Genomic DNA, 57,671 nt, shown 5'->3' with positions numbered 1-57,671 from the left:
AGCCTGCCCATGCACGAGCTGAGCCCGACCGAAGCACGCCAGCAATTCGAACAAACCTCGCAGCTGCTCGACGCCGCACCAATGGGCGCGCTGACCGTGACCGCCGTCAGCATTCCGGCCCGCGACGGCCACTTGCTGAATGCGCGCCTCTACGCTCGCCCGTCGCTGGGCACTCAGGAACGTCCGGTGCTGCTGTACTTTCACGGCGGCGGCTACGTGGTCGGCAGCCTCGATTCCCACGACACCCTGTGCCGGCGCCTGGCGCTGGCGGGTGGTTTTGCGGTGCTGTCGGCGGATTATCGACTGGCCCCGGAACACCGTTTCCCCACCGCTTACGAGGATGCCGAAGACGTGACGCGCTGGCTCGCCACCAACGGCGCCGGTGCCCTGGGCCTGGACGCCACGCGAATCGCACTGGCCGGCGACAGCGTCGGCGGCAGCCTGGTGGCTTCGTTGTCGATCGCCATCGCGCAGAATCCACAAGCCTGGCCGCTCACGCCACGGCTGCAAGTGTTGCTGTACCCGGTGATCGACGCCGTGGAAAAACGCCCGTCCCTCGCACGTTTCGCCGAGGGCTATCTGCTGGAAGCGACCACGTTGGAGTGGTTCTATCAGCAGTACCAACGTAGCGCCGATGATCGTCGTGACTGGCGCTTTTCCCCGTTGTTCGCCGAGACCCTGCAGGGGCTGACACCGACCGTACTGTGGCTGGCCGAATACGATCCGTTGCTGGATGAAGGCCTGGCCTGGGCCGAAAAATTGCGTGCCGCCGGACAACCTGTGGTGCTGGATGTGAAAGCGGGGATGACCCACGACTTCGCACGGATGGGGGAGATGGTTCAGGAAGTGCCGGGGATGCTGGAGCAACTGGCGGGGCAGATCACCGAAAGCCTGAGTTGATGCACTCGCAGCGATCGTTCCGCACTCTCGTGGGCGATCCTATCGCTTGTGACTTTGTAGGAGCGAGCTTGCTCGCGATGGACTTAAGGACGGCGCGTGTATCCAGAAAATACGCGTTATCGTTGGCATCCATCGCGAGCAAGCTCGCTCCCACAGGAATCAACTTTTGCTTGAATGATTGGCATTAAAGCTTGGCCCGGCGACGTTCCGAGGAAGAACGATAACGCAGTGCGATTGCCGGACTAATGCACGTCCTCTATCGGATCCAGATGGTCCAATGCCCGATTCACCGTCAACTCCGCCAGCATGATCACCTGCGAAATACCCAGCAGCGAATTGCGCGACGATCCCTGCAAATGATCAGCCAGATCATTGGCCATCACCTCGGCCGAGGCCAGTGATTCACACGCATAGCCCAACAGGGTTTCGATATCGAATTCCGGATTGACGATGAACATCGTGTTCATGGTGCGTGGGGTAGCTTTGATGTCGGCGAATGAAGGTTGGATATCAGGCCTGGGGTTAGTGGAGGAGTCGACGTTTTCATTGGGGGAGGCCGGATCGAGTTCCGGCGGGTTGGGTGTGACCTTGGGCATAGATGGAACTCCTAACGCGAAAAGCAAAGGAGCCATCACCCTCGCTACCAAACGAAGGTGGCGGCCATACGCGGGTTGGTAGACCGGTCGCATTAGGACCCCGGCGCCCCCGAGGGAGCCCTGCGCATGGCCACCATAAATCAGAGCCCTGAGAAAGCGACTGCATAAGGTGAAGCTATACGCCTAAGCGAAACGGGCTACCAAACCCGACCACTGATTTGCAGTGGCAGGGAAACGATAGAGACCATGCTCATGACGCACAAGCCGGCGGATTCTGGCGTACCTGTAGGCAACGACGCAAGGTGATGTAGCTTTCACGAAGTAACCTGTAGGCCGCTTAAACAAGCTATGCAAAACCGCAGTGGCTGCGCGGTTCCTGCACACGAGGTAAGTGCGAAAAAATATCGAATCAAACCGCTAGTCGCGCATCTGCCAGAGTATTAAATCCACTTTCTTGAGATCGGTAAGCTTGCCGTGCTCGGGTATCAGGTCGTTAAACTGGTTGATCCAATTGACACCCTTGTCGGACGTCAGAAAAGTTTTGTACCAGTTTTCGATATCGGCGTAGAGGAGTTTGGCGTCACGAATCTTGGTGTGAGACGCATAGGATGGAGCCTTCTGGCCAATGTTTTTAAGGACGTGCTGGTCCCATACAGGCTTGTCATCACATAACGTCGCGACCAGTTTGCTGGAAAAAGACGGTTCGTAGCGTCCAGTTACTTCGTACACACGGTCTAGAACGTCACCAAAAGTGGGCTTCGAACCTTTCAACTCCTCCATGAGGTTGTAATAGGTGGAATACCAGGATGCCTGCCGACGCTGGACTCGATAGAACCCGTTATAAGCTCGCTGAAACTCTGCATCCGTCGAGACATTCACCTTCGCCACTTGATCCATCAGTGCCAGGTATTTCTTGATGCCTGGTTTGGCATTGTTAATGGCAGACGTCACATCTGTAACCATGGAATCGATTTCCTTTCAGTGGGTAGCGAGTGCTGAGGTTGGCTTACGTGTGCCCAGTCGCGGGCGGTTACTTGTTATCGTTTTTGCGTGATCGCGCTTTCGCGATCATGTCGTCAAGCTGGCTGATCATCTCATCAACGTCGATTTCTTTGAATTCGCCACACGACGCCGCGATGATCCGTTCGGCAAATTGTGGGCTGTACTCCAGAGGGGAAAAGCCAGGATCGTTCTTGTCGATTGCGGTGTAAATCCACTGGCCGTCAACCTCTTGGCCACACAGGCGTTCTTCTTCCTGTAACCCCAGAATAATCGACTGGAATTCAGCCTCGCTTGGGTGGACCTTTTCCTGCATTACCCGCCGACGCAGATCAGTTGCATTGATCCCCCCGGTCGCGGCCTGAAACACCAGCGCTTTTAACATCTCGATGTTGCTCATTGATGCCTCCTTCATCCGCCTGCCCCGCGGGTGGGGTTCGACGTGCTCAACGTGATTGCCTTGCCAATGAGGAGCATCATGAAATCAAATAGGGTCACTTCCTGTCCCTATCGAAAAAAAATGATAAATCGTGCTCACCGCCGTGATTACTTGCGGCAAATCCTTCTTGCAGCCGGCAAATCGGTCAGTACCGCCTACCTTCACAAGCGACTGGTCGGCTGGGTTTCGCGCAATGGTGATGGAAGTGATGTTCATCACGAAAGAACCACCCGCAGGGACTTGAAGGTGCTGAAAGAACTTCACTACGTCGAATCCGAAGCGGGGGAAGATGACAAGAGGGAGTTGTTCTGGAAAGCGGTTGGCCGAAGCCACTCGCTAGTACTGTCACCTTCAGACGCAATGTCACTCACTTCGATCTTCCAGCACGCCGAACGTTTTGGCCTGCAGTCAGCGACTGAGGAGCTCAAGGGCCTGCGGCACTACGCTGAGCTGGTCATGCAAGACGGCTGCGAACGAAAGCTGGATTTCACTAAGCGTATTACCTCCGGCACCCGATTTACGGTACTGCAGCCTGGTAAGCACAACCCCGAACATCTCAAATGTTTGCAGACAGCCATCATGAAGGACACTCCCTTGGAGGTTGGGTACCTTCCTCGCGATGCCGACGGCGTTGAGTGCATCTACCAACTAAAACCGCTGGGGCTGTCCCACCAGGACTCCAATATTTATCTCTCCGCCTATGTTGTCGAAGAGAAGTGGCTCGGCAAAGAGCCTGATCCTGAATTGCCGCGTGGTAAATACAGCCGCAATGGTCCCAATAAACTTTGCGCGCTGATGCTTCATCGAATCACAAAAGTCGAGCCTGGAAAGCGGAATATCAACGACCCAGAAGGCTACGATGTTCTCTCAGACGAAGCACAGAAAGACCTTGTGAGCGTTTACACGCCCCCGCAATTAACGCGCCTTCTTCTAAGTGACAACCTGTACAACCGGCTTGCTGAAAACCCACTCGAAAAAGACCAGAAGCTGGAGCCATTCGGGAACAAATGGTTGCTGACATGCAAGACTCGCGACTCTCAAGGGCTGCGACTTTTTCTAATGGCGAACGCTGCGGATATAGAAGTATTGGAGCCCATTACCCTGAGGGATCATATCCGGCAGATGCTCATCGCTGCGGTGAGGACGTACCAACAATGAGAAGCAGTGTCTCGACGCTAACAGAAGGGATACATCTGCCGTTCACTGCCGGTAATCACTGCAAATGGGCGGGTCAAGTCAATGCAATACCCGGGGTGTAGGGGAGGGCTGCGGAAATGGCTCCAGCCAGCGGCAAGTCAAGCAGCGGACGTCGCGCGAGTTCAATCGTCAGCGGCACGTTTTCGGTACCTGTTTTCACTCACTCCGCCATTTTGGGCGACGGGGCGGACTCCACCCAAAACTTCGGGAGGACGGACAATTTTCAATAATGGCATTATGATGTCGTTTCGAATGGCAGCTCAGGTAGCCAGTATCTCGTAAACTGCAAAGCCAGCTTTCCCCCGCCGACGCTGATTACCGGCAGCTGCACACCCTCCAACCTCAAGAAGCAAGGACGCTCTATGCGCACTCTATTTAAGCTTTGGCTCGGCGCGACTATCGTTTCGCTGACCCTCTATCTTCCGTTCTATGTGTTCTCCAACAACGCCATCGACGCTGTCGAAGAGCTGACTCCCATTGACCTGATCCCGTTGACCGGGATGAAGGGCCAAGACCCGGAACAACGAGAGAACATGCTGAAAAGGATGGGCATCGATACGTCCATGGAGCTTGAGGATGCCTTGGACGACAATGATCGTTTGTCCAATGTCGATATCGATTACGTGGACACCGACGAAGCCCGGCAGGTCGAGCTGTCCAGTGGTCTCAAACTCGTGGCGGCAACCGCCGATATCGCTGGAGGCAAGCAACTGAAGATCGTTTTCGGCGTGGTACCGAAGCGATTTCTGAAAAGTGTCGCAGGCGTTGCAGGAATCGTTGCTTTCCAGATTACCGATGGGAAACATTCACTGGGGATCATCAATGGCGTGTCTGATGAGCTCTATCTGTGGACGTTGTTCGAACCCACCGGAAAGGCAGGCGTCGAGTCCGTCGATCGAATGGTGCAGATGTTCGATGCGCATGTCGCCAGAATCGAAGAAGACAAACGTGCCCGTGAGCAGGACCAAGCTGCGCAGGCGAATGCCCAACGCTCAACCCAGGCAGTAGACACTCAGGCAACTGCGCCACAGGCTCGCCAATTCGAGAGCCGCACCGTCGCGGGTAATCCGAGCCCTGAACAGGTCATTATTTTCCAGTGGGAAGGTCAGCCTGCTTACTGTGCGGATGAAGGGGCCGATGGCGCTAATTGCCATGGCGATGGTTCCGCCTTCATTGGGCAGGGGTCTCACAAGGACTATATGGATTCCGGCAGTGCGCTCTGCATTGCAGGTGAGCCGGATTGCAAGCTTCCACAGTATTTTCCGGAAGATGTTCGAGGATAGTCGGCGTAGACGCTCTGGCCAGCAGCAACCTGGGCGCTGTGTTGGAATCAAGTCGGCTTCTATTGAGCCGCCCCGGTAATACCCATCCCCAAAAACAAAACCGGGCCGCAAGCGGCCCGGTGGTGTTCAATATTTAACGAACACAGCAATCAATAATTAGCCCGCAACGTCAACGTCAAATTCCGCGGATCCCCATAGAAGTTAGTCCCCCACGAAGCATCCACGCGATCGTAGTACTTTTTATCAAACAGGTTGTTGCCAGTCAGTGTCGCCGACAGGTTCTCGTTGAACTTGTAGCCCACCTGCGCCGTGGCGATGCCATAGCCGCTTTGTTCGAAGCGCACTTCACGCTGGTACCAGGTCTTGCTGACTACGCGCACGCCGCCGCCGACGCTGAAGTCTTTGAGCGGGCCGTCGGTGAAGTCGTATTTGGTCCACAGGTTGAAGTTGTGTTTAGGCGTGATGGTGCTGAAGGTGCTGCCCTCATTATCGTCGGCGGATTTGACCAGTTTGGTGCTGGTGAAGGCGTAGCCGGTGACGATGCTCCAGTTGTCGGTCAGGTTACCGCTCAACTCGGTTTCCCAGCCCTGGCTACGTGCCTTGCCTTGTGCTTCGTAGCTATTGTTGTCGGAGTTGTATTCGGCGCGGTTTTCGTCGTAGATGCGGAACATCGCGATGCTGGCATTCAGGCGACCGTCGTAGAATTCGCGCTTGAGGCCGATTTCGTATTGCTTGCCTTTGCGCGGTCCGATTGGCGAGTTGTCAGCACCGGCTTCGCTCTGTGGCTTGAACACACCGGTGTAGCTGGCGTAGGCCGACAGTTCCGGGGTCAGCTTGGCGATGATGGCGCCGTAGGGCACGACCTTGCGGTTGATGCTGGTGTGCGCGTCACCGAAGGTGTTGAAGAAGGCGTTGGCGTTCTTCGCGTCGCTTTCATACCAGGTCACGCGGCTGCCGCCGATCACGTCGAGCCAGTCGGTGACGTTGAACTTGGCGCGGGTATAGAGGCCGTACTGGTCAGACTTGGACCAGTTGCCGTTGACCCGCTCATAGTCGTTCTTGGGAATATCGATACTGCCCGGGTTGTAGACGTTGATCGGGAAGTACTCGCCGCCACCGTATTCGAAATCTTTGTCCAGGTGCTGGTACTCGGCACCGACGGTGAACTCGTGTTGGCGATCAGCGAATTCGAACGGCGTGGTGACGAAGCTGTCGACACCGATGGTCTTGATGTGGGTGTAGTAGTCGTACGCCACGGCCCAGCTGTCGCCATTGGGCTCGACTGCTCCGTCGGCCCAGGTGAAGTTTCGCTGTGGCGTTTCTGCGTCGCGGTAGGTGACGGTGGTCTTGAACTGACCGCCGTTATCCAATGCGTGATCGACCTCGGCAAAGGATTCCCAGACTTTCTCGTTCAGGGTGTTCCACTTGGCGTCGACGAACGTCGAGCGCGGCACGTCCAGCAACTTGCCGTCGGCAAACGCCGGCAAACCGAACGCCGGGGTGGAATGGTTCTGCTGGTAGGCACCGCCGACCGACAGGGTGGTGGACGGGTCGAGGTCGAATTCCAGGCGGCCGTACACCATCGGGCGTTCGTTCTGGGCGGAGTCGACGAAGGATTTGTTGTTTTCGTAAGCGGTGATGAAGCGACCGCGCACGGTGCCCTGATCGTTCAACGGGCCGGTGACGTCCACCATCGAGCGGTAGTGATCATAGGAGCCTGCGCCCAGTTCGCCGCCGAGGGCGAATTTGTTCAGGGCGCGCTTGCGGACCACATTGATGGTGCCGCCGGGTTCGCCAGCGCCTTGGTACAGGCCCGACGGGCCGCGCAACACTTCGACGCGGTCGTACATCGCGAGGTCGAAGCTGGTGCCCATGTCACCCTGGCCAGTCGGTTGCGATACGCCGTCAACCTGCACCTGGTCGACGAGGAAGCCGCGCATGTAGACGTCGTTCAGGCTGGAGCCGGAGTTGTACGTCTTGATGGTGACGCCGGTGACCTGACGCATCGCGTCTTGCAGGCTGTTCATGTTCTGGTCGTCCATGCGCTGGCGCGTGACGACGGACACCGACTGCGGGATGTCCTTGAGCTTGATGTTGCCCTTGCCGATGCTGACTTCATCGGAGGTGTAGGAATGCGTGCCTTCGGTGGTCGGCCCCGGCGCAACGCCAGAGATCGCGGTCGCGCCCAGTTGCAGCGCACTGGAGTTGCCGGCGACCGGAATCAGCGAAACGGTGTTGCCAGTCAGTTGAAACGTAATGCCGCTCCCCAGCAGCAACGTGTTCAGTGCCTGTTCCGGCTCCAGATTGCCGGAAACCGCCGTTGATTTGAGGCCGTTGACCATGTCCTGGCTGTACAGAATCTGCAGGTCGGTCTGTTGACCCAGTTGCTGTAGCGCGCTGGCCAGCGACTGCGAAGGAACGTTGACGTTCACCGGCGCGGCCTGGACTTCAGACGTGCCCAGCAGCAACAGGGTCAGCAACGCACCCGGTACGACTGTTCGGAATTTCTTTTGCGGCGCGATGGCCAGTGCCAACGGCGCGCGGGACAGGGTAGGGCTTTGCATTGCTCAAATCGCTCCTGAGGTGTGCAGTTTTTTAGTTAATGATAATTATTATTAGACGCGTCACTTCGACGAAACCGGAAAACAAACCCCGAAAAAATCGTCGAGTGATGGGTGTTGCTGCTCTCAGGCGGTTGCCCGCTCGGTCACCACGCGGCCCGATTCCATGCGCACCAGCTGATCGGCCATGTCGAAATAGCGATCGTCGTGGGAGATGACGATGATGGTTTTGCCCAGGCGCTTGAGGTCTGGAAGCAGCTCGGTGTAGAAGATCCGGCGGAAGGTCGGGTCCTGGTCGGCCGCCCATTCGTCGAACACCAGCACCGGCCGTTCTTCCAGCCAGGCATTGACCAATGCCAGGCGTTTACGCTGGCCGGTGGACAGGTCGGTGGTGGTGAAACTGCCGTTCTTGACGCTGACCTTGTGCGCGATTTCCAGGCGTTGCAGGTAGGTGTTGGCGTCTTCGGGAATGTGCTGATCGCCCTGCACCACGTCATCGAAGAGGTAGTAGTCGGCAAAAATCGTGGTGAACAGTTGGCGATAGTCGTCACGGCTCTGCGCATCGACACCTTCGCCGTTGAGCAGGATTGCGCCTTGCTGCGGCGCATAAAGCCCCAGCAACAACTTGATCAGCGTGGTCTTGCCGCAGCCGTTTTCGCCGACGATGAAAATGATGTCGCCCTGTTCGATGGTCAGGTTCACCGGCCCCAGGCGGAATGCTTCGCTGCCCGGTGCGGCGGGGAAGGCATAGCTGACGTTGTCCAGTTGCAGGCTGTTGACCACGGCCGGTTTTTTACCGGTGTCGTTGAGCAGCAGATGCGGCTCGGGCGAGGAGAACTGGCTCGACAGTTCGGCGATGCGGCGGAAGGCAATCCGCGCCCGGCTGACCACCGGCAGGGTGCCGACCAGATGCTCGATGGGGCCTTTCATGTACAGCAGCACCAGGACGAAGCCGCTCATCACCGACTTGTCGGCGCTGGGCCAGAACGATTGCAGGGCCAACGCCAGGCCGATGACCACGAAGAACAGCATCGACCCCAGCGTCTTGGCGATCACGAAGGTATTAATCGAACGCACCTGGGTGTTGCAGATGAAGTCCGCCGTGCCCTGGATACCCGACGTGAACATGCGCTGGCGGCGCGGACGGTGGATGCGCAGTTCCTTGGCGCCGCCGGCGATGGCGTTGTAGTGCTTCTGCAATTCGTCTTCGGCGTCACGGGCGGCCATGAAGCCCTTGATACCCTTGCCTTGTGCATAGAACTGGATGCCGGTGCCGATGGCGATCGCCAGCACCATCATCAGGAACATCGGCCACGACAACAGCGCCAGGTAGCCCATGCAGCCGAGGGTCACGGTCAGGGAAATGGCCAGCGGCGCGAAGGCGAATGCGAAGTCGCTGATGGTGTCGACGTCATGGGTCAGCACCGGAATCAGGCGGTGGCTGCGGTAGCGTTCGATCTGTTCGATGGGCGCCGACAGCACCTTTTCACCCAGCTCTTTGCGCAGCTTGGCAATGATGTGCTGGCCGACGTAGTTGGTGCCGATGTCCGAGCAGATCGAACTCGCCAGGGCCAACAGGCAAAGGCCGCCGAACAGGGCGACCACGCCTTGGGTCAGGCCACTTTCCGAATGCAGGGCATTGTTGATTGTGGCCAGCAGCACCGTCACGCTCAGACCGCCCACCATGCCCAGAATGATCGACAGGCTGACCACCAGCCGGAACGGTTTCAGGAGGGTGAACAATTCATGAATTGCACCGCGCGTAGGCTGGGTCATGAGCAGAGAGTTCCTTTGGGTCGTGAGGCAGATACCCAATAGGACGTGTGGTCAGGTGTTTAATTTAGACGGCCACCGACTGGCGGCGGCCGCAGGGGAAGGGCATCAGCCATTGGGAGGCAGATCGCGCACCACGCGAAAACCGATCCAGTCGCCACGGGTTTGCGGATAAATGTTGTTGCGGTTGCCGGAGCGCGAGAACACCGGTGCTTCGCCCCAGTCGTTGCCGCGAATCTGCAGGGCTTCGCAGTTGGGTTCGACCCAGGCGCTGCCGTCGGTGGGGGCGCCGACGTAATCGGTGTGCTCGCAGTCGGCGATCCACTCGTAGACGTTGCCGTGCATGTCGTACATGCCGAAGGCGTTGGGCGGGAAGCTCCCGACGGGGGAGGTGTAGCTGTAGCCGTCGGTTGGCCCGTACGTATTGGCATGGGTGGCGATGCTGTACTCGGTACCCTCATCGAAGGGGAACGGGAACGGTCCCGTTGAGCCGGCACGGGCGGCGTATTCGCGCTGGGCCTCGCTGACGATGTGGTAGTGCTGGCCGGTCTTGATCGACAGCCACGCGACATACGCGCTGACCTCGGCAAAGTTCATGCACACCGCCGGCTGACGCGGGCCCTGTGGATAACGTGGCTTGCTGTTGATGCACTCGCGACCGGGGCGGGTGTCGCCGTCGGGAAGGGTGATCCCGGTTTCCTTCATGTATTGGTCCCATTCACCGGCGGTGATCTGGTAACGGCTCATGGCGAACGGCTTGGCGAACGTCACTTCGTGCATCGGGCCTTCATCGGGCTCGCGACCGACTTCACCTTCCGGCGTGCCCATGGTGAAGGTCCCGGCGGGCAGCACCACCATTTCCGGGCAGTTGCGGCAATCCTTGAACACCTTGCCCGGCAGCGGCGCGTTGGAAGCCTGGGCAGCGGCAGGCAGCGCACCGCCGAGCAGCGCCAGCAGGGTCAGTGCACCGAGATGTTTGAGTGACGTTCGGGGTCGAAGCCCGAGTCTGTGCAGGAGGTTTTTCATGAGCGTTCTCGCTAAAGGGAATCGGTGTGTCAGAGCTTGCTGGCCAACAGCGCCATGACGCGGTCGATGTGCGCCTCGGTGTTGAGCAGGCCCGGGGACAGGCGAATGATCGGGCCGACATCACGGTCGACGGCGTCGCAGACAACGCGCTGGTCCATCAGGAAATTGGCGACTTCCTCGCAGTCCCGGTTCTTGATGCGGAAGAAGGTGAAACCGGCGGAATACTCGGGCGACAACGGCGTGACGAGCTCCACCGACGGGTGCTCCTGCAAGCACTTTTTCAGGTAGCTGTTGATCTCGTGAATGCGCGCCTGAACCTCGGCCTTGCCCAGGTCCAGATGCAATTTGAACGCTTCGGTCAGCGCCCAGCGGTGTTCAAACGAGTGATAGCCGCCGTAGGTCATCACGGTCGAAAAGGTGGTCGCTTCGGAGAACGTCGGAATGGTCGGCGTGATGTCCTTCATCTCGTCGGAGCGCGCGCAGATGATCCCGGTACCCCGTGGACCGAACATCCACTTGTGGGTGCCGGCGATGAAGTAGTCGCACTGCATGTCCGGGAAATCGAGGTTTTCCACGCCGAAACCGTGGACGCCATCGACCACATAAAGGATGCGATTGTTTTCCTCACGGTCGCGGTTTTTCTCGGCGACCAGTTTGCCGATCTCGCCAATTGGCAATTTCACGCCGCTGCCGGAATGCACCCAGGTCATGCCGAGCACACGGGTCTCGGGCCGAATGTTGCGGGCAATCGAGGCCAGTATTTCATCGGTCGACACCTTGTACGGGTCTTCGAACAATTTGATTTTGCGAACCTGGGTGCCGTCCTTTTGCGTGCGGAATTCAAACACGCTGTTGGCGGCGTAGTGCTCATGTTCGCTGGTGAGGATTTCCTGATCCGGGCGCACATGGATGCCGGCGTAAATCATTGCCAGGCCTTCGGTGGTGCTGCCGGTCAGGGCAATCTGCGAGGGTTTGGCTTTCAGGTAACGGCCGGCCCACACGCGGACTTCTTCTTCGCGGCGTTCGGTTTCTCCACGATGCCAGTCCATGGCCAGGCCCGGGTTACGGTCGAGGTTGGCGCGGTGCATCTCGATGGCCTCGCGCACGGGCCGTGGGTGCGAAGTCACCAGAAAGTTGGCGAAGTGCAGGTAATCGGGGTCCTGATTGAACAACTGGCGAAATTGCGCCCATTTGTCTTTGGGCAGCGGCGCGGGCGTGGCGGCCAGCGCCGGCAGGCTGACCGCGGAACTCAGGGGGATGCCGGCCGCGATAACGCCAGCCTGTTTGAGGAAGGTACGACGGTTGGTCATGAGTTCGGTTCGCTTGGCAAAGTGACGATCAGTGTTTGACGACAGGCCGGGAGGACTTCTGTACCTGGTCCCAGACCCGCAGGAAATTGCCGCCCCAGAGCTTGGCAATGTCGGCTTCGGTGTAGCCTCGGCTGATCAGTTCGGCGGTGACGTTGCGTGCCTCGCTCACGTCTTTCCAGCCGTTCAGGCCGCCACCGTCGTTGAAGTCGGAGCTGATGCCGACGTGGTCGATGCCGATTTTCTTCACCGCATAGTCGATGGCGTCGCCGTAATCCTTGAGAGTGGCTTTCGGTTCTTCATCGAGGATGCCGTAGAGCTGGCTGGCGTAGTCGCCGAAGCGTTGTTCCGACCACACGGTGATCACCGGGTCGCCCGGCATCAGTGCCATCTCCAGGCCTTGCAGCGGTTGCAGGTCGAAACGCGCACGCAGGGCGTTGAGTTTGTCCAGGGTGGCCTGGCTCAGGGGCTTGATGTAGGTTGGGAAACCGACGATCTGCACCACGCCGCCGCTGTGCTTGATCAGCTGCATTTCCTGGTCACTGAGGTTGCGCGGGATGTCCACCAGCGCCCGTGGCGCTGAATGCGAGGCGACCATCGGCGCGCGGCTCAACTGGCTGACTTGTTCCAGGGCCTTGGTCGACATTTGCGACACGTCGATGATCACGCCGAGGTCGTTCAGGCGATGCACCGCTTGCTTGCCCAGCTCCGACAGACCGCCCAGCGCATCACGGGAATCATTGAAAAACGGCAACGGCCGGGACGAATCGGCCCAGGCGTTGTTGCCCACATAACTGAAGCCGAACATGCGCATTCCGCGGGCGGCCCATTTGTCCAGGGCGTTGACGTCGTTACCCAGCGGGTAGGCGTTGAGCATGCTGATGAACACGGCGAACTTGCCCTCGCCATGCAGGCGCCGGAAATCGTCCGGGGTGTAGGCAATGGCGACCTGATTGGGGAAGTCGCGCACCAGGGTGCTGATGATTTTGTAGCGGGTTTCCTGCTCGTGGCGGGCTTCGTCGATGAACCCGGCGGTGGGGCGGTGCGGGGCGTTGTCGCCGTTCCAGATTTCGGGCCAGCCGAAAATGGTCAGTGCCGCGCCGGACAGGCGACCACGTGCGGCCTTGACCAGATCGAACTGGCCGCTGCCGTCCTTGTCGGCCTCGTTTTCGGCGGTGCCGAAATCCATCGGCACGGTGATGTGGCTGTCGAACGAGAGGATGCGCTCTTGCAGTTCATCGGCCTGTTTCATCACCGCGACCGGGTAGCCGGGGTTGTCCTTGAACCAGTAATCCCAGGCCGCAAACCCTGCCGCGCCAGCGATGGCCAGCGCCAGGGGCAGGCCAATGAAAAGAGCCTTTTTCGAACGAGGTTTTGTCATTGCCATCTCAGTCAGGTTCGCCGTCGAGGGTGCAGGCGCGGGGGCCTTTGCTATCTGGGAAGAACGAGCGGCCGGGTGAGAAATTTAGTGATGGTGATCCACTGTAGGAGCGAGCTTGCTCGCGATGGACGTAAACGATTACACGAGTTTTCTGGATGAACGCGGCGCTTTTGAGTCCATCGCGAGCAAGCTCGCTCCTACAGAAAGCTTCTAAATTTTTCGGGGCAACGAACGTTCTAGCTTGGATAAAGCCTGCTCCATGGCTGACACAGGTAGGGCAATGACGATTTCTCGACGATGGTTCCTGGCGGGTCTGGCACTGACCGGCGCCGCCGTGCCTGCGGCGTATTACGGGCATCGCGAACTGACAAGACCGGACCCGACGATTACCCCCGGCGAAGCCACATTTGACGTCGCGGATGTGGCTGGACAGCGTCTGGCCACTACGCTGCAAGGCGTCTGGAACATTCGTTTCGAAGGCCGTGACGCCGGGCTCGACGGCTTGCCTCGCGAGGGGCTGCAAGTGTTGCTCGACGTCGGTCACAAGGGCCGTGGGCTCAATGGCTTTCTTGATACTTTTGATGCGCTGCGCGGCGAACCGACGCCGCGCTATCGCGTCCTCGGCGACCTGGCCGGCACGAACACCACCGAGTTGAGCTGGCGCCTGATCGATAGCCGATCCCCGACCGGGACGCCGGACTACGAATTCACCTTCAAGCTGGACGAAGTCTGGGCCGCCTTCGGCAATGCTGGCAGCGGCACCTTGAGCGGGCGCGTGTTGCGTCTGGATCGTCCGCTGGCCTTGACCGTTCAGGACCATCGTTTCGTCGCGGTCAAGCAAGTGTTCCCCGAGGCGCGCGAGCGCACAGGCCTGGGTCCGGCGTTGCTGGCGTGGCTGATTTCGCCCGAGCACCGCCTGTTCCATCAGCTCTGGCACGCTTCTCGAGACAAATGGCACACCTTGTCCGAAGACAAGCGCAACGCCCTGCGCGGTATCGGCTGGCAGCCGGGGCTTCGCGACAAAGAGCGCGATGCGCGCGGGCCGCGCAAGGATCGCAACGGCTCGGGCATCGACTTTTTCTTCATGCACCGCCATATGCTCGGCACCGCGCGCTCCTTGCAGGATTTGCCGTCCTGGCAGCAGTTTCCGTTGCCGCAACCGGAGCTGGTGCGCGATCGCCAGGGCTTTGCCCGTTACTTCGACAACCACGACGGCACCGCACTGCCACCGGCCTGGCGCGCCGAAGATGATGACGAGTATTCGCAGTGGGTTGCCGATCTCAAGACTGCCGAGACTTACCACAGCAATTTTCAGGTCTGGGAATCGCGCTACCGTGACCCGCGTTACTTGTCGAAATTGACTTTGGGGCAGTTCGGTTCCGAGGTCGAACTTGGCCTGCATGACTGGCTGCACATGCGCTGGGCATCGGTGCCCCGCGACCCGTCCAACGGGCAGCCTGTGCCGTTTGCCCGCGACACGACGGACTTCTCCGCGCGTTGGTTCGCAGCGGAAAACGACTTCCTTGGCGACCCGTTTTCCTCCCACGTGAACCCGGTGTTCTGGCATTTCCATGGCTGGATCGATGACCGTCTCGAAGACTGGTTCCGTGCGCACGAGCGCTTTCATCCGGGGGAAGTCAGTCGGCTGGAGGTCAATGGTGTGCCATGGTTTGCGCCCGGTCGCTGGGTCGAGATCGACGATCCGTGGCTTGGCCCGAGCACCCACGGCTGCAACACCACGCCGGGGTTGCAGGCAGGCAAGTCGGTGGAAATGGACCCGGAAACCATGAAACTGGCGCTGCGGATTACCTTTGGTGAAGACGAGAAGAAGCTGGAGGATCTGTTCCGCAAAGTACCGCAACGGCCGTGGTATGCGCGGAATCTGAAGGCCAAGCCGATGACCAGTTAATCAGGGGAACTGCGTTATCTTTCTTCGCGAGCAAGCCCGCTCCCACAATGGACCTGTGCATGCAGGGCTAATGTGGGCGCGGGCTTGCTCGCGAAGGCAGCCTGACAGACACCGCAATCTATAAAACCTGCCACCCACCCCCAAGCGCCTTGTACAACGCAACACTCGCCTGCAACCTCGCCAGACGCAGCTGCACATTCAAATCCTGCGCGGCATACAGCGTGCGCTGGGTTTCCAGCACCGTCAGCAAATCCTCGGCCCCAGCCTGATAGCGGCTTTGTGCAATGTCGAAAGCCGTTTGCGCCTGGTTCAACTCTTCACTCTGCCATTGGCGCTGGGCGTCCAGTCCGCGAATACCGGTCAGGGCTTTTTCCACGTCGGCAAAGCCGTTGATGATTGCGCCACGGTAGGTTTCCAGCAGTTCTTCCTGACGGGCCGTGGCTTTGTCGCGTTCGGCGCCGAGACGGCCGTTGTTGAAAATCGGCGCGACCAATCCGGCGGTGAGGTTGTAGAACGGGCTGCGCAGCACATCGTTGAAGGTATCGGCGCCAGAACCGATCTGGGCGCTCAAGGTCACTGTGGGCAGCATTTTCGCCCGGGCCACGGTCACATCGGCGTGTGCGGCTGCCAACTGCGCTTCGGCGCGAGCGATGTCCGGGCGGCGGTTGAGCAAGTCGCTGGGCACGCCCGCGCCGATGGCCGGCCAATTGAGCTGGTCGAAGCGCTGATCGTCGAGCTTCAACTCCTGAACCGGACGGCCGAGGAGGGCCGCGAGGGTGATTCGCGCTTCGTCGGCTTGTTGCTGCACCAGCGGCAGCTGCCGTTGTTGCGCGGCCACCAGGCTCTTTTGCTGGGCCAACTCCAGGGCGGTGGCCGAGCCTGAGTCGAAGCGGGTTTGTACCAGGCTCAAGACCTTTTGCGCGTTCGCCAGATTGAGCTGCGCGATACGCTGCTGCTCTTGCAGCGACAGGGCTTGCGCATAGGTGCTGGCGACAGCGCTGAGCAGCGTCAATTCCACCGTGTCGCGATCGAATTCACTGGCCCGCAGGCTGAATTGCGCACTGTCGCGGGAGGCGCGCTGGCCGCCCCAGAAATCGATTTCATAACTGGCGCTGAGGCTGGCGTCGAAGTAATCCACGGCCTTGTTGCTGTCGTCGGCGTCCAGTTGGCTGTAGCCGTTGCCGCGCATCAGCTTCTGGCGATTGGCGTTCCCTGCGGCCTTCACTTCCGGTAACAGCGAGCCGCCGGCGATCACGGTGGTGGCCTGGGCTTGGCGCACCCGGGCCAGTGCGGCCGCCAGGTCATAACTGCCGACGCGGGCCTGTTCAATCAGTTGATCGAGCTGCGGGCTGCCAAAGTGCGTCCACCACCGGGCGTTGCTCAACACGGCGTTTTCACTGTGCGCCGACTGCCAGGCGGGCGGCGGCTGCAGGCCGCTGTCCTGACGCGGGTCCGGGCTGGCGCACGCACTGAGCAACACGCAGAGGGTCAACAGGCTGAGTGGCGCTTTCATAGATCGATCATTCACTGGTAAGGGCCGTGACCGGGTCGAGCCGGGCAGCTTTGCGAGCCGGCATGAAGCCGAAGACAACACCGGTGACCAAGGCGCAGCCGAAGGCACCGAGTACCGCTATCAAAGAAAACGCGACCGCGACTTCGCTGAGGATCAGCACGCCGCCGACGATCAACGCGAGGGCAATGCCGGCGAGGCCGCCGACCACCGAAAGCATCACCGCTTCGGTGAGGAACTGGCGCAGGATGTCGCGCTGTCGGGCGCCGGTGGCCATGCGGATGCCGATCTCGCGGGTGCGTTCGCGCACGGTCATGAGCATGATGTTCATCACGCCAATCCCGCCCACCAGCAGCGAAATCGCGGCGATCGAACCGAGCATCAGCGACAGGGTATTTTGCGTGCGTGCTTCGGCCTGGATCATTGCTGCGTTGTTGGTCAGCTCGAAATCCTTCTTGCCGTCGTGCAGGCGCAACATCAGCTGTTCGATGGCCATTTCTGTTTCTTTGACCTTGCGCGCATCAGCTGCCGCAATGGCCACGTATTCGGGGTTGTGAGTGCCGAACAGCCGGACGCTGGCGGCGGAATACGGGATGGCGATGCGGTCGTCGCTGTCGGTGTCGCCGGAGCTGGCACCTTTTTCCGCGAGCACGCCGACCACCTGGAATGGCACGTTTTCGATCAGGATGTATTGGCCGATCGGGTTGGCCACGTCCTTGAGCAGTTTGGTCCGCACCTTGTGGCCGATCACCGCGACAGCCGCTGCGTTGCGTTCATCGTCCTGGGTGAAATAGCTGCCTTCCACCACGGGCCAATTGAAGATCGCCGGGAAGTTGGTGTCGTTGCCGCCGACGTAGCTCAAGTGGTCGAGGTTGCCGAAGCGCACCCCGGCTTCCTCGCCGTTGACCGGCATGATGCGCGTCACCTGCGGCAGGCTGCCCACCGCCGCGACGTCATCGAGGGTGATGATGCCCGGCGGCGTTCGCGGGTTCGGGGCCGAGCCACTGAGGTAAATGATGTTCGAGCCGAACGCGCCCATTTGCGCCATCACCTGACGCTTGCTGCCCTCGCCAACGGCCAGCATCACCACCACTGATGCGACGCCGATGATGATCCCGAGCAGCGTCAGGGCGGTGCGGAACTTGTTGATCCACATCACCCGCCACGCGGCATGCACGGCGTCCACCAGTTCGCCTTTCCAGGCCCCGGTGGCTTCAGCGCCTTCGCTCAGGCGCTTGCGCAGATCGACCGCTTGCAGGGCGCCGGGGTTGGCCGAGGTTTGCACGTCCGGGTTGTCATGGGCGCTGTCGCTGATGATCAACCCGTCGCGGATTTCGATGATGCGTTTGGCCCGGGCCGCTACTTCGCGGTCGTGGGTGATGAGGATGACCACGTGGCCCTGGCTCGCCAGTTCATCGAGCAGGGTCATGACCTCGGCGCCGCTGTGGCTGTCGAGGGCGCCGGTAGGTTCGTCGGCGAGGATGATGTGGCCGCCGTTCATCAAGGCACGGGCGATGGAGACGCGTTGCTGTTGGCCGCCGGAGAGTTGATGCGGGCGGTTGCCGGTGCGCGAGGCCAGGCCGAGGCGGTCGAGCAGGGCGGCGGCGCGGGCGTGGCGTTCGGCGGCCGGCAAGCCTGCGTAGATCGCCGGCATCTCGACGTTTTCCTGGGCCGAGCCGGACGGGATCAGGTGGTAGCCCTGGAACACAAAGCCAAAGGCTTCGCGACGCAGCCAGGCCAGTTCGTCGCTGTCGAGTGCGGCGACGTTTTCCCCGGCGAAACGGTATTCGCCCGAGGTCGGGCGGTCGAGGCAGCCGAGGATATTCATCAGCGTCGATTTGCCGGAACCGGAGGCGCCGACAATCGCCACGAATTCACCGGCATGGATCGACAGGTCGATGCCGCGCAACACGTGAACCTGTGGTGAATCGCCGCCGCCGTAGGATTTGCGGATGTCCTGCAGGTCGATCAGGGGCGTCAGCATTCAGCCGCCACTCCCGTCGGCCGGGCCGATCAACAGGTGATCGCCTTCCTGCAGGCCGTCAAGGATTTGCACCCGCAGGCGATCGCTTATCCCCGTACGCACCTCGCGTTGCTCGATAGCACCGTTTTTGGCCACGACCCGAGCGGTCTGGATGTTCGGTTGCGTACCGCCTTGCAACGCGGCGACGGGCGCGGTGAGCACGCCTTTTGCCTGGTCGGAAACGAAGAACACCTGGGTGGTCATTTCCGCCATCAGCGCGTTATCAGCGTTGTCGACGTCGAGCAACACGGTGTACAGCACCACGCGGGCGCTGCCGCTTTTGCTCGAGCTGGCCGGGCTGCCGCCGCCCTGGCTGGTCTGGTCCAACGGCTTGGGCGGCACCGGCAGAATTTGCCGCACGGTGCTGCTCCAGCGACGCTTGCCGCCGCTGAGTGTGGTGAACCAGGCGGTCATGCCGGGTTTGACGTGACCGATGTCGGCTTCCGAGACTTCGGCCCAGACGGTCATCGGCGACAACTTGGCGATGCGCAGGATCAACGGCGTTTGCTGTTGCGCATTCAGGGTCTGGCCTTCACGGGCATCGAGTGCAACAACGGTGCCGGACATCGGTGCGTAAATGCGCGTGTAGCCGAGCTCGGCCTGATCGCTGCGCAGGCTGGCCTGGGCCTGGCGGATCTGCGCCTGGAACATGTCGATGCGCGCCTGGGTGGCGCGCAGTTCTGCCTGGGCGGTTTGCACGTCTTCTTCGCGGGTGGCACCGCCGGCCTTGAGGTTCTGCTGACGCTGGAATTTTTGCCGGGCCAGTTCGTGTTGCGCCCGCTGTTCCTCGAGTTGGGCCTTGAGGTTTTCAATCGAGAATCGCCCGGCGTCGAGTTTGGCCTGTTGCGTAGACGGATCGATTTCCACCAGCAACTGGCCTTCCTTGATCACATCACCGACGTCCACATGGATCTTCTGGATCTGCCCGGACGCCTGCGCACCGACGTCCACGTAGCGTCGAGGTTGCAGGGTGCCGAGGGCCGTGACGCTGCTTTCGATGTCGCCGCGGCTGACTTGCACAGTGGCGAATTTGTCGCGGCCGGGCGGGATGACCTGCCAGGCAGCCACAGCGATAACGGGGATCAGGCAAAGCGCTACAAGCAGGGCGCGTCGGGTCTGTCGGGGACGTTTCATGCAGGGTTCCGGCCAATGGATATCGGCCCGTCGCTCAGCCTGCGCACGAAATTCGGCAACAGTTGAACGCTGTCGGGAAGCCGACAGAGACGGGGAGCTGTCCTGTAAACGAGGGACGCGGCGAGGAATTTAGCCCTCGACACAAGCCGACACAATCACATTGCGGGAGCGGCTGGGATCATATTCACAACACAAAACGTTGTAGGAGCCGGCTTGCTGGCGATGGACGAAAGTGCGCCGCGTTGATTCAGGCAGAACGCGTTATCGCTAACGACCATCGCCAGCAAGCCGGCTCCTGCAGGGGATCGGGTGCATAAAATAGCCGGTTGCAAGCAGGGAGTATTAAACAGATCGAAGACTATTTATCGGGCAAATTGAAGCAATACTTTAAATCTATATGAGAATTACTATAAATTACACACTCGAATTGCCACTATCGTGCCACTGCCCATTTCGGCAGTCGTTGCGGTGGCTCAAGGATAGAAACCGCACCCGTGCGGCCGGGAGTCATGGTTGGAAAACTACTATCGCGAGCTGGTGTGTTTCCTCAACGCCAAGCTGGGCAACCGTCAGGTGGCCGAAGATGTGGTGCATGACGCTTATGTGCGGGTCCTGGAACGTTCCAGCGACACGCCGATCGAGCAGCCCCGGGCTTTCCTGTATCGCACCGCGCTGAACCTGGTGATCGACGACCATCGGCGCAATGCCTTGCGTCAGGTCGAATCGCTGGAAGTGCTCGACAACGAAGAGCGCTACTTCACCCCGTCCCCTCACAACTGCCTCGATCACGGCCAGCGCCTGGAGATGCTCCAGCGTGCGTTGGCGGAGTTGCCACGGCTGTGCCGCGAGAGTTTCCTGCTGCGCAAGATTGAAGGCCTGTCACATTCGGAGATCGCCGAACACCTGGGCATTTCCCGCGCGTTGGTGGAAAAGCACATCGTCAATGCGATGAAGCATTGCCGGGTGCGGATGCTGCAATGGGACGCCCACTGAGCGTTTGTTGTTAAATTTTATTTCATTGTCCTCGTTCCTACTCAACAGACGACCTGCTGTGCTCCCAAGGATCGCCAGGTCACTTAGGCTTCCTCCCCTTGTTGAGGGGTTCATCCAGAGGACACTGGAAATGACACAGGCAATTGCATCGCCCATCGTTCACGACCTGATCGGCGTCGGTTTCGGCCCTTCGAACCTGGCGCTGGCCATCGCTCTGCAAGAGCGCGGGCCGAGTCAGGGCGAGCTGGATGTTCTGTTTCTCGACAAGCAGGCGGACTATCGCTGGCACGGCAACACCCTGGTGACCCAGAGCGAATTGCAGATCTCCTTCCTCAAGGACCTGGTGACCCTGCGCAACCCGACCAGCCCGTATTCCTTCGTCAACTACCTCAAGCACCACGGCCGTCTGGTGGACTTCATCAACCTCGGCACCTTCTATCCGTGCCGCATGGAGTACAACGACTACCTGTGCTGGGTCGCCGGGCAGTTTGCCGAACAGAGCCGTTATGGCGAAGAAGTGCTGACCATCGAGCCGGTGTTGCACAACCAGCAGGTCGAAGCGCTGCGTGTGATCTCCCGCGATACCCAGGGCCAGCAACACGTGCGCACTGCCCGTTCGGTGGTGGTCAGCGCCGGTGGTACACCGCGCATTCCCGAAGCGTTCAAGGCGCTGAAGGATGACGGCCGGGTGTTCCACCACTCGCAGTACCTGGCGCAGATGGCCAAGCAGCCATGCGTGAACAATCAACCGATGAGCATTGCGATCATCGGTGGCGGGCAGAGCGCGGCGGAAGCCTTCATCGATCTGAACGACAGCTTCCCGTCGGTGCAGGTGGACATGATCCTGCGCGGTTCGGCGCTGAAGCCGGCGGACGATAGCCCGTTCGTCAACGAAGTGTTCTCGCCGGAATTCACCGACCTGGTGTTCCAGCAGGCGAGCAGCGAGCGTGAGCGTCTGGTCAACGAGTACCACAACACCAACTATTCGGTGGTGGACATTGACCTGATCGAACGCATCTACGGCATCTTCTATCGCCAGAAAGTCTCGGGCATTGCCCGTCATGCCTTCCGTACCTTGACCACTATCGAAAAGGCCATCGCCAACGAGCGCGGCATCGAACTGGCCCTGCGTAACAATGCGACCGGCGAAGTCACGGTCCGTCATTACGACGCCGTGGTACTGGCCACCGGTTATGAACGTCAGATGCACCGCAAACTGTTGGCGCCGCTGGAGCAATACCTCGGTGAATTCGAGGTGGACCGCAACTACAAACTGATCACCGACGAACGCTGCAAGGCGGGCATCTACATGCAGGGCTTCTGCCAGGCGAGCCATGGTTTGAGCGACACCCTGTTGTCGATCCTGCCGATTCGTGCGGATGAGATCGCCGGGTCATTGTATGAGCATGGCAAGAGCCGGGGGCATGGTCGTTCGGTGATGGATTTGTTGTTGGCGACAGCCAGTTAGGATCTTTGGCGCTTGTCAGGCCGCCATCGCCAGCAAGCCGGCTCCCACAGGGGAATGCGATCACCTGTAGGAGCCGGCTTGCTGGCGATAGCGGTCTGAACAACAGCACAAAATATCGAATCCTGAACCCTTCCTGAAGAACCCCGCAATTCCCCAACGACTTGCCAATCCTTCGTTTACTCTCCACAAATCGGGGCGTAAGCTTCGCGCGTTTTCATCAATAGCGGAGACCCACAGTGGGTACTTGTTCGAGTGACAGTAGTCGGCCGGTTCCAGTAACCGGCACATCCTCGGCAAGATAACGCGCACATTTCTTGTGCCGTTGTCTCGCCGAAAAAGCGAGCAGCGGCCTCCCGATCGCGGCCAGTCATGGTCCGTGTCCCGACGTCCTCTCATCGACGCTGAACCGTGCGTGATGTTCGACTTGTTGTCGTCATCGCGGCGCACCGACACGCCTGCTGGAAGGTTTCCCGGCTGACCCTGGGGGAACTGCCATGAACCTGACCTTGCTCAAGGAATTCTTCGCCGGATTCTTGCGTACCCGCCACATCGCCCGACACTTCCGTCGCCTGGCGCTGCTGGAAAACTTCACTGAAACCACGGTCAGCCGCGAGGTGCCGCCGACACTGGCGCAAACCCTGGTGAGCGCCGCCAACAGCGACACTGACCAACTGCTGGACAACCTGAACAGCCACACTGACGGCCTGAGCGAAGCCGAAGCCGATGCATTGCGCGTGCAATTCGGTCTCAACGAAGTCGAGCACGAGCAACCGCTGCCGTGGTGGATTCACCTGTGGCACTGCTACAAAAATCCGTTCAACCTGCTGCTGACATTGCTCGCGGTCATCTCCTGGCTGACCGAAGACATGAAAGCCGCCATCGTGATTTTCTCGATGGTGGTGCTCTCGACACTGCTGCGCTTCTGGCAGGAAACCAAATCCAACCAGGCGGCCGATGCGCTCAAGGCGATGGTCAGCAACACCGCCACGGTGATGCGTCGCGATGCCCTGCGAACCGAAGTGCCGATCAAATTGTTGGTGCCGGGCGATCTGATCGTGCTCTCGGCCGGCGACATGATTCCCGCCGATTGCCGGGTGCTTAACGCCAAGGACCTGTTCGTCAGTCAGGCAGCCATGACCGGTGAATCGATGCCGGTGGAAAAATTCCCTCGCCAGCAGGACAGCGACACGAGCAACCCGCTGGACCTCGACAACATCCTGTTCATGGGCACCAACGTGGTGTCCGGGACCGCGATTGCGGTGACTCTGACCACGGGCAACAGCACCTATTTCGGTGCGCTGGCCCAGCGGGTCAGTGCTACCGACCGCGCGCCGACGTCGTTCCAGACCGGGGTCAACAAAGTCAGCTGGCTGCTGATCCGCTTCATGTTCGTCATGGCGCCGCTGGTGCTGTTCATCAACGGTTTCACCAAAGGCGACTGGACCGAAGCGCTGCTGTTCGCGCTGTCGATTGCCGTGGGTCTGACCCCGGAAATGCTGCCGATGATCGTCACCTCGACGCTGGCGAAAGGTGCGGTGTTCCTGTCGCGCAAAAAAGTCATCATCAAGCGCCTCGACGCGATCCAGAACTTCGGCGCCATGGACGTGCTGTGCACGGACAAGACCGGCACCCTGACCCAGGACAAAATCTTTCTGGCGCGCAACGTCGACGTCTGGGGCAACGACTCCGACGACGTGCTGGAAATGGCCTACCTCAACAGCTACTACCAGACCGGCCTGAAAAACCTGCTGGACGTGGCGGTGCTCGAACACGTCGAAATCCACCGTGAGCTGAAAGTCGGCACGGCGTTTCACAAAGTCGACGAGATCCCGTTCGACTTCACCCGGCGGCGCATGTCGGTGGTGGTTGCCGAGCGCGGTCAACCGCATCTGTTGATCTGCAAAGGTGCGGTGGAAGAGGTGTTGGCGGTGTGCACGCGGGTGCGTCACGGCGAACACGATGAAGCACTGAGCGATGAACTGCTGGCGCAAATTCGTCAGGTCACCGCCTCGTTCAATGCCGAAGGGCTGCGGGTGGTGGCGGTTGCCGCGCGGCCAATGATCGAGGGGCGCGACACTTACAGCCTGGCGGATGAGCAGGCCCTGACGCTGATCGGTTACGTGGCGTTTCTCGATCCGCCGAAGGAAAGCACTGCGCCGGCCTTGAAAGCGCTGGCCGCACATGGTGTGGCGGTGAAAGTGCTGACCGGCGACAACGAACTGGTGACCGCGAAGATCTGCCGCGAAGTCGGCCTGGAGCAGCAAGGGCTGCTGATGGGCAACGACATCGAGCGCATGACGGACGCTGAACTGGCGCGGGAGGTGGAGACCACCAACGTCTTCGCCAAACTGACGCCGTCGCACAAGGAACGCATCGTTCGTCTGCTCAAAGGCAACGGCCACGTGGTCGGGTTCATGGGCGATGGCATCAACGACGCCCCAGCCCTGCGCACCGCCGACATCGGTATCTCGGTGGACAGCGCCGTGGACATCGCCAAGGAAGCGGCGGACATCATCCTGCTGGAGAAAAGCCTGATGGTGCTGGAGGAGGGCGTGCTGGAAGGGCGCCGCACCTTCGCCAACATGCTCAAGTACATCAAAATGACCGCGAGTTCGAACTTCGGCAACGTGTTCTCGGTGCTGGTGGCCAGCGCGTTCATCCCGTTCCTGCCGATGCTGCCGATGCACCTGCTGGTGCAGAACCTGCTTTACGACATTTCGCAGATCGCCATCCCGTTCGATAACGTCGATGAAGACATGCTCAAGCAACCCCAGCGCTGGCAGCCGGCGGACGTCGGGCGCTTCATGCTGTTTTTCGGGCCGATCAGTTCGATCTTCGACATCACCACGTTCGCCTTGATGTGGTACGTGTTCGACGCCAATACCCCGGACCATCAAACCCTGTTCCAGTCCGGCTGGTTCGTGGTCGGGCTGCTGACGCAGACGCTGATCGTGCACATGATCCGTACGCCGAAGATTCCGTTCCTGCAAAGCCGTGCGGCCATGCCGCTGATGGTGATGACCGGGATCATCATGGCCGTGGGGATTTTCCTGCCGATGGGACCGCTGGCGCACTACTTCAAACTGCAGGCGCTGCCATCGCTGTACTTCGTGTTCCTGCCGGTGATTCTGCTGGCGTACATGGCGCTGACCCAGGCCGTGAAGGGGTTCTATATCCGCCGGTTCGGCTGGCAGTAATGCCGCAGTACAACAATCTCCTTGTGGGAGCGGGCTTGCTCGCGAATGCGATGTATCAGTCACCATCATCATTGACTGACCCACCGCTTTCGCGAGCAAGCCCGCTCCCACAGGGGGCGTGTGTTTTTCAAAGGATTCATCATGCAAGCACTCAACAACATCAACCTGACCTCGCTGGTCGACACACTGGTCAGCCTCAGCGCGGCCTTCATCCTCGGTGGCCTGATCGGCTTCGAACGCCAATACCGTCAACGCACCGCCGGCCTGCGCACCAATGTGCTGGTGGCGGTGGGCGCGGCGATTTTCGTCGACATGGCCAACCGCCTCGGCGGCGCCGAAGGGGCGGTGCGGGTGGTCGCCTACGTGGTCTCCGGCATCGGCTTTCTCGGTGCCGGGGTGATCATGCGCGAAGAGGGCAACGTGCGTGGCCTCAACACTGCGGCAACGCTTTGGGCCTCGGCGGCGGTCGGTGCCTGCGCCGGTGCCGACCTGGTCCTTGAAGCCTTGCTCGGTACGCTGTTCGTGCTGGCGGCCAATACCTTGCTGCGGCCGATCGTCAATAACATCAACCGTCAGCCGCTGGATGTGATTTCGGCTGAAGTCACCAACATCGTTTACGTGATCGCCCGACGTTCGCAGCAGAAAGCAGTACTGGCGCTGCTCGAGGCGGAACTCGAACGCAGCAATTACCCGGCGAGCGATGTGGACGTACACGCATTCGGCACCGAGGAAATCGAGGTGGAAGCGACGCTCGCGACGACGTCGGTGGACGGGGATGAACTGGACGCACTGGTGGCGCGGATTTCGACGTCGACGCTGGTGGTGCAGGCGTTCTGGAGTCCGAGTACGACAGAGTAATGGTGCGGAGGGTAAAAGATCGCAGCCTGCGGCAGCGCCTACACGGTACGCCGCAATCCTGTAGGAGCTGCCGCAGGCTGCGATCTTTTGACTTTATTTTCCCCCTCCGGCGTCCTGGATTTTAGGAATAGTCCTACAGAAAGCTCGTTGGCTCTTCCGTAGCCTTGCAGCCTCACGAATCTGAAACCCTCCTGGGGGCCCCGGTTGCCGAACAAAGCGTTACGTATCCTGATTGCCGACGAGCAGCATTTCCAGCGGCTGAGAATCGAGCGCCTGTTCAACCGGCTCGACTACTACCGCGTGGCACCGGTTCAAGACCTTGCGGAATTGCTGACGCTGGTCGATTACGGGAGCGAGCCTTTTGATCTGGTGGTCATCAATGCCTCGCTGGCGGGTGAAGCGTTCGACCTGCCCGGTTTCTTCCTCGATAACCCACAGGTTCACCACGCATTGATCTATGACGGCGAGCAGATGAAGTGGCCGTCGATCCCTGCCTGCGGCCAGCAGAAGGTTCAGATGAGCCTCGCCGCGCTGCCTGATCTGGCGTGCATTCAGCGGTTGATGACAGCGGTTGATCCTCGATTACCGTTCGTCGGCACTGTCATTTCTGTCAGGTAGTCTGGCGCGGATATCCATGCAACAGTCTTCGCGCAGCCCTACGTACTACCCGGACCTGGTTCATGGGTATTGATTGCTCAATTGTCGTGCCTTTGCACAGGAGTTGCCATGAAGCCAGCGAGATCAGTGGTGGTCGCGGACGACCATCCGGTGGTTCGCGCAGCCGTCAGAATCCTGCTTAGACAGGAGGGGTTTGATCCGATTCACGAGGTATCCAGCGGCAACGAGGTCTTTTCCGCGATCCGTGCGAATAAACCTGGCCTGTTGGTGCTGGATCTGACGATGCCCGGTCTCGGCGGGTTGGAAGTACTGGCTCGCATCCAGGCCAGTGACGAGCGATGCCGAGTACTGGTTTTCACCGGGCAAGACCCCCGGTTTTATCAAGACCGTTGCATGCGTGCCGGCGCCAGGGCGTATGTTTCCAAGGCCAACGATTTGCAGCATTTGCACGAAGCGGTACTCGCGGTGATGGCCGGTTACACCTATTTCGCCAAGCTGCCGTCGAGTTCGGTGGCGCTGAGCACAATGCAACGCAGCGAGAATGAGTTGATCGACAATCTCTCCGACCGCGAACTGACCATCCTGCTGTACCTGGCCAAGGGATTGGGCAACAAGGCAATCGCCGAACTCATGAACCTGAGTCCCAAGACCACCAGCACCTACAAGACCCGGCTGAAAGAAAAACTCAACATTGAATCCAATGTTCACCTGAGTCATTTCGCCAAACGCAATCATTTGATCTGAATGAAGACCTTCCGACGTCCGCGTTGCCTGCTACTTCTCGCGCTGCTGGGTTGTCTATGGATATCCAGCGTCTGCGCACAACCGCAAACCCTGACATTGCTGGGACGCTCCACCGTCGACGGCTATGACGTCAAACTCTCGGATGCCGACTCGCGGTTGCTGCGGCAAAAGGGCCGGTTGTTGCTGGCCATCTCGGCGCCGGATTATCCGCCCTTCGACATCACCACCACCGGCACGGATTACGAAGGATTGACGGCTGATTATGCCGGGCTGCTCAAGCAGCTATTGCACGTGGAAATCGATGTTCGCCGCTACAAATCGCGGGGCGAGGCAGTGCGGGCGATCAAGGAAGGCAAGGCTGATCTGCTGGCAACTGCCAATCGTTACGAGGTCGAGGACCCGCAGTTGCGGATGTCCGGCGCCTATGCGGACGATCAACCCGTCGTGCTGACCCGCACGGATTCGGCTGCGCCGCTCGACCCTGACCTGGCCGGCAAACGGCTGGCGATGCTCTACCACTATTTGCCCGAGCAGCACGTGCGGGCGTTTTATCCCAAGGCGGATGTCGAGCTGTTTCCCTCGACGCTTGAAGCAGTGGGGGCCGTAGCGTTCCGTCAGGCGGACGCTGTCCTCAGCGATGCCATCAGCGCCAACTACCTGATCAGCAAAAACTACCTCAACAATGTTCAACTGGCCGATTTTGCGCTTCTGGAGTCCGGGCGTTTCGCGTTCGCCATGAGCCGCGACAATCTTCAGCTGCAACGCATCGTCAACCGGGCGCTGACGGCGATCCCGACCAATGAACGGATGAACATCCTGCGTCGATGGGGCGGCAGCGGGACCTCCATCGCAGGTACTCAGGCCCCGCTCTTCAGCGTGCTCGAGCAACGCTGGATCGACGATCATCCGCGCGTGCGAGTGGCGATCAACGAAAACCTCATGCCGATTTCCTTTCGCGACAGTGAGGGTAAGTACCGGGGCATCAGCATTGATGTGTTGGCAAAAATCAGTCTGCGCACAGGCCTGAAGTTCGACATTCAACCCATCCGGTCAGTGGCTGAAATGCTGGAATGGATCAAGACCGGACAGATCGATCTGGTCGCCGGGATCAGCCCCAGCATCGAACGTGAAACCGAGTTGCGCTTTACCCGACCGTTTTTGACCAGCCCTAATGTGCTGGTGACACGTATTGAGCCGGGCAGTCCCCGAACACTGGATGACATGGCGGGGAAAACGCTGGCCATCACCCAGGGCAACAGTGCCGGTGAATTCATTCGTCAGCACTTTCCGCACATTGAACTGGTCAATGCGTCATTGACGGCGCAAGCGATGGAACTGGTTGCCCAAGGCAAGGCTGACGGCGGCATCAACTCGCTGATCGGTGCGAGGGTCATGATTTCCCGGCAGTATCGGGACCAGTTGCAGGTGACCAGCACCGTCGGCACCGACCCGGCCCGTGCCACCCTGGCGACCGGTCGTGAGGCGGTCCTGCTGCATTCGATTCTGGACAAGGCGCTGCTCAGCATTCCACCGGAAGAAATCGATGAAATGACGGGCTACTGGCGCAATGACCTGATGGTCGAGCCAAGCTTCTGGCTGGGCCATCGCCGGGACATTTTCCAGGCCTTTGCCGCCGCCGGCGCCTTGTTGTTGCTGGCGCTGGCCTGGATCGCCTGGCAGCGTCGACAGATTCGTCTGCGTCAGCAATTGCTCAGTCAGTTGCAGGACGCCAAGGACGCCGCGGACGACGCCAACCGTGCGAAAACCACGTTTCTGGCAACCATGAGCCATGAAATCCGCACGCCGATGAATGCGCTGCTAGGCATGCTTGAACTGGCATTGAAACGAGCGGATGAAGGCGTTATTGACCGCCCGGCCATCGAAGTGGCGTCCAGTGCCGGCCAACAATTGCTGGCGTTGATTGGCGACATTCTGGACATCGCGCGTATCGAGTCCGGGCATTTGTCCCTGACACCGGAACGGGCCAATTTGCGCTCGCTGGTCGAGTCGGTATGCCGGGTTTTTGAAGGTCTGGCGCGGCAGAAAAACCTGGAGTGGCGTGTCGAACTGGGCGATCGAAGCGATTGCGATGTGTTGATCGACCCCACGCGCTTCAAGCAGGTGCTGTCCAATTTGCTGGGCAACGCGATCAAGTTTACCGGCGAAGGCGAAGTGAGCCTGACGCTGCGGGTCGAACCTGGCGTGGCGGGGCATCTGGCGGTCAGCGTGCGCATTGCAGACACCGGCATTGGCATCAGCGCACTCGATCAGCAGCGACTGTTCAGTTCGTTCGTGCAGGCCGGTAACAATCCGCATTCAGGCCGGCAAGGTTCCGGGCTGGGGTTAGTGATCAGCCGGACTTTATGCGAAATGATGGGCGGGCGGTTGCTCCTCGAAAGCACGCTTGGACGTGGTACGCGGATCGATGTCTGCCTCGAACTGCCCCTGTTGCCTGCGCTGCCCTCTTGCGTTGTGTCCGAAGACAAAGGGCTGCCGCAGACGCGTCCGCTGACGATTCTGGTGGTCGATGACTACTCGGCCAATCGACTGTTGATGTCTCGGCAGCTGGGCTATCTGGGGCATAGCGTGATAGTCGCCGAAGAGGGGCGGCAAGGGTTGGAGCGGTGGCGCGAATTTCAATTCGATGTGGTCATGACCGATTGCAACATGCCGGTGCTCAACGGGTATGAGTTGACGGGGGCGATACGCGATGAAGAGCGTGCGCAAGGATTGCCGCCAACGCTGATTCTGGGGTTGACCGCCAATGCGCAGCCCGATGAGAAAGCCCGTTGCCTGGAGGCGGGCATGGACGACTGCCTGTTCAAACCGATCGGCCTGCCGGATCTGAGTGCCTGGTTGGCCTCGAAATTTACCGGCGGCCAGGAATCGACCACCGAAGCACCTTCAAACACCGAGATCGATCTGAGCGGTCTGCTGCAATACGTCGGCGGCGATCATGAATTGATCACGCAATTGCTACGCGACGTGGTCATGACCAATCGCACGGATCGCGATGAACTGCTCGAGGCGCATGCGAGCGGCGAGCAGCAGGTGCTTTACACGCTCGCGCACCGTATCAAGGGCGGGGCGTTGATGGTTCGGGCGGTCAGCCTGATCGAGTGTTGCGAGGCACTGGAGTGTGCGTGCAGGGAAGGCCATGCTGCGCAGATCGACGTCGCGGTCGACCAGTTGCAACAGGCCATGATGCGGCTGGACCAAAGCCTGGCGCAGGGTTGACGGTCAATCCCAGTGCGGCGCGATGCCTTTGGGGCTGGTCAGGCGCTGGCCGCGATCAAGACCGGCGATCAGCGCCATGTCGGCGTCGCTCAGGGTCAGGTCGCAGGCTTTCAGATTGCTTTGCAGGTTGGTGCGTTTGGTGGACGAAGGAATCACCGCGTAACCGAGTTGCATCGCCCAGGCCAGCGTCACTTGCGCGGGCGTTGCTTGCAGGCGATCGGCGATCTGCTGGATGACCGGGTCTTTCAGTACTTCGCCATACGCCAGGGTCATGTAGGAAGTGATCTGTATGCCCTGGCTTTGTGCGAACTCGACGACCTTGCGGTTTTGCAGGTACGGGTGCAGTTCGATCTGGTTGGTCGCGATGTGTTCGGCACCAATGGCGGCAATCGCCTGTTTCATCAGGTCGACGGTGAAGTTGGAAACGCCGATCTGGCGGGTCAGACCGAGCTGTCTGGCTTCGAGCAGGGCGCCCATGAATTCCTCGACCGGCACCTGGTCTTCCGGCGACGGCCAGTGAATCAGGGTCAGGTCCAGGTAGTCGATTTGCAGCTTTTGCAGGCTCTCCTTGAGGCTGTCGATCAAGCGATCCTTGGCGAAGTTGGCGATCCAGATCTTGCTGGTGATGAACAGCTCTTCACGGGCGACGCCGCTGGCTGCGATGGCCTCGCCGACCTCGGCTTCGTTCTCGTAGATCTGCGCGGTATCGATGACCCGATAGCCCAGCGCCAGGCCGGTGCTCACCGAATCGATGACCACCTGGCCTTGCAAGCGAAACGTACCGAGACCGAATGCGGGAATAGACATCTATGACTCCAGGGTTTGCAGTGGGAATGGGCACGAGTATCCGCGTGCGCATCCTTGAGAAAAACCGCTGGTGGGGCAAAGCAATGTTTACCGCAAGTCATGAATCGAGGGGAGTCTGGGGGATTGATGGTGGTGGATCTGGCCACATCGCGAGCAAGCCCGCTCCCACATTTGATCTGCAGTGAATACAAATTTTGTGTCCGACACAGATCAAATGTGGGAGCGGGCTTGCTCGCGAAGACCACGACTCGGTCTGAAGACTTACCCCCGCGCCTCAAGAATCATGCAAGTCGTCGACCCCGTCGCATACAACCGCCCATCCACATCGTAAATCCGCCCCTCGGCCAGCGCCGTCGAGCGTCCCAGATGGACAATCTTGCCCTCGGCCCGCACCGGTCCACTGGCGCCGGTCAACGCACGAACATAGCTGATGCGCAGATCCAGCGTCGTATACCCCTGGCCCTTTTTCAGCTGCGTGTGAATGGCGCAACCCATGCACGAATCCAGCAAGGTCGCCGCATAACCGCCATGTACGCTGCCCAGCGGGTTGTAATGCCGCGAATCCGGCGTGCCCTGAAAGATAAACAGCCCGGCCGACCATTCGATGGGGATGAAATCCATCAGCGTGCCAATGGGCGGCGAGGGCAGTTCACCGTTGCCGATGCCGTCGAAAAATTCGCTGGGCGACAGCGCGCTGACCTCGGCCATCGACAGACTGCCGGGAGCAGCCAGACGGGCGCGCATGGCATCTTCCTGAGCAATCCATTGGGCGAGGGTGGCTTCTCGGTTAGGGCTTTGCATGATCATGTCCTCGGACGAGCGCAGATATTATGGTTGTAATCTGCGCTGATATTATGTCCGAAATAAAAACTCTGCCAGCCCCGTGTGTCGAGTCCTTCACGCAATATCGCTGTGACTGAATTCCTCCCCCAGAAAGTCGATCAACGCCCGCACTGACGGCAGCAATCCACGGCGCGACGGAAAGATCGCGTGGACGATCCCGCACTTGGGCGCCCAGCCCGGCACCAGTTCCACCAAGCGTCCGGCGGCGATGTCATCGCGTACCACCACGCAGGGCAGGTGCGCGACGCCGATGCCCGCGAGCACCGCGTGACGCAAGGCCAGCAGGTCATCGGTGACCATGCGCGGCGCGTGCCGGATCAGCGCGCTGGCGCCGTTCGCGCCGAACAACTCCCACTGGTATTCACGTTGCGCAGCCCCCCAATGCACGCTGGGCAAACCGCTGAGGTCGGCCGGGGAGGCGGGCTTCGACAAACGCTCGGCAAAGGCCGGGCTGCCCACCAGGCATTGGGTGCTGTTACCCAGCACCTTCATCACCATGTCGGTGTTTTCCAGCGGTGGAAAACGTACGCGCAGGGCAATGTCGAAGCCCTCGTGGATCAGGTCGACCCGGCGATTGGTGCTCTCGATGAACAACTCCACCAGCGGGTACTTGAGCATGTAGCGGGTCAGCATCGGCCCGACCCAGGAATTGAGCAGCGCGGTCGGGCAACTGATGCGCACCAGGCCCTGGGGTTCGGAGCGGTTGCGTTCGATCAGTTCGGCGGCGCTTTCCGCTTCGACGCGCATGGCCAGACAGCGCTGGTAATAGGCCTGGCCGATTTCGGTCAGCGAACAATGGCGGCTGGTGCGATGCAACAAGCGCACGCCGAGGCGCTCTTCAAGTTCGGCGATGCGCCGGCTGAGCTTCGATTTGGGCATGTCCAGTGCCCGCCCGGCTGGGGCGAAACCCTGATGTTCCACCACTTGGGTGAAGTAGTAGAGGGTGTTGAGGTCTTCCACCATCGTTCTCCATATAGAACGCTAAGGCTGATTTTTGCAGTCTAGCGCACCAAAGGGTTCGCTTTTAAGCTTTGTTCATCGCGTCAAACCACAGATTTGGAGGCAGCATGAAAAACATCATCGGCATCTACACCAGCCCACGGACCCATTGGGTCGGCGACGGTTTTCCGGTTCGTACGCTGTTTTCCTACGACAACCTGGGCAAACACATCAGCCCGTTTTTGCTGCTGGATCACGCCGGTCCGGCTGAATTCACCCCGACCACCGAGCGTCGTGGCGTTGGTCAGCATCCGCACCGCGGCTTCGAAACCGTGACTATCGTTTACAAAGGCGAACTGGAGCACCGCGACTCCACCGGCAGCGGCGGCAAGATCGGCCCGGGCGATGTGCAATGGATGACCGCCGCTTCGGGAATCCTCCACGAAGAATTCCATTCCGAAGGTTTCGCCAAAACCGGTGGCACCCTGGAAATGGTCCAGCTGTGGGTCAACCTGCCAGCCAAAGACAAAATGGCCGACGCCGGGTACCAGACGATTCTCGATGGCGACATCCCGAGCATCCCGCTCAAGGACAAGGCGGGCAGCCTGCGTCTGATCGCCGGCGAGTTCGACGGCCACACCGGTCCTGCGCGGACATTCACCCCGGTCGACGTCTGGGACCTGCGCCTCAACGGCGGCAAGTTGCTGACCCTCGATCTGCATGAAGGTCGCAATACCGCGTTGGTCGTGCTGCGCGGCACGGTTCAGGTCAACGGCCTGGAGCTGGTGCGCGAGGGGCAACTGGCGTTGTTCGAACGCAATGGCAACCAGATCGGCCTGGAAGCCAATAACGATGCAGTGGTGTTGCTGCTCAGCGGCGAGCCGATCGACGAGCCGATCGTCGGCCACGGTCCGTTCGTGATGAACAGCGAGCAAGAAATTCACCAGGCTTTTGCTGACTTCCAGTCCGGCCGGTTTGGCCAGATGCACGGTTGAAACACGGATATACGGTTACACCGCGCAAGGCATGACTGACTACGCTTGTCTGGCCGCGTCTGAACGATCAAACAAAACACCCGTTCGCCGAACTGTTCGGCATCGATTAAAAGCGAGGATTACCCCATGACTACTTCTTACAAGCGTCTCGACAAGGATAACGCCGCCGTTCTGTTGGTGGATCATCAGGCGGGCCTGCTGTCTCTGGTGCGGGACATCGATCCGGACCGTTTCAAGAACAACGTGCTGGCCCTGGCCGACCTGGCCAAGTACTTCAAATTGCCGACGATCCTCACCACCAGTTTCGAAACCGGCCCCAACGGTCCGCTGGTGCCTGAACTCAAGGCGCTGTTCCCGGACGCGCCATACATCGCCCGTCCTGGCCAGATCAATGCCTGGGACAACGAAGATTTCGTCAAGGCGATCAAGGCCACCGGCAAGAAGCAACTGATCATCGCCGGCGTGGTGACCGAGGTGTGCGTGGCATTCCCGGCGCTGTCGGCCCTGGCGGAAGGCTTTGAGGTGTTCGTGGTGACCGACGCTTCCGGCACGTTCAACGAGCTGACCCGCCAATCGGCCTGGGACCGCATGTCGTCCTCCGGTGCGCAATTGATGACCTGGTTCGGCCTGGCCTGTGAACTGCACCGCGACTGGCGCAACGACGTGGAAGGCCTGGCGACGCTGTTCTCCAACCACATCCCGGACTACCGCAATTTGATGACCAGCTACAACACGCTGACCAACAGCAAATAATCACTGAAATACATCGCCCCTTGCAGGAGCCGGCTTGCTGGCGATAGCGGTCTCACAATCACGCAACAGGTGACTGTCTGACCGCCATCGCCAGCAAGCCGGTTCCTACAGTGTTTTGTGTTGTTCTCAGACCTGCGTTTGCTCCTACACTGTGCCCATTCGTACATGGCTGGAGTTGCTTGATGCTGTCATTGCTTACCAACCACCCGCTGGTCAGCGCCCTGATCCTGATCCTCATCGACCTCGGCCTGTGGCGCCTGATCAGTGCCAGCGGCAGCAACTGGAAACTGGTGGTGCGGGTGCTTATTTTTTCGCTGTTCAGCATCCTGTTGTTCAACGAAGGTTTGAACCCGTTGGAACCCCCGCCCTGGGCCGACAATGTGCCGCTGCACCTGGCGGCGACCGGTTTGCAGATTGGCTGGTGGCTGTTCGGCGCACGGACCCTGACAGTGCTGATCGGTGCGGTGATGATGCAGCGGGTCGGGCACACCGGACGCTTGCTCCAGGATTTGCTCGGCGCGGTGATTTTCCTGATCGCGATCATCGCGGCGCTGGCCTACGTGCTCGACCTGCCGGTCAAAGGCGTGCTGGCCACCTCCGGTGCGTTGGCAATCATTGTAGGCCTGGCGTTGCAAAGCACCCTCAGTGACGTGTTCTCCGGGATCGTCCTCAACACCACCAAACCCTACCAACTGGATGACTGGATCTCCATCGACGGCACCGAAGGCCGGGTCACCGATATCGACTGGCGCGCCACGCGCCTGCAAACCGCCCAGGGCAGTATGGCGGTGATCCCCAACTCGCTGGCGGCCAAGGCCAAGATCATCAACTTCAGCCGGCCGAGCGACATGTTCGGCGTCTCGATCAGCCTGCAAGTCAGCCCGCACGCACGACCGCAAACGGTCATCGATGCGTTGGAACGGGCGATGGAGGGTTGCCGTTATCTGTTGAGCAAACCGGCGCCGAGCGTTTCACTGAAAGGTTCGAGTGCTACCGGCGTGGAATACGAAATCAGCGGCTTTGTGGTCTCGATGGATCAGAAACGCATGGTGCGCAATCTGCTGTTCGACCTTGCGTTCCGGCACTTGCAGGCGTCGGGTGTGAGCCTGTTGTCCAACGTCGAATCGAATGCACCGGTGGGTCTGTCACGCCCAAGGGCGTTGCTGGAAAGTTCGGCCATCTTCTCGACCCTGCGCCAGGAAGAGAAAGAAACTTTCAGCCAGCACATGACCCTGCAAACCTTCCGTCCCGGGGAAATGATCCTGCCGGCGGGGGAGGTCAGCGATCATTTGTTCATCATCGAATCCGGCGTGGTGTCGGTGGCGCTGAGTCGCGCCGGGGTCAAGTTCGAGTCCGGACGCATGGGGCCGGGCGAGGTGATCGGCGAGGGCGGAATTCTGTCGGACACGGCGCTGCCGGCGGACTTCACCGCCAAGACGGCCTGCAGTTTGTACCGGATCGAGAAGGACTACCTCAAACCGTGCCTGGATGCGCGGCACGACATTGGTGAAGCGATGAAGGCGCTGCTGGATTTCCGCTTGCACAAGGCGCAGTCGTTGACCCAGGAAGCGCCGAAGGTGGTGGAGAAGAAGGGGTTTTTGCAGTGGTTGCGGAGTCGGGCTTAGCGGTTTGCAGTGAATGACCGCTGCGCGGTTCGCGAGCAAGCCCGCTCCCACAGTTGATCTCCAGTGAACCGAAAATTTGCGTTCGACACAGATCCATTGTGGGCGCGGGCTTGCTCGCGATGGTGGCTGCAGGCTCACCGCATGATTCAGATCAGAAATCCAAAGTCGCCGACACCTTCAACGTCCTGGGCGTCCCCTGCGTCAGGTACCCGCCATTCGCCGACGCCCAATACGCCTTGTTCGCCACGTTCTCCAGATTGGCCCGCAAGGTGATTTCCTTCTCATCAAGCCTGAACGCATACCGCGACCCCACATCAAAGCGGTTCCACGCCGGAATGCTCTGGGTGTTGGCGGCATTCAAATATTGCCCGCCCGTGCGCAGCATCCGCGCACTGAGCGCCGCACCTTCAATCCCCGGCACGTCCCAATCCGCCCCGACATTGAGTTGAAAACGCGGTACGCCGACGGCGCGGTTGCCGTCGTTGACGCCGTTGGTGCTGCCTTCGATTTCGGTTTTCATCAGTGTCGCGCCGCTCAGCAGACGCAGGCCGTCGAGGGGTTCACCGTAGATGTTCAGCTCCACGCCCTTGTTCTGTTGCTGGCCATCGACACGGAAGATCCCGTTCTGCGTATAGCTCGACGGCTGTTCGATGCGGTACACCCCCAGGCTCGCACCATAAGTGTCCATGTCCAGACGCACGCCGGCTTCGATTTGCTTGCTGCGCACCGGGGCGAAGGTTTCGTCGCGGTTGATCGCGCTGGTCGGCGGTGTCGGGCCCTTGGCCAGGCCTTCGATGCGGTTGGCGTAAAACGAAACGTGTTCCCACGGCTTGATCACCAGGCCATAGACCGGCGTGGTGATCGACTCTTCATAGCTTGAGGTGCGCGCGCCGGTGGTGGTGTTCCAGCCGTCGACGTTCAGTGTCTGGCGGCGTACGCCCAGGGTCAGCAACACGCGATCATCGATGAAACCCAGCGTGTCGGACACCGCCGCGCTACGCAGGGTGTTTTTGCCGACGATGCGCGGATCATTAATGTCGCTGCCGAATGAAGTGGCTCGTGGACGCGGTTTATCGGTGACGTCGTAGAGGTTGGTGCTGTAGCGCCCGGCGGTGGCAATCGTTTCGAACGCCGAGCGCTGCTGGCCCCAAATGCCTGCCAGACCGAGGTTGAGCTGGTGGCTGATCGGGCCGGTATTCAGATGCCCATTGAGGCCGGCCATCAGGCTCTGGTTATCCTCGTCGTGCGGCGAGTAAAGCATGCCACCACGGGCGGCGCCGTTGAGGTTGGTGACGGTCAGCGACGAATACACGCCGTTTTCCCGGGTGTGTTTGGCGCCGCCGGAAACGTAGGCGGTCCAGCTGTCGCTGAGGTCGTATTCGGCGCGGGCCATGCCGAAGGTGTCTTCCAGTTGCGAGTAGCTCCAGCTCTGCGCATAGCCGGCATTGGCGTCCGGCACCTTGGGGGCTTTCTGCAAGGACGAGTCGACGTACACCACCGAACGACCCTGATTGATCACTTGTTTCTGGTAGCCCAGGTCGGTCGACACACGCAGGCGATCGCCGCGATAGTCCAGGCCGAGGCTGATCAGCGACGAGCGCTGGTCCTCATCGTCGACCGCGGTGTCGCCTTCGCGTTGCAACAGGTTGATCCGCGCGCCGAAGCGGTTGTCTTCGCCAAAGCGCTGGCCCAGGTCGAGGTGCCCGCCGACCCGGCCATCGGCGCTGTAATCGAGGGTGACGCTGCGGGTCGGCACATCATTGGCGCGTTTGGGTTGCAGGTTGACGCCGCCGCCAATCCCGCTGCCGCTGGGCGTGACGCCGTTGACGAAAGCGTTCGGCCCCTTGAACAACTCGACCCGTTCCAGCGCTTCGGTGGCGATGATCTGTCGCGGCAAAACGCCGTACAGGCCGTTATAGGAAATGTCATCGGACGCCAGCGGCAAACCACGAATCATGAACACTTGGGAAAAGTTGCCGAAACCGGCGGACTGACGCACCGAGGCATCGTTGAGCAACACATCGCCGACGGTTTGGGCTTGTTGGTCGGCGATGGTTTTGGCGGTGTAGCTGGTGACGCTGAACGGCAGGTCTTTCAGCGGCTGATTGCCGAGCATGCCGACCTGCGCCACTTTGGCGATCTGGCCGCCGCCGTAGGTGTCAGCGTTGTCGTCACGCATCGCGCTGACGTTGGTGGCGCCCAGTTCCAGCGCGCCGTCGACGGCCAATTGCGGCGCTATGGTGTAACCGTTCCCGCCCGTGCTGATCAGCTCGAAACCACTGCCTTCAAGCAGTTGTGCGAAGCCCGATTGCACGCTGTAGTTGCCCTGCAAACCCGGACTCTGGCGATCGCCCAGTTGTGCCGGATCGAATGACAGCGGCACCCCGACCGCCACGGCAAATTGCGCCAGCGTCTGGCTGAGCAACCCCGGCCCGATGTTGACGTTGCGGCTGGCACTTTCATTGACACTGTCGGCGGCCTGACTGGTGAAGGGCAGCAACGCGGTAAAGGCCAGGGCAATGCTCAGGCTCAAGGCCTTGAGCGGGAAATCGGCGGGGCGTTGCAGTGGCGTTGAAGTCATTCGGCGTTCCTGTCGAGCGCGTGGAATTGAAGAGGTCTATCCACACACCGAACGAAACGCAGAAAGGTATCAGGGGGCAGTGAAAATAATTTATAGCGCCGTCAGACCCGCGGTTCGACCGACATCCAATACCGGGTCAGGCTGCTGATTTTCAGCGGCAGCGTATCGCTGAGCAGGCGCAGGCTGGCGTCGGTATCGCGCAGGGAAAACGCCCCCGACACCCGCAGACCCGCGACATCGGCATGACAGCGCAACACGCCGGGGCGGTAGCGGCTCAATTCACCGAGCAATTCATCCAGGCGCATATTGTTGGCCAGCAACATGCCCTTGTCCCAGGCCAGCGCACGGGTGTCGAATCGTTCCAGTGAGTCGAACCGGTCGAGCTTGAAGCTCTGGCGTTCACCGGCCTTGAGCGTGGCGCTCTGGGAAAGCAACAGCGGCGTGACCTCCACGAGCCCTTCGAGCACGGACACCTGGCTTCGCGAGCCGTGGATCCGCACGCAAAACCGGGCACCTGGCGCACGGGCAACGCATTGCGGGGTTTCAACGATAAACGGCCGTGCACCCGGATCACTCGCGGCGTTGATCAACACTTCGCCCTCCAGCAACATGACGCGTCGCTCATGCCCGTTGAAGGCAATGTTGACGGCACTTTCCGTGTTGAGCAGCAGCTCGCTGCCGTCGGGCAATTGCAGGCGTTTCTGTTCGCCCACGGCGGTACGCTGATCGGCGGTCCATTGCTGCCAGGGCATATGTTGCGAGGCGAAGCCCAAAGGGCCGGCCATCAGGAACAGTCCCATGCGCGTGAGGGTCTGGCGACGGCTGAGGCCTTCTTTGCGCGACGCCCGTTGCAGGGTCTGGAGGGCGAGGTTGGCCGGTACGCTGCGAAATTCGCCGAGCAGCGCTTCGGCCCGCAGCCAAGCCTGGGCATGCTCGGCGCTGCGATTGCGCCAATGGGCAATGGCCTGATGGTCGGACGGCGTTGCGGTCCCCGAATGCAGCTGCACCAGCCAGTCGGCGGCTTCGCCGAGAATCTGCGGGTTGATCATCGACGAGTTCATCAAGCGACACTCAGGCAGGCAATGAACGCGGCACGCATGTGTCGTTTGACGGTGATCAGCGACACACTCAGTCGCTCGGCGATCTGCGCGTAAGTCAGCCCTTCGATCTGCGACAGCATGAAGGTGTCGCGAGTGACCGTCGGCAATTCGCGCAACAACGCTTCGATGCGCATCAGGGTTTCGAGAATCAGCAGGCGGGTTTCCGGCGACGGGACCTCGGCGAGCGGCAGTTGAGCGATGGTTTCCAGATAGGCGCGCTCGATGTCCTGACGTCGCCAGCGATCGATCACCAGGCCCTTGGCGATGTGCGTCAGCAAGGCACGGGGCTCGCTGCCCAAGGGTTTGACGACTTGCCGGGTCAACAGGCGCAGGAACGTATCGTGGGCCAGATCGGCCGCGTCGCAGCGGTTGCCGAGTTTTCGATGCAACCATCCCTGAAGCCAACCGTGATGTTCGCTATAGAGGGTATGGATTTGCTGGTTCGAAGGCTGGTCGGCTGACGACATAGGGGACAGATACTCGTTTCGGGCGTCCTGGCCTGATTGCAATTAAGAATTGATCGCACTCTAGTGGCGCGGACCGAGTACTGGCAATCAGCCTGACAGACTATTTTTCGTACCCTGTAGGAGCCGGCTTGCTGGCGATAGCATCACCCTGGTCATCCATTTGCTCCGAGTTGTCCGCATCGCCAGCAAGCCGGCTCCTACAAGGGATCGTCAGTGGCCTCCTCGACTTCTGGAGTATTGGCTATTTGAGTAGTGGGTCTGCGGGATTAACTTAGCTCCATCCCCACTTGCTACTGGAGTCCGCCATGAAACCTCGTATCGATTTCTACACCGCTTCCCCTGATGCACTGAAAGCGATGATCGCGCTGGAAACCGCCGTCTCGAAGCTGCCACTGGAAAAAAACCTGATCGAACTGGTCAAGCTGCGTGCGTCGCAAATCAATGGCTGTGCCTTCTGCATCGACATGCACACCGCCGATGCCATCAAGGGCGGGGAAACACCGCGTCGTCTGTTCGCCGTGACGGCCTGGCGCGAGGCGCCGTTCTTCAGCGATCGCGAACGTGCTGCGCTGCTGTGGACCGAATCCTTGACTCAACTGAGCCTGACCCACGCCCCGGACGAAGATTACGACGTGGTCGCTGCACAGTTCAGCCCCAAGGAAATGGTCGACCTGACCGTGGCGATTTCCACCATCAACAGCTGGAATCGCCTGGCGGTAGGCTTCCGTAAAATGCCTCAGGCCTGATCAGTGAGCATCAGCTGACGGCGCGGCCGGTGGTTGCACCTTGCGCATCAAGGGCACCATCGCCGTGGCGATGACGAAGCAGACCCCGATCATCAAAAATGCGTCGCCGTAGGTTTGTGTCTGTGCTTCGCGATAGGTCAGCAGCCATAGCTGATGCAAGCTGGCGGTGACACCGGTGTCACCGCTCTGGCCGAGGGCGGCGAAGTTGTTGCCGACCTGGGACAGCCACTGGTTCAGCGCCTCGTTGGTGCTGTTGAGGTTTTCCGCCAGGCGGGTGAAGTGCAGATTGGTCCGGTCATTGAGGATCGTTGCGCAGGCGGCGATGCCAATGGCGCCCCCCAGGTTTCGCATCAAGTTGAACAATCCCGACGCATGTTTGAGCCGGGCGGGCGCCAGTCCGCCGAGGGTCAACGTCACTGCGGGCGGCACCGCCAGTTGCTGGGCAATCCCGCGCAGGGCCTGCGGCAACATTAACTCCTTGGCCCCCCAGTCATGGGTGATCGGGCTGAAATCCCACATCGACAACGCGAACAAGCCAAGGCCGGTCATCATGATCCAGCGCAGATCGATGCGGTTGGCCAGAAAGGCGTACAGCGGAATCGCCATGATCTGGAACACCCCGGTGGAAAAAACCGCCAGACCAATGTCCAGCGCGCCGTAGCCACGTACTCGGCCAAGAAACAGCGGCGTCAGGTAAATGGTGGCGAACAGGCCGATCCCGGTGACGAACGAGAAGAAACAACCGAGGGCGAAGTTGCGGTCTTTCAGGGCGCGCAAATCGACAATCGGATTGGCCACATGCAAGGTTCGGCCGATGAACGCCAGGCCCGCCAGGCCACTGATCCATGCGGTGGTCAGAATCGTGCGGTCGCTGAACCAGTTCCAGCGCGGGCCTTCTTCGAGGGTGTATTCCAGGCAGCCGAGAAACAACGCCAAAAACACCATGCTGAGGTAGTCGGCGCCCTTGAGCAGCGACAGTTCCGGCTGATCGATTTTCACCAGCATCGGCACCGCCACCGCGACGAAAATCCCCGGCACCAGGTTGATGTAGAACAGCCAGTGCCAGGAGGAAACGTCGGTGATCCAGCCGCCGATCACCGGGCCCAGTGTCGGCGCCAGTGACGCCACTGCACCGATGGTCGCGGCGGCGATCACCCGTTGTTTGCCGGTGAAGAAAAAGAACGCGGTGGTGAACACCAGCGGGATCATCGAGCCGCCGAGAAACCCTTGCAGGGCGCGGAAGGCGATCATGCTCTGGATGTTCCAGGCCGCACCGCAGAGCAGGCTGGCCAGGGTGAAACCCACCGCGGATGCGCAGAACAGCCAGCGGGTCGAGAACACGCGCGAGAGCCAGCCGGACAGCGGAATCACGATGATTTCGGCGATCAGGTAGCTGGTCTGCACCCAGGCGGTTTCGTCAGTGCCTGCCGACAGCCCGCCGCCGATATCGCGCAACGAGGCCGAAACGATCTGGATATCCAGCAGCGCAATGAACATGCCCATGCACATGGTGGCGAAGGCAAAGACCTTGGTCGCCGTCGCCATGCTGGCGGCGTTGAACGGTTGCGCAGGGGCGGCGAGGGCGCGGCTCATGGCGCGCTGGCCACGGCTGGGGTTTCAGGCTCCTTGCGCGTATCCACTTCAGCGGTCACTGAAAGGCCCGGACGCAAATGACCGAGCACGCCATCGGCTGGATCGAGCACGATCCGCACCGGCACTCGTTGCACGATCTTGGTGAAGTTGCCGGTGGCGTTTTCCGGTGGCAACACGCTGAACTGCGAGCCACTGGCTGGCGCGAGACTGTCCAGATGACCGTGGAATGCCTGGCCCGAGAGCACGTCGGCATGAATGACCACCCGTTGGCCCGGAATCATGCGCGCCAGTTGGTCTTCCTTGAAGTTGGCATCGACCCACAGCCCGCTCGCCGGCACCACCGACAACTGTTGCGAACCGGCCTGCGCATACGCGCCGACCCGCGCCCGGCGGTTGCCGATCACGCCATCGATGGGGGCGCGCAGTTCGGTGTAACCGAGGTTCAGTTGCGCCAGATCACGCTCGGCGCGGGCCTGCATCAGCGCGGCGCGAGCTTGTTGTTTCTGCGTGGCGATCACGTTCAACTGACGTTGCGCGGCCAGCAGTTCGGCCTGGGCCCGGGCACTGAGTGCCTGGGCGGTCTTGAAGGTGGCGTTGGCGCGTTGAGCGCTTTCGACCGAGACAGCGTTGCTGCCGACCAGTTTTTTGTAGCGCGCATCGTCATCCCGGGAGCGGGCGGTTTCGGCACCGGCGGCATCGATCCCGGCGCGGGCCTGACCGATCACGGCCTGTTGCAGTTGTTCCGTGGCATCGAGGTTGGCGAGCAAGGCTTCTTCTGCGGCGACCGCACCTTCGGCCTTGGCCAGGTTGGCGCGGTAGTCGAGGGCGTCGAGGCGGATCAGCACATCACCGGCCTTCACTTTCTGGTTGTCGGTGACCAGCACTTCTTCGATGTAACCCGCGACCTTCGGCCCGATCACCGTCACGTCGCCACCGATGTAGGCATCGTCGGTTTCTTCGATGAAGCGGCCGGCGGTCCACCAATGGGCTGCGTAGAAACCCGCAAACACCAGAGCGGCAATGGCCAGAGTCAGCAAGATCAGGCGTTTGAGCAGGGGAGGCTTTGGAGTGGTCACCGGGACAGCCAGGTCGGGCTCAACGTGAGGCATGCTGGTCATGGAGGATTACCTGTAGGAAGCGGCATTTAATTACGAGCGTAATATGACGAATGTCATATTTAGTGGCAATTTATTTTTGTCGCCGGTCGTCAAGTAATTATTTCAGCCACGCACCGGGGGGGATGCCCGTCATGTCCTTGAAGAAAGCGATGAAGGCGCTGTCGCTGGCAAACCCCAGTTCGAACGCGCTGTAACCGATGTTTCGTCCGGTGGCGAGCAATTCGACGGCGCGCATCAACCGCCACTGTTGGCGCCATTGCTGATAGCTCATGCCGGTTTCTCGCTGGAAGATTCGGCCGATGGTGCGGCCGCTGGCGCCGATCTGCGCTTCCAGAACCTGAAGTTCGGGTGGCAACTGATCGAGCGATGCGAGCAGGGGCGCCAGGCGTTTGTCCCAAGGCAACGGCAGCAGCATCGGTTGTTGAGCGGCATCGCGAATTTCGCTGAGGCACAGGCCCAGCAGGTGAACGAATTTACCGTGCTGCCAATCGGTGTCGAAGTCGGCGAGGGCGATCGGCTCCAGCACCGCGCGCAGTAGCGGGCTGACCTCAATCACACAGACCTGTTGCGGGAGCTCGGCGCACAAGGCGGGTGTCAGGTAAATCGAGCGGTAGTCGACGCTCTGCTGCATCACTGCGCGGTGCGCCACCCCGGACGGAATCCACGCGGCGCGGGAGGGTGGCAGCAGGCATAACTGCTGCGCCAGGGTAATTCGGGTGCAGCCTTTTCGGGTGAACAGCAGCTGGCCACGTTGATGCTGATGCACGTCTGAATCGTGATCGCCAAGGGTCGCGGCGATACCGATGACGGGGGCCGTGTAGCGGTCGGGGTCGAATCGGGCGCGGGCATCGAGCCAAGCCATGGTTTGTCCGATTTCATCGATTAGTTGTCAGGATTTTGATAGTACGTCAGTCACGGCTAATTAAGCTGCTCGCCAGTTTTTCCTGAAGAGTGAAGCCGTGATGAATTCCAGAAGCCTGCTGGTGTTGGCTATTGCCTTGCTGATGTTTGCGCAGATCGCCCAAACCCTTTACAGCCCGGCGTTGGCAGACATTGGCCAGGCGTTCACCGTCACTGCGCAAGAGGCTGCGCAGATGCTGTCGGTGTATTTCCTGGCCTTCGCATTCGGCGTGGTGGTCTGGGGCCGGATGTGCGATCGCCTCGGACGTCGACCGTCAATGCTCGCTGGTCTGGCGTTGTACGCCGGTGCATCCACGCTGGCGCTGAACGTCCGCACATTCGATGCATTGTTGATGGCGCAAGCACTGGCCGCGTTCGGTGCGGCAGTGGGCTCGGTGGTGACGCAAACCGTCCTGCGTGACCGCTTCAAGGGTGCGGAGCTGGCGCAAGTATTTTCGGCAATGGGCATCGCCCTGGCGGCGAGCCCGGCGATTGGATTGTTCACCGGGGCGAGCCTGGTGGAAGGTTTCGGTTATCGAGGTGTGGTGGCGTGCCTGTTGCTGTTGTCCTCGGCGTTATGGCTCTGGTGCCTGCGCGTCTTGCCCGAAACACGACCGCCACCTGTAGCAACGCCAGCCCTGTTCGAGACGCTGTGGCAAATGCTCGGCGACCGCGATATCTGGCGTTCGGCGCTGCTGGTGGCGCTTTTCAACGTTGCTCTGTTCAGCTACTACAGCCTCGGTCCTTTCGCGTTTCAGCGATTGGGCCTGAGTGCGCAGTGGTTTGGTTACAGCGGGGTCATTCTGGCGTTGGGTTCCGGTCTTGGCGCCTGGCTTAACAAGCGGCTGCTGCATCGAGGTGTGAGCGGCCCGCAGCTGATTCAGGTGGCAACGACGCTGCAACTGGTCGGGGGCGGTGGCGTATTGCTGTTTGCAGAAAGCCCTTTGTTTGTGTTGCCGATGCTGTTGGTGGTGCTGGCGTTCGGCATGGCCATCCCGAACGTTCTCGGCTCGGCACTGGCCGGTTACGGGGATCGGCTGGGCACGGCGGGTGCGTTGTTTGGTTTGCTGTATTACCTGTTGATTGGTGGCGGGCTGATGCTGGCAGGCTGGGCACAGGCGTTGGGTGAAACCTTGATGGTGTGCGGTGCGCTGGCGATGCTGCTGGCGACGGCATCACCTCGGTCATCCAGTTGCACCTAGTTGCCTGCATCGCCAGCAAGCCGGCTCCTGCAGGGTGAGTTGATTCTCGCGTCTCGCAGACGGTGTGCCTGCATCGCAAGAATCTGTACTTGAAGCTGAGCGTCGGCTCGCGATCGGAGTTGTTTCGCTGTTGTAGGAGCCGGCTTGCTGGCGACGGCATCACCTCGGTCATCCAGTTGCACCGAGTTGCCTGCATCGCCAGCAAGCCGGCTCCTGCAGGACGGTGTTAGTCCTCGCGTTTTACTACCAATGTGAGGATGTCGTAACTGGCAACCAGTTCGCCCAGCTGGTTGGTGACTTCCACATCCCACGCCACCACGCCCTGTGGAATGCCCTGCGGGCTCTTTTTGCCCTGATCGATTTTGCGTTTGCAGGTCAGGCGCGCCTGGATGGTGTCGCCGATGCCCACCGGGTTGATGAAGCGCAACGTATCCAGGCCATAGTTGGCCAATACTGGACCCTGTGCCGGCGACACGAACAGACCGGCCGCCGCCGACAACACAAAGTAGCCATGGGCGATGCGTTTGCCGAACTGCGATTCCTTGGCCGCGATTTCGTCGAAGTGCATGTAGAAATGATCGCCGGACAGGCAACCGAAGTTCACCAGATCAGCCTCGGTCACGGTACGACGGTGGGTCAGCAGCGACTCGCCGATCTGCAAGTCCTGGAAGAACCGGCGGAACGGATGCACGTCGGTTTCGATGACCTTGGCGCCCCGCACGTATTCGCCGGTAACGGCGGCCAGCATGGTCGGGGAACCTTGCACCGCAGCGCGTTGCAGGTAGTGCTTCACCGCGCGCAAACCACCGAGTTCCTCACCTCCGCCGGCGCGACCCGGGCCACCATGTTTGAGTTGTGGCAGGGGCGAGCCGTGGCCGGTGGATTCGGCGGCGGATTCACGATCCAGCACCAGTAGGCGACCGTGCCAGGCTGCCGCGACCGGGATGGCTTTGGCGGCAATCTGCGGGTCCTTGGTGATCAAGCTCGCCACCAGACTGCCTTTGCCGCGAGCGGCCAAAACCAGTGCTTCATCCAGATCGTCATAGGCCATCAAGGTGCTGACCGGACCGAACGCTTCGATGTCGTGGGCGCCACCCTCGGCGTGCGGGTCGCGGGCCTGCAACAGGGTCGGCGCGAAGAACGCACCCTGGCTGACGTTCTCGCCACGCGGTTCAAAACCGTCGCGGGCGCCGAACAGCATATCGCTGCTTTGCAGCAAGCTTTCCAGGCGTTCGGCGACGTCTTTTTGCTGGTCGTGAGAGGCCAGCGCACCCATGCGCACACCTTCCACCGACGGGTCGCCGACCACGACTTTCTTCAGCCGATCGCGCAAGCGGCTGGCGACCGCATCGATGTGTCTGGCCGGCACAATCGCACGGCGGATGGCGGTGCATTTCTGCCCGGCCTTGGTGGTCATTTCCCGGGCGACTTCCTTGATGAACAGCTCGAATTCTTCATCGTCCGGCGTGACATCCGGGGCGAGGATCGCGCAGTTCAGCGAGTCGGCCTCGGCGTTGAACGGCACCGAATGACGGATCAGGTTCGGGTTGACCCGCAGCTTGGCCGCGGTGTCGGCGGAACCGGTGAACGTCACCACGTCCTGGCCTTGCAGGCGGTCGAGCAAATCACCGGTGCTGCCGATGATCAATTGCAGGCTGCCCGCCGGCAGCAAACCGGATTCGTCCATCAGGCGTACCACGGCTTCGGTCAGGTAGCTGGTGGCGCTGGCCGGCTTGACGATGCATGGCATGCCGGCGAGAAAGCTTGGCGCGAACTTTTCCAGCATGCCCCAGATAGGGAAGTTGAAGGCGTTGATGTGCACCGCCAGGCCGCCGCGTGGCACCAGGATATGCGTGCCGGCGAAGGTCCCCAGTTTGCTCAGCTGCATCGCCGGGCCTTCATGGACGATGTTGCCCGAGGGCAGCTCCCGCGAGCCGAGGCTGGCGTAGGTGAACAGCGTGCTGTTGCCTCCTTCGATATCGATCCAGCTGTCGGCGCGGGTCGCGCCGCTGTGGTGGGAAATCGCGTACAGCTGTTCCTTGCGCTCGCTCAGGTACAAGGCCAATGCCTTGAGACGCTGGGCGCGCTGCTGGAAATCCAGCGCCATCAACCCGCTGACGCCCTGGAGGCGACCGTGCTCGATGGCTTCGGCGAAGTCCGGACGCTCTTCGTGGGTGCGCGCAATCTCGTGGCCGTCGATGGCGCTGCGCAGCACCTGGGCACCGTGTTGGCCGATCCAGCGGCCGGCGATGAAACTTTGCAGGGTAGGGGCGTGAGGCATCACGATTCCTCCAGGTTGTGAAAGGTGTTGGCGCGGCCGCGACCGCGCCTTTCAGGGATTACCAAAGCGCCACGGTGTAACCGACGATCAGGCGGTTTTCATCGAGGGCGGTGTTCAAGCCATTGCCGGAACGGAAAGTCACGTTGCGCCAGCGCAGGCTGACGTCCTTGAACGGGCCGCTCTGGATCACGTAACTGATGTCGGTGTCGCGCTCCCATTCACGGCCGTTGTCGACGGCACCGGCCTTGACGTGGCGACCGTCGGTGTAGCGGGTCATGAAGGTCAGGCCGGGGATGCCTTGCGCCGCGAAGTCATAGTCGTAACGCAGCTGCCAGGAGTCCTCGTCGGCGCGGGTGTAGGTGTTGTAGGTCACCAGGTTGACCACGTACGGATCGCCGCCGTTGAGGAACGGAAAGGCACTGTCGCCGGACAACTGCTGGTACGTGGCACTGACTTTGTGGGCACCGTGGGACACGGTGAACATGCTGTTGAAATTGCGGTTGTCGATACGCCCGGCCCGCTCTGCGCCGTCGCCCCGGCTGTCGAAATAGCGCAGGTCGCTGCGCAGGTTGAAACCATTGCCCAGCGGCTGGGTATGCACCAGCCCGACGAACTGCTGGCGATAAATCTGCTCAAGCTTGCCGTAGTAGTAGCTCAGGTTCAGTTGCGGACTGAACGCGTAGCTGCCACCGGCGAAGTCGAAGTGGTCGCTGCTGGCGGCGCCATAGCCGATGTCATCGTTGCTTGAGGAGTCCCGTAGATTGGCCTTGGTCAGGCGCCCGGTATTCAGTGTCAGACCGCTGATTTCCTGGCTGGTCAGCAAGCCGCCCTCAAAGGTCGAACCCAGCAGACGGGTGTCGTTGTAGGTCGCCACCGGCAACAAGGGTTGCAGGGTGCCGAGCTTCAATACGCTTTTCGACACTCGCAGCTTGCCGGTCAGCCCCAGCTCGCTGAACTCGTCCGCAGGCTCATGGCTGTTCCGGCCGAAGGGCAGCAGCCCGGTGCCACGGCGGTCCGGGCTGGAATCGAGTTTCAACCCCAGTTCCCCCAGCGCGTCGAGACCGAAGCCGAAGGTGCCGTCGGTGAACCCGGACTCGATGCGCGCGGTGAACCCCTGCGCCCATTCTTCAGCCTTGGATTGCGGCGCGTTGTCCTGACGGAAATCGCGATTGATGTAGTGGTTGCGCATTTCAATACGGGCCTTGCTGTCGTCGATGAAGTCGGCCAAGGCGCTGGGTGCGACCATGGGCAGACTCAATGCGGCGGCTAGCGAAAACAGTGATTCGTAGGGTGCGGGCTTCATTATTTTTATTCCCTGGCATCAGTCGGTCGTTGTTAGTGCTTGCTGGCGCCGGAGGCACCGATACCCGTCATCGAACGGATGAACTGCGCCAGGTAACGGCCGCGCTCAAGGGCCGCTCGCGGCGAGGTGTCGGTGACCGAAAACAGCCAGGCACTGAAGAACGCCAGGCTCATGGAAAACAGCGCCGGGTTGGAGTAGGGGAACAGCGCCTTGTCGTGATGCAGCACGTTGACCCACACCGCCGGGCTCAGCACCAGCAGGACAATCGCCGAGACCAGGCCTGCCAGGCTGCCGGTGACCGCGCCGCGAGTGGTCAGGCCTTTCCAGTACATCGAGAGGAACAGCACCGGGAAATTCACCGACGCGGCGATGGCCAGCACCAGGCCGGAGAGGAAGGCAATGTTCTGCGACTCGAACAGCAAACCGAGGATGATCGCCAGCACGCCGATGCACAGCGTGGCGATTCGCGAGACGCGAATTTCCTGCTGCTCGGTAGCCTGTCCTTTGCGCATCACACAGGCGTACAAATCGTGGGACACCGCCGAGGCGCCGGACAACGCCAAACCGGCGACCACCGCCAGAATGGTGGCGAAGGCGACCGCCGAGATGAAGCCGAGAAACAGGTTGCCGCCCACGGCTTGCGCCAGGTGCACGGCGATCATGTTGCCGCCGCCGATGATCGCACCGTTGGCGTCGCGGAACGCTGGATCGGTGCCGACCATCACGATGGCGCCGAAGCCGACGATGATCAGCAGCAGGTAGAAGTAACCGATAAAACCGGTGGCGTAGAACACGCTTTTACGCGCTTCCCTGGCATCGCTGACGGTGAAGAAACGCATCAGGATATGCGGCAGGCCGGCGGTGCCGAACATCATGCCCAGGCCCAGCGAGATCGCATCGATCGGGTTCGACAGCAAACCACCGGGGGCCATGATCGCGTTGCCCTTGGCATGCACGGCAGTGGCGCCGGCGAACATCGCTTCGGTACTGAAGCCGAAATGCTTGAGCACCATGAACGCCATGAAGGTGGTGCCGAACAGCAGCATCACAGCCTTGATGATCTGCACCCAGGTGGTGGCGAGCATGCCGCCGAAGGTGACGTAGAACACCATCAACACGCCGACCAGCATCACCGCGTAGAGGTAGTCGATGCCGAACAGCAACTCGATCAGTTTGCCGGCGCCGACCATCTGCGCCACCAGGTACATCAGCGCCACGGTCAGGGTGCCGAAGGCCGAGGTCAGGCGCACCGGGGTCTGTTCGAGGCGATAGGAAACCACGTCGGCGAACGTATATTTGCCGAGGTTGCGCAGGCGTTCGGCGATCAGGAACAGAATGATCGGCCAGCCCGCCAACACACCCAGTGCGTAGAGCAAACCGTCGTAGCCGTTGAGGAACATCATCGCCGAGATGCCGAGGAAGGACGCCGCGGAGATCATGTCGCCGGCAATCGCCAGGCCGTTCTGGAAACCGGTCATGCCACCACCCGCGGTGTAGAAATCGCTGGCGGAACGGGTGCGCAACGCGGCCCAGCGCGTCACGCCGAGGGTGAACAGCACGAACACCAGGAACATGCCGATGGCGTTCCAGTTCAGTGGGCGGGACGCGCCGTCGGCCGCTGCCGCAAAGTCAGCGACGAAGGCCAGAGGCAGCAGGAGCAATGCAAAAAGACGGCTCATCGGGCGCACTCCTGTTTCAGTTTTTCGTTGAGTGGGTCGATGACGTTGTTGGCGCGATAGACGTAGAAACCGGTCAGCGCAAAGGCCAGCACCACGATCACCACGCCGACCAGCATGCCCACGGAGGTCACGCCACCGCTCAGGGATTGGCCGAGGGTGCTGGGGGAGAACGCCACCAGCAACACGAAGCCGAAATAGATCACCAGCATGATCAGCGACAGCGACCAGTACAGGTTTTGTTTGCGACGAACCAGCTGGATGAAGTCGGGGTGCTGGCGGATGAGTTCTATGTCCGTGGGTGTCATGGCGCGCTCTCTGTTGTTGTTTTTGTTGTGTTGCGGAACGTGATGTTGCTGGAACCGGTTTTCTGTAGGAGCCGGCTTGCTGGCGATGGCGGCCCGATTTCCACCGGTGATCTCAAAGGCCTGATCGCCAGCAAGCCGGCTCCTACAAGGGGTGTGGTGATCTTCAGCGTTGGTCGAAATCCGGGATTAAGGGGTGTGGTGAGCTTCAGAGTTGGTCGAAATCCAGGATGACTTTGTCGCTGACCGGATACGCCTGGCACGACAGGACATAACCGGCCGCCACTTCGTAATCTTCCAGGGCGTGGTTGCTGTCCATTTCCACTTCGCCTTCGATGACCTTGCACTTGCAGGTCGAGCACACGCCGGCCTTGCACGAGTAGGGCAGTTCGGCGCCTTGGGCGTTGCCGGCGTCGAGGATGCTCTGGCTGTTGCGTGGCAGGTCGAAGGCGAGGGCGCGGCCGTCGCTGATGACGGTGATCTGGCTGACGGCGGTATCCACCTGGCGAGCAGCCTCCCGCGCTTCGCGTTTTTGCTGGCTGCCGGCGGCGGCGAACAGTTCGAAATGGATCCGTTCAGCGGGCATGCCATTGGCTTTCAGGCTGTCGCGCACGGTTTCGGTCATTTCCTGCGGGCCGCAGATGAACGCTGCATCGAGGGCTTTGACGTCGAGCCAGCGGGTGAACAGTTGCTCGCATTTCTCGGCGTTGATCCGCCCGTTGTACAGGTCGACATCCTGCTGCTCGCGACTGAACACGAAGATCAGGTTCAGACGCTGCAAGTAACGGTTTTTCAGGTCTTCGAGCTGTTCACGAAACAGCGCGCCGGAACTCGAACGGTTGCCATAAATCAGGGTCACGCGGCTGTGCGGTTCGGTTTGCAGGGTGGTCTTGATGATCGACAGGATCGGCGTAATGCCGCTGCCTGCTGCAACCGCCAGGTAGTGGCCATGGCGAGCCGGATCGAGTTCGACATGGAAATGCCCGGCTGGCGGCATCACTTCCAGGCTATGTCCGGCTTTCAATTGCTCGTTGGCAAACGCTGAGAAACGCCCGCCCGCAACACGCTTGATGGCGACGCGCAGTTCGCCGTCATTGACGCCGGTGCAGATCGAATACGAACGACGCACTTCTTCGCCATCCATCTGCGTGCGCATCACCAGGTGCTGGCCCTGGGTGAAATGAAAACTGTCTTGCAGGTGCTGCGGAATCTCGAAGGCGATGGACACCGCGTCACGGGTCTCGGCGCGTACGTCCTTGATGGTCAGGCTGTGAAATTTACTCATTATTGTTCTCCAGCTGGGACGGCCGATCGCCGCTCAGATGCACTTGAAATAATCGAATGGCTCGCGGCAATCGACGCAGCGGTACAACGCCTTGCACGCCGTGGAGCCGAACTCGCTGAGCACTTCGGTGTGCGCGCTGCCGCATTGCGGGCAGACGATCACCGGGCTTTCGCCGAGCAGGCTGCGTTTGCTCGTGCTGCCCTCGGGCGGCGCAATGCCGTAAGCGCGTAGGCGTTCACGGCCGCTGTCGGTGATCCAGTCGGTGGTCCAGGCCGGGGTCAATTTGCGTTCCAGTTGCGGCGCCCGGAAACCGGCAAGTTCCAGCGCGTCGCGGATATCGCTTTCGATCACTTCGGTGGCGGGGCAGCCCGAGTAGGTCGGCGTGACCACCACGTGCAAGTGACCGGCCTGCCAGTCGAGATCGCGCACGATGCCGAGGTCGACCACGCTGACCACCGGCACTTCCGGGTCCATGACTTGCGCCAAAGTCGCCCACGCGGCAGCCAGGTCGGTCGGTTGGGCCGGCCGGGCGCCGAGGTCGCTGGCGATCAGCTCACCAGGTTGCATCGGGGTACGCTCGTGGCAGGAATTGCATTTCCGCCAACAGGATGCCGAGGTGTTCGGTGTGCAGCCCCTTACGCGCATTCAGGTAGCAATAGCTCGGCGCGGCGGGAACGGGCAGGGTGGCGCTGGCGAAAATCTCGTTGACCTTGGCTTGCCAGGCAGCCGCGACTTGCGCGGTGTCTGGAGTGATGCCGGCTGCGTGCAAACGTTGTTCGCTGTCATCGGCGCTGGTCAGTTCGACGGTGAAGCGCCAGACCTCAGGGATTGCCGCGAGCATGCGCTTGTGGCTTTCCTCGGTGCCGTCACCCAGACGCTCGACCCACTCGCCGGAGCGACGCAGGTGATAGGTGACTTCCTTCACCGCTTTGGCGGCGATCCCGGCGATGCGTTCGTCGCTGGACTGGCTCAGGCCGCTGAGTACCTGAAGGTGCCAGGCGTCGTAGAGAAATTGCTTGAGGATGGTCACCGCGTAATCGCCGTTGGGTTGTTCCACCAGCAGCAGATTGCGATAGGCGCGTTCATCGCGGCGGAACGCCAGGTGATCGGCGTCGCGGCCGTCGTCCAGCAGTTCGGCGGCGTATTCCAGCCAGTTGCGTGCCTGGCCGACGAGGTCGAGGCCGACATTCATCAACGCCAGTTCTTCTTCCAGCGCCGGGGCCTTGCCGCACCATTGGCACAGGCGCTGGCCCTGGATCAGGGCGCTGTCGCCGAGGCGCAGCAGGTATTCGATCAGATCAGTCTGGTTGTTCATGGTCGACCTCACATGTGCCCGACTTCGGCCGGCAGCTCGTAGAAGCTGGCGTGGCGGTAGACCTTGTCGTCCGAGGGGTCGAACAGTGGGTCTTTTTCATCCGGCGACGACGCGGTGATCAGCGCTGACGGCACCACCCACAGGCTCACGCCTTCGCTGCGACGGGTGTACAACTCGCGCGCGTTTTCGATGGCCATGGTGGTGTCGGCGGCGTGCACACTGCCGACATGCTTGTGGTTGAGGCCGTGCTTGCTGCGCACGAAGACTTCGAAAAGGGTCCATTCGGACATTTCAGTTACTCCACATCTGTTCGGTTTTTGCTGGCGGGGCTGAAGATCAAAAGATCGCAGCCTTCGCCAGCTCCTGCATGGGATCACCGGCTCCTGTAGGAGCTGGCGCAGCCTGCGATCTTTTGGCGGTATGGCAGCCGCCGAAGATCAAGATCAAAAGATCGTCAAACGTGCCGAGTCAGGCGGCGTTCTTCTTGTGTTTTTTTCGAGCGTGGGCGACGGCGGCTTCGCGGACCCAGGCGCCGTCTTCAATCGCCTTGCGGCGAGTGGCGACGCGTTCCTGGTTGCACGGGCCGTTGCCCTTGAGCACTTCGTAGAATTCGCTCCACTGGATTTCGCCGAAGTCGTAGTGACCGCGCTCGGCGTTCCACTTCAGGTCCGGGTCGGGGCAGGTGCAACCGAGCAATTCGAGTTGCGGGATTGTCTGGTCAATGAAGCGCTGGCGCAGTTCGTCGTTGCTCTGGCGTTTGATTTTCCAGGCCATCGATTGCGCGCTGTTCGGCGAGTGTTCGTCGCTTGGGCCGAACATCATCAGTGACGGCCACCACAGGCGATTGATTGCGTCCTGGACCATGTCTTTTTGCGCCTGATTGCCGTGACGCATCATGGTCAGGAGGATTTCGTAGCCCTGGCGCTGGTGGAAACTTTCTTCCTTGCAGATGCGCACCATGGCCCGGGAGTAGGGGCCATACGAAGTGCGCTGCAATACGACCTGGTTGACGATCGCAGCACCATCCACCAGCCAGCCCACCGCGCCCATGTCGGCCCAGTTCAAGGTCGGGTAATTGAAGATGCTTGAGTACTTGGCCTTGCCGCTGTGCAGCTTGGCGATTTCCTCGTCGCGGTCGGCGCCGAGGGTTTCCATGGCGCTGTACAGGTACAGGCCGTGGCCGGCTTCGTCCTGAATCTTGGCCATCAGTTGCAGTTTGCGTTTGAGCGATGGCGCGCGGGTGACCCAGTTGCCTTCGGGCAGCATGCCGACGATTTCGGAGTGGGCGTGCTGGGAGATCTGGCGGATCAGGGTTTGGCGATAGGCGTCAGGCATCCAGTTTTTAGCTTCGATCTTGATTTCTGAATCGATTTTTTCCTGGAAGGCACGTTCCTGTTCGGACATTTCCGACAGGTCTTTGATGCGCTTTACGCCGGTTTCTACGAGCTGTGCGTACATGGGGGTCTCCCGCCTTGAATCTGAATCGAGGGCATGGAGAACTTTATAAGCGATACAGAATTTAATATCAAACAGAAAATATCGTGTCGTATAGTTTTTTGTATCGCTTCCGACGTAGGGGTAGTCCCGGTTTCTGGACAGTCTGGTGGCACCTTAGTAGCATCCGCCGCTTACCGGCTGATCGGCTCGGTGTCGGTGACAGCATTTCAAGGAGTGGGCATGCAGGATTTCACCTTCGGCAAGTTCAAGATTCATTTCCAAATCGAGCACGGGGTGGTGATCAGCAACACGCCGGGCCGTCGTGTGGCCTGGATCAGAACGAAGGAGGGCGATGATCTCCGCCTGGATTATGCTTTTGAAGATTTCCATTTACGCAAAGGTCATGAGGTTTACGTGATCTACGCCGCAAGTTCACACAAGGAAGGCATGTACCCCGTACTTCTGCGCAATCACAATCTTTCCCTCAGTTTCGACTTGGAATCGAGTGATTTTCTCTACCAGGAATTGATCCCGACTATGCGCGGCAACGGGTGGATTTTGGCGGTCCTGTTGATCCCGTGGCCGTTTATATACTTGCTGTCTGGCCAGGTGTGGGGAGGGATTGCGCTGCCGCTGATCTATTTAATGACAGTGGGAAAGCGCGACGACAAGCGCAAAAAACGACTGGTGCCGGAGCTGGATAACCACATCTACATGCTGGACAGGCGCGCCACTGCCAGATACGTCGTCACCAGAGCGCTCTCGCGCAATCTATGACGGCGAGGCTCTGACACCCTCATCGTGGTCCGAATGCCCCCTTGTAGGAGCTGGCTTGCCAGCGATGGTCGTGAACGGAAACGCGTTTCTCCGGGAACAACGCGGCGCCTGTGAGGCCATCGCCAGCAAGCCGGCTCCTACAGAGTGCGCGGAGCTGAAATACATTAGCGTTCTCGCGCCAATTCCTGACGGCAAAGCTCTGAAAACATCGTTGTTCCCGAGTACGCATGACACTGTAGGAGCTGGCTTGCCAGCGATGGTCGTGAACGAAAACGTGCTCTCACAGGAATAACGCGGCGCCTGTGGATCCATCGCCAGCAAGCCGGCTCCTACAGAGTGGCGGAGCTGAAATACATTAGCGTTCTCGCGCCAATCCCTGACGGCAAAGCTCTGAAAACATCGTTGTTCCCGAGTACGCATGACACTGTAGGAGCTGGCTTGCCAGCGATGGTCGTGAACGAAAACGTGCT

Annotated in this window: 47 protein-coding genes (1 of these 47 running past the window's edge); 17 read left to right on the top strand and 30 right to left on the bottom strand. The window is 60.5% G+C overall.

The window, feature by feature from the left end; genetic code table 11:
• On the top strand, positions 1 to 900 hold the 3' portion of the coding sequence (locus FBY04_RS19160; protein ID WP_145316252.1) for an alpha/beta hydrolase. 66 nt of this gene lie to the left of the window's left edge; 900 of the gene's 966 nt are visible here — the last part of the coding sequence; its start codon lies beyond the left edge, outside the window; it ends in the stop codon at positions 898 to 900.
• Positions 901 to 1,142: 242 nt separating this feature from the next.
• On the opposite strand, the gene FBY04_RS19150 is transcribed toward FBY04_RS19160, so the two are convergent.
• The 3 genes from FBY04_RS19150 to FBY04_RS19140 all read right to left on the bottom strand — a co-directional run bounded on the left by FBY04_RS19150 (position 1,143) and on the right by FBY04_RS19140 (position 2,895).
• Positions 1,143 to 1,496: a DUF6124 family protein gene (locus FBY04_RS19150; protein ID WP_084321044.1), complete on the bottom strand. Its 354-nt coding sequence runs from the start codon at positions 1,494 to 1,496 to the stop codon at positions 1,143 to 1,145.
• A gap of 417 nt (positions 1,497 to 1,913) precedes the next feature.
• On the bottom strand, positions 1,914 to 2,459 hold the full coding sequence (locus FBY04_RS19145; RefSeq protein WP_145316250.1) for a hypothetical protein: 546 nt from the start codon (positions 2,457 to 2,459) through the stop codon (positions 1,914 to 1,916).
• A gap of 67 nt (positions 2,460 to 2,526) precedes the next feature.
• Complete coding sequence (locus tag FBY04_RS19140) at positions 2,527 to 2,895, bottom strand: hypothetical protein (protein WP_084321042.1); 369 nt, start codon at positions 2,893 to 2,895, stop codon at positions 2,527 to 2,529.
• 42 nt (positions 2,896 to 2,937) lie between these two features.
• Between FBY04_RS19140 and FBY04_RS19135 the strand changes: the two genes are divergently transcribed.
• A complete protein-coding gene (locus FBY04_RS19135; RefSeq protein WP_256667076.1) occupies positions 2,938 to 4,092 on the top strand; it encodes a YafY family protein in 1,155 nt (384 codons plus the stop codon).
• Positions 4,093 to 4,165: 73 nt separating this feature from the next.
• On the opposite strand, the gene FBY04_RS32795 is transcribed toward FBY04_RS19135, so the two are convergent.
• Positions 4,166 to 4,291, bottom strand: a complete 126-nt coding sequence (locus tag FBY04_RS32795) for a hypothetical protein (RefSeq protein WP_256667074.1) — start codon at positions 4,289 to 4,291, stop codon at positions 4,166 to 4,168.
• 202 nt (positions 4,292 to 4,493) lie between these two features.
• Here FBY04_RS32795 and FBY04_RS19130 point away from each other — a divergent pair, with 202 nt between their 5' ends.
• Positions 4,494 to 5,414, top strand: a complete 921-nt coding sequence (locus tag FBY04_RS19130) for a hypothetical protein (RefSeq protein ID WP_145316248.1) — start codon at positions 4,494 to 4,496, stop codon at positions 5,412 to 5,414.
• Positions 5,415 to 5,563: 149 nt separating this feature from the next.
• Here FBY04_RS19130 and FBY04_RS19125 read toward each other — a convergent pair whose 3' ends face one another.
• The 5 genes from FBY04_RS19125 to pvdM form a co-directional block, all read right to left on the bottom strand.
• Positions 5,564 to 7,978, bottom strand: coding sequence for a TonB-dependent siderophore receptor (locus FBY04_RS19125; protein WP_145316246.1), 2,415 nt, complete (start codon positions 7,976 to 7,978; stop codon positions 5,564 to 5,566).
• A 123-nt stretch (positions 7,979 to 8,101) separates the two neighbouring features.
• Positions 8,102 to 9,751 (bottom strand): cyclic peptide export ABC transporter, encoded by a 1,650-nt coding sequence (locus tag FBY04_RS19120; RefSeq protein ID WP_145316244.1) that lies wholly within the window; start codon positions 9,749 to 9,751, stop codon positions 8,102 to 8,104.
• Between the two features lie 105 nt (positions 9,752 to 9,856).
• Positions 9,857 to 10,774, bottom strand: coding sequence for a formylglycine-generating enzyme family protein (locus FBY04_RS19115; protein WP_145316242.1), 918 nt, complete (start codon positions 10,772 to 10,774; stop codon positions 9,857 to 9,859).
• Between the two features lie 29 nt (positions 10,775 to 10,803).
• On the bottom strand, positions 10,804 to 12,084 hold the full coding sequence (locus FBY04_RS19110) for an aminotransferase class V-fold PLP-dependent enzyme (protein ID WP_145316240.1): 1,281 nt from the start codon (positions 12,082 to 12,084) through the stop codon (positions 10,804 to 10,806).
• A gap of 28 nt (positions 12,085 to 12,112) precedes the next feature.
• The gene (gene pvdM, locus FBY04_RS19105; RefSeq protein WP_145316238.1) at positions 12,113 to 13,462 is read right to left on the bottom strand and encodes a pyoverdine-tailoring dipeptidase-like protein PvdM; all 1,350 of its coding nucleotides are present in this window, start codon (positions 13,460 to 13,462) and stop codon (positions 12,113 to 12,115) included.
• A 280-nt stretch (positions 13,463 to 13,742) separates the two neighbouring features.
• Here pvdM and FBY04_RS19100 point away from each other — a divergent pair, with 280 nt between their 5' ends.
• Entirely contained in the window at positions 13,743 to 15,371 is a 1,629-nt protein-coding gene (locus FBY04_RS19100) for a PvdJ/PvdD/PvdP-like protein (RefSeq protein ID WP_145316237.1), read from the top strand.
• A gap of 118 nt (positions 15,372 to 15,489) precedes the next feature.
• Here the strand turns inward: FBY04_RS19100 and FBY04_RS19095 are convergent, their stop codons facing one another.
• From FBY04_RS19095 to FBY04_RS19085, 3 genes are read right to left on the bottom strand one after another with little or no spacing between them, the layout of a single operon-like run.
• Entirely contained in the window at positions 15,490 to 16,884 is a 1,395-nt protein-coding gene (locus FBY04_RS19095; protein ID WP_145316235.1) for an efflux transporter outer membrane subunit, read from the bottom strand.
• Between the two features lie 7 nt (positions 16,885 to 16,891).
• On the bottom strand, positions 16,892 to 18,865 hold the full coding sequence (locus tag FBY04_RS19090; protein ID WP_084321032.1) for a MacB family efflux pump subunit: 1,974 nt from the start codon (positions 18,863 to 18,865) through the stop codon (positions 16,892 to 16,894).
• A complete protein-coding gene (locus FBY04_RS19085) occupies positions 18,866 to 20,038 on the bottom strand; it encodes an efflux RND transporter periplasmic adaptor subunit (protein WP_084321031.1) in 1,173 nt (390 codons plus the stop codon).
• A 513-nt stretch (positions 20,039 to 20,551) separates the two neighbouring features.
• Here FBY04_RS19085 and FBY04_RS19080 point away from each other — a divergent pair.
• From FBY04_RS19080 to FBY04_RS19045, 7 genes are all read left to right on the top strand, one after another.
• Positions 20,552 to 21,031, top strand: a complete 480-nt coding sequence (locus FBY04_RS19080; RefSeq protein WP_084321030.1) for a sigma-70 family RNA polymerase sigma factor — start codon at positions 20,552 to 20,554, stop codon at positions 21,029 to 21,031.
• A 130-nt stretch (positions 21,032 to 21,161) separates the two neighbouring features.
• On the top strand, positions 21,162 to 22,499 hold the full coding sequence (locus FBY04_RS19075; RefSeq protein ID WP_145316233.1) for a lysine N(6)-hydroxylase/L-ornithine N(5)-oxygenase family protein: 1,338 nt from the start codon (positions 21,162 to 21,164) through the stop codon (positions 22,497 to 22,499).
• A gap of 494 nt (positions 22,500 to 22,993) precedes the next feature.
• Positions 22,994 to 25,696: a magnesium-translocating P-type ATPase gene (mgtA, locus tag FBY04_RS19070; RefSeq protein ID WP_145316231.1), complete on the top strand. Its 2,703-nt coding sequence runs from the start codon at positions 22,994 to 22,996 to the stop codon at positions 25,694 to 25,696.
• A gap of 141 nt (positions 25,697 to 25,837) precedes the next feature.
• Positions 25,838 to 26,554 carry an MgtC/SapB family protein gene (locus FBY04_RS19060; RefSeq protein ID WP_084321027.1) on the top strand — a complete coding sequence of 239 codons (717 nt, stop codon included), beginning with the start codon at positions 25,838 to 25,840 and terminating at the stop codon, positions 26,552 to 26,554.
• A 204-nt stretch (positions 26,555 to 26,758) separates the two neighbouring features.
• Positions 26,759 to 27,172: a response regulator gene (locus tag FBY04_RS19055; RefSeq protein WP_145316229.1), complete on the top strand. Its 414-nt coding sequence runs from the start codon at positions 26,759 to 26,761 to the stop codon at positions 27,170 to 27,172.
• Positions 27,173 to 27,280: 108 nt separating this feature from the next.
• Entirely contained in the window at positions 27,281 to 27,916 is a 636-nt protein-coding gene (locus FBY04_RS19050) for a response regulator transcription factor (RefSeq protein WP_145316227.1), read from the top strand.
• Positions 27,917 to 31,153: a transporter substrate-binding domain-containing protein gene (locus tag FBY04_RS19045; RefSeq protein WP_145316225.1), complete on the top strand. Its 3,237-nt coding sequence runs from the start codon at positions 27,917 to 27,919 to the stop codon at positions 31,151 to 31,153.
• Between the two features lie 3 nt (positions 31,154 to 31,156).
• Here FBY04_RS19045 and dkgB read toward each other — a convergent pair whose 3' ends face one another.
• The 3 genes from dkgB to FBY04_RS19030 all read right to left on the bottom strand — a co-directional run bounded on the left by dkgB (position 31,157) and on the right by FBY04_RS19030 (position 33,766).
• Positions 31,157 to 31,960 (bottom strand): 2,5-didehydrogluconate reductase DkgB, encoded by an 804-nt coding sequence (gene dkgB / locus FBY04_RS19040; RefSeq protein ID WP_145316223.1) that lies wholly within the window; start codon positions 31,958 to 31,960, stop codon positions 31,157 to 31,159.
• 261 nt (positions 31,961 to 32,221) lie between these two features.
• A complete protein-coding gene (locus tag FBY04_RS19035; protein WP_017337617.1) occupies positions 32,222 to 32,761 on the bottom strand; it encodes a PaaI family thioesterase in 540 nt (179 codons plus the stop codon).
• Between the two features lie 96 nt (positions 32,762 to 32,857).
• Entirely contained in the window at positions 32,858 to 33,766 is a 909-nt protein-coding gene (locus FBY04_RS19030; protein WP_084321022.1) for a LysR substrate-binding domain-containing protein, read from the bottom strand.
• A gap of 104 nt (positions 33,767 to 33,870) precedes the next feature.
• Here FBY04_RS19030 and FBY04_RS19025 point away from each other — a divergent pair, with 104 nt between their 5' ends.
• From FBY04_RS19025 to FBY04_RS19015, 3 genes are all read left to right on the top strand, one after another.
• Positions 33,871 to 34,737 (top strand): pirin family protein, encoded by an 867-nt coding sequence (locus FBY04_RS19025; protein WP_145316221.1) that lies wholly within the window; start codon positions 33,871 to 33,873, stop codon positions 34,735 to 34,737.
• Between the two features lie 126 nt (positions 34,738 to 34,863).
• Positions 34,864 to 35,490 carry an isochorismate family cysteine hydrolase YcaC gene (ycaC, locus tag FBY04_RS19020; RefSeq protein WP_008011497.1) on the top strand — a complete coding sequence of 209 codons (627 nt, stop codon included), beginning with the start codon at positions 34,864 to 34,866 and terminating at the stop codon, positions 35,488 to 35,490.
• 182 nt (positions 35,491 to 35,672) lie between these two features.
• Positions 35,673 to 37,115 (top strand): mechanosensitive ion channel domain-containing protein, encoded by a 1,443-nt coding sequence (locus FBY04_RS19015; RefSeq protein ID WP_145316219.1) that lies wholly within the window; start codon positions 35,673 to 35,675, stop codon positions 37,113 to 37,115.
• A gap of 151 nt (positions 37,116 to 37,266) precedes the next feature.
• Here FBY04_RS19015 and FBY04_RS19010 read toward each other — a convergent pair whose 3' ends face one another.
• From FBY04_RS19010 to FBY04_RS19000, 3 genes are all read right to left on the bottom strand, one after another.
• Entirely contained in the window at positions 37,267 to 39,696 is a 2,430-nt protein-coding gene (locus FBY04_RS19010) for a TonB-dependent receptor (protein WP_145316217.1), read from the bottom strand.
• 101 nt (positions 39,697 to 39,797) lie between these two features.
• Positions 39,798 to 40,757, bottom strand: coding sequence for a FecR domain-containing protein (locus FBY04_RS19005; protein ID WP_084321018.1), 960 nt, complete (start codon positions 40,755 to 40,757; stop codon positions 39,798 to 39,800).
• Positions 40,757 to 41,263, bottom strand: coding sequence for a sigma-70 family RNA polymerase sigma factor (locus tag FBY04_RS19000; protein WP_084321017.1), 507 nt, complete (start codon positions 41,261 to 41,263; stop codon positions 40,757 to 40,759). The genes FBY04_RS19005 and FBY04_RS19000 overlap by 1 nt, the downstream gene beginning before the upstream one ends.
• Positions 41,264 to 41,568: 305 nt before the next feature.
• Here FBY04_RS19000 and FBY04_RS18995 point away from each other — a divergent pair, with 305 nt between their 5' ends.
• Complete coding sequence (locus tag FBY04_RS18995) at positions 41,569 to 42,009, top strand: carboxymuconolactone decarboxylase family protein (RefSeq protein ID WP_084321016.1); 441 nt, start codon at positions 41,569 to 41,571, stop codon at positions 42,007 to 42,009.
• On the opposite strand, the gene FBY04_RS18990 is transcribed toward FBY04_RS18995, so the two are convergent.
• The 3 genes from FBY04_RS18990 to FBY04_RS18980 form a co-directional block, all read right to left on the bottom strand.
• Positions 42,010 to 43,602: a DHA2 family efflux MFS transporter permease subunit gene (locus FBY04_RS18990; protein ID WP_084321015.1), complete on the bottom strand. Its 1,593-nt coding sequence runs from the start codon at positions 43,600 to 43,602 to the stop codon at positions 42,010 to 42,012.
• Positions 43,599 to 44,720 (bottom strand): HlyD family secretion protein, encoded by a 1,122-nt coding sequence (locus FBY04_RS18985; protein ID WP_145316215.1) that lies wholly within the window; start codon positions 44,718 to 44,720, stop codon positions 43,599 to 43,601. The genes FBY04_RS18990 and FBY04_RS18985 overlap by 4 nt, the downstream gene beginning before the upstream one ends.
• A 97-nt stretch (positions 44,721 to 44,817) precedes the next feature.
• Positions 44,818 to 45,582 carry a helix-turn-helix transcriptional regulator gene (locus FBY04_RS18980; protein WP_145316213.1) on the bottom strand — a complete coding sequence of 255 codons (765 nt, stop codon included), beginning with the start codon at positions 45,580 to 45,582 and terminating at the stop codon, positions 44,818 to 44,820.
• A gap of 100 nt (positions 45,583 to 45,682) precedes the next feature.
• Here FBY04_RS18980 and FBY04_RS18975 point away from each other — a divergent pair, with 100 nt between their 5' ends.
• Positions 45,683 to 46,822: an MFS transporter gene (locus tag FBY04_RS18975; RefSeq protein WP_145316211.1), complete on the top strand. Its 1,140-nt coding sequence runs from the start codon at positions 45,683 to 45,685 to the stop codon at positions 46,820 to 46,822.
• A gap of 226 nt (positions 46,823 to 47,048) precedes the next feature.
• Here the strand turns inward: FBY04_RS18975 and paaZ are convergent, their stop codons facing one another.
• The 9 genes from paaZ to paaA all read right to left on the bottom strand — a co-directional run bounded on the left by paaZ (position 47,049) and on the right by paaA (position 56,445).
• Entirely contained in the window at positions 47,049 to 49,103 is a 2,055-nt protein-coding gene (gene paaZ / locus FBY04_RS18970; RefSeq protein ID WP_145316209.1) for a phenylacetic acid degradation bifunctional protein PaaZ, read from the bottom strand.
• 58 nt (positions 49,104 to 49,161) lie between these two features.
• On the bottom strand, positions 49,162 to 50,406 hold the full coding sequence (locus tag FBY04_RS18965) for an OprD family porin (RefSeq protein WP_084321010.1): 1,245 nt from the start codon (positions 50,404 to 50,406) through the stop codon (positions 49,162 to 49,164).
• Between the two features lie 32 nt (positions 50,407 to 50,438).
• Complete coding sequence (locus FBY04_RS18960; RefSeq protein WP_084321009.1) at positions 50,439 to 52,085, bottom strand: cation acetate symporter; 1,647 nt, start codon at positions 52,083 to 52,085, stop codon at positions 50,439 to 50,441.
• Positions 52,082 to 52,390 (bottom strand): DUF485 domain-containing protein, encoded by a 309-nt coding sequence (locus FBY04_RS18955; RefSeq protein WP_084321008.1) that lies wholly within the window; start codon positions 52,388 to 52,390, stop codon positions 52,082 to 52,084. Before FBY04_RS18955 ends, FBY04_RS18960 begins: the two co-directional genes overlap by 4 nt.
• A gap of 205 nt (positions 52,391 to 52,595) precedes the next feature.
• On the bottom strand, positions 52,596 to 53,672 hold the full coding sequence (gene paaE, locus FBY04_RS18950) for a 1,2-phenylacetyl-CoA epoxidase subunit PaaE (protein ID WP_145316207.1): 1,077 nt from the start codon (positions 53,670 to 53,672) through the stop codon (positions 52,596 to 52,598).
• Between the two features lie 33 nt (positions 53,673 to 53,705).
• Positions 53,706 to 54,239, bottom strand: a complete 534-nt coding sequence (gene paaD / locus FBY04_RS18945) for a 1,2-phenylacetyl-CoA epoxidase subunit PaaD (RefSeq protein ID WP_084321006.1) — start codon at positions 54,237 to 54,239, stop codon at positions 53,706 to 53,708.
• Positions 54,226 to 54,987: a 1,2-phenylacetyl-CoA epoxidase subunit PaaC gene (gene paaC, locus FBY04_RS18940; RefSeq protein WP_145316205.1), complete on the bottom strand. Its 762-nt coding sequence runs from the start codon at positions 54,985 to 54,987 to the stop codon at positions 54,226 to 54,228. Before paaC ends, paaD begins: the two co-directional genes overlap by 14 nt.
• Positions 54,988 to 54,995: 8 nt before the next feature.
• Positions 54,996 to 55,277, bottom strand: coding sequence for a 1,2-phenylacetyl-CoA epoxidase subunit PaaB (paaB, locus tag FBY04_RS18935; RefSeq protein ID WP_007943393.1), 282 nt, complete (start codon positions 55,275 to 55,277; stop codon positions 54,996 to 54,998).
• A 178-nt stretch (positions 55,278 to 55,455) separates the two neighbouring features.
• Positions 55,456 to 56,445 carry a 1,2-phenylacetyl-CoA epoxidase subunit PaaA gene (paaA, locus tag FBY04_RS18930; RefSeq protein WP_084321003.1) on the bottom strand — a complete coding sequence of 330 codons (990 nt, stop codon included), beginning with the start codon at positions 56,443 to 56,445 and terminating at the stop codon, positions 55,456 to 55,458.
• Positions 56,446 to 56,664: 219 nt separating this feature from the next.
• On the opposite strand from paaA, the gene FBY04_RS18925 reads away from it, so the two are divergent.
• Positions 56,665 to 57,201, top strand: a complete 537-nt coding sequence (locus FBY04_RS18925; protein WP_145316203.1) for a hypothetical protein — start codon at positions 56,665 to 56,667, stop codon at positions 57,199 to 57,201.
• Positions 57,202 to 57,671 lie beyond the last annotated feature (470 nt).

This window comes from Pseudomonas sp. SJZ080, assembly GCF_007828295.1.
GTDB lineage: Bacteria > Pseudomonadota > Gammaproteobacteria > Pseudomonadales > Pseudomonadaceae > Aquipseudomonas > Aquipseudomonas migulae_A.
Note: the sequence above shows the minus strand (reverse complement) of the source record. Positions and strands in the feature narration are given on the sequence as shown.

Excerpts from the sequence above, each read along its gene's own strand:
- FBY04_RS19115 (WP_145316242.1), bottom strand. The coding sequence starts at position 10,774 with ATGAAAAACCTCCTGCACAGACTCGGGCTTCGACCCCGAACGTCACTC.
- FBY04_RS19090 (WP_084321032.1), bottom strand. The coding sequence starts at position 18,865 with ATGCTGACGCCCCTGATCGACCTGCAGGACATCCGCAAATCCTACGGC.
- ycaC (WP_008011497.1), top strand. The coding sequence starts at position 34,864 with ATGACTACTTCTTACAAGCGTCTCGACAAGGATAACGCCGCCGTTCTG.
- FBY04_RS18980 (WP_145316213.1), bottom strand. The coding sequence starts at position 45,582 with ATGGCTTGGCTCGATGCCCGCGCCCGATTCGACCCCGACCGCTACACG.
- FBY04_RS19125 (WP_145316246.1), bottom strand. The coding sequence starts at position 7,978 with ATGCAAAGCCCTACCCTGTCCCGCGCGCCGTTGGCACTGGCCATCGCG.
- FBY04_RS19120 (WP_145316244.1), bottom strand. The coding sequence starts at position 9,751 with ATGACCCAGCCTACGCGCGGTGCAATTCATGAATTGTTCACCCTCCTG.
- FBY04_RS19045 (WP_145316225.1), top strand. The coding sequence starts at position 27,917 with ATGAAGACCTTCCGACGTCCGCGTTGCCTGCTACTTCTCGCGCTGCTG.
- FBY04_RS19010 (WP_145316217.1), bottom strand. The coding sequence starts at position 39,696 with ATGACTTCAACGCCACTGCAACGCCCCGCCGATTTCCCGCTCAAGGCC.
- mgtA (WP_145316231.1), top strand. The coding sequence starts at position 22,994 with ATGAACCTGACCTTGCTCAAGGAATTCTTCGCCGGATTCTTGCGTACC.
- FBY04_RS18955 (WP_084321008.1), bottom strand. The coding sequence starts at position 52,390 with ATGACACCCACGGACATAGAACTCATCCGCCAGCACCCCGACTTCATC.
- FBY04_RS19110 (WP_145316240.1), bottom strand. The coding sequence starts at position 12,084 with ATGACCAACCGTCGTACCTTCCTCAAACAGGCTGGCGTTATCGCGGCC.
- FBY04_RS19015 (WP_145316219.1), top strand. The coding sequence starts at position 35,673 with ATGCTGTCATTGCTTACCAACCACCCGCTGGTCAGCGCCCTGATCCTG.
- FBY04_RS18960 (WP_084321009.1), bottom strand. The coding sequence starts at position 52,085 with ATGAGCCGTCTTTTTGCATTGCTCCTGCTGCCTCTGGCCTTCGTCGCT.
- FBY04_RS19130 (WP_145316248.1), top strand. The coding sequence starts at position 4,494 with ATGCGCACTCTATTTAAGCTTTGGCTCGGCGCGACTATCGTTTCGCTG.
- FBY04_RS19035 (WP_017337617.1), bottom strand. The coding sequence starts at position 32,761 with ATGCAAAGCCCTAACCGAGAAGCCACCCTCGCCCAATGGATTGCTCAG.
- paaA (WP_084321003.1), bottom strand. The coding sequence starts at position 56,445 with ATGTACGCACAGCTCGTAGAAACCGGCGTAAAGCGCATCAAAGACCTG.
- FBY04_RS19005 (WP_084321018.1), bottom strand. The coding sequence starts at position 40,757 with ATGAACTCGTCGATGATCAACCCGCAGATTCTCGGCGAAGCCGCCGAC.
- FBY04_RS19145 (WP_145316250.1), bottom strand. The coding sequence starts at position 2,459 with ATGGTTACAGATGTGACGTCTGCCATTAACAATGCCAAACCAGGCATC.
- FBY04_RS19060 (WP_084321027.1), top strand. The coding sequence starts at position 25,838 with ATGCAAGCACTCAACAACATCAACCTGACCTCGCTGGTCGACACACTG.
- FBY04_RS18995 (WP_084321016.1), top strand. The coding sequence starts at position 41,569 with ATGAAACCTCGTATCGATTTCTACACCGCTTCCCCTGATGCACTGAAA.
- paaE (WP_145316207.1), bottom strand. The coding sequence starts at position 53,672 with ATGAGTAAATTTCACAGCCTGACCATCAAGGACGTACGCGCCGAGACC.
- FBY04_RS19050 (WP_145316227.1), top strand. The coding sequence starts at position 27,281 with ATGAAGCCAGCGAGATCAGTGGTGGTCGCGGACGACCATCCGGTGGTT.
- FBY04_RS19100 (WP_145316237.1), top strand. The coding sequence starts at position 13,743 with ATGACGATTTCTCGACGATGGTTCCTGGCGGGTCTGGCACTGACCGGC.
- dkgB (WP_145316223.1), bottom strand. The coding sequence starts at position 31,960 with ATGTCTATTCCCGCATTCGGTCTCGGTACGTTTCGCTTGCAAGGCCAG.
- FBY04_RS18985 (WP_145316215.1), bottom strand. The coding sequence starts at position 44,720 with ATGACCAGCATGCCTCACGTTGAGCCCGACCTGGCTGTCCCGGTGACC.
- paaB (WP_007943393.1), bottom strand. The coding sequence starts at position 55,277 with ATGTCCGAATGGACCCTTTTCGAAGTCTTCGTGCGCAGCAAGCACGGC.
- FBY04_RS19075 (WP_145316233.1), top strand. The coding sequence starts at position 21,162 with ATGACACAGGCAATTGCATCGCCCATCGTTCACGACCTGATCGGCGTC.
- FBY04_RS19095 (WP_145316235.1), bottom strand. The coding sequence starts at position 16,884 with ATGAAAGCGCCACTCAGCCTGTTGACCCTCTGCGTGTTGCTCAGTGCG.
- FBY04_RS19025 (WP_145316221.1), top strand. The coding sequence starts at position 33,871 with ATGAAAAACATCATCGGCATCTACACCAGCCCACGGACCCATTGGGTC.
- FBY04_RS19030 (WP_084321022.1), bottom strand. The coding sequence starts at position 33,766 with ATGGTGGAAGACCTCAACACCCTCTACTACTTCACCCAAGTGGTGGAA.
- paaC (WP_145316205.1), bottom strand. The coding sequence starts at position 54,987 with ATGAACAACCAGACTGATCTGATCGAATACCTGCTGCGCCTCGGCGAC.
- FBY04_RS18975 (WP_145316211.1), top strand. The coding sequence starts at position 45,683 with ATGAATTCCAGAAGCCTGCTGGTGTTGGCTATTGCCTTGCTGATGTTT.
- pvdM (WP_145316238.1), bottom strand. The coding sequence starts at position 13,462 with ATGACAAAACCTCGTTCGAAAAAGGCTCTTTTCATTGGCCTGCCCCTG.
- FBY04_RS18965 (WP_084321010.1), bottom strand. The coding sequence starts at position 50,406 with ATGAAGCCCGCACCCTACGAATCACTGTTTTCGCTAGCCGCCGCATTG.
- FBY04_RS19140 (WP_084321042.1), bottom strand. The coding sequence starts at position 2,895 with ATGAGCAACATCGAGATGTTAAAAGCGCTGGTGTTTCAGGCCGCGACC.
- FBY04_RS19000 (WP_084321017.1), bottom strand. The coding sequence starts at position 41,263 with ATGTCGTCAGCCGACCAGCCTTCGAACCAGCAAATCCATACCCTCTAT.
- FBY04_RS18990 (WP_084321015.1), bottom strand. The coding sequence starts at position 43,602 with ATGAGCCGCGCCCTCGCCGCCCCTGCGCAACCGTTCAACGCCGCCAGC.
- FBY04_RS19150 (WP_084321044.1), bottom strand. The coding sequence starts at position 1,496 with ATGCCCAAGGTCACACCCAACCCGCCGGAACTCGATCCGGCCTCCCCC.
- FBY04_RS19085 (WP_084321031.1), bottom strand. The coding sequence starts at position 20,038 with ATGAAACGTCCCCGACAGACCCGACGCGCCCTGCTTGTAGCGCTTTGC.
- FBY04_RS18925 (WP_145316203.1), top strand. The coding sequence starts at position 56,665 with ATGCAGGATTTCACCTTCGGCAAGTTCAAGATTCATTTCCAAATCGAG.
- paaD (WP_084321006.1), bottom strand. The coding sequence starts at position 54,239 with ATGCAACCTGGTGAGCTGATCGCCAGCGACCTCGGCGCCCGGCCGGCC.
- paaZ (WP_145316209.1), bottom strand. The coding sequence starts at position 49,103 with ATGCCTCACGCCCCTACCCTGCAAAGTTTCATCGCCGGCCGCTGGATC.